The sequence below is a fragment of the Kitasatospora sp. CB02891 genome (genome assembly GCF_002803145.1).
GTDB lineage: Bacteria > Actinomycetota > Actinomycetes > Streptomycetales > Streptomycetaceae > Kitasatospora > Kitasatospora griseola.
In genome coordinates this window covers 57,672-113,545 of record NZ_NNBO01000013.1, presented here as the reverse complement: position 1 = coordinate 113,545, position 55,874 = coordinate 57,672, and the positions used below count along the sequence as shown (strand labels likewise).

Sequence of the window (55,874 nt, the reverse complement as noted above, 5' to 3'; positions counted from 1 at the left end):
AGCGGCACCCCGAACACGGTGCCCGCGACGACCTCCTTGGCGAACACCGTCGGCGGGTACTGGAGCATCGTGGAGCCGCCGTAGGTGACGGAGTTCTGCAGTTCGGCGGCGTCGCCCCACCAGAACTGCACGCAGGAGCAGCCGACGAAGACCGCGCAGAAGATCACCGTCCCGCACAGCAGCAGACCGGGCACCATCAGCACCCGGTCCCAGGTCCACCGCACGTCCAGCGCGGTGAGCGACCAGCCGAGCACCGCGAACCCCTGCACCAGCCGGCCCAGCCTGCGCAACGAGAAGCGCTCCGCGGCGAGTTGGGCCAGTGCGGGGGCGGGCCGGATCAGCATGGTGTCCAGCGTCCCGGAGCGCACCCGCTCGCCCAGCCCGCTCACCGAACCGACCAGCAGGTTGGCCGCGCCCAGCGCCACCGAACTCGTCCCGTACAGGAACCCGGTCTCGGCGAGCGTCCACCCGGCCAGCTGCCGGGTGTGCCGGAACATCAGGATCAGCACCGCGAAGTCCAGGAACGTGATCAGCACGTTCGCGGCCAGGCCCAGCAGGAACGACGTCCGGTAGGTCAGCATCGACCGGCCCCACATCGCGGCGATCAGCCACCACGACCGCACCGCCCAGCCCGCCCGGGCGGCGAGCGACTCGGTCTCAACCACCCTGCACCACCACCTTGCGCACCGCGAGCGCCTGCGCCACCCGACCCAGCATCAACAGGGCAGCCGCCCAAGCCAGTTGGAAGCCGTAGAGGGTCAACAGGCTGTACCCGGTGCGCCGTTGCAGCAGCACGTCGGCGGGCAGCTGCACCATCGCCGAGAACGGCAGCACCCGGGCCAACTCCCCGAGAGCGCCCGGGAACAGGGCCAGCGGCAGCAGCATCCCGGAGAAGAACATCGACAGCACCATCACCGCCGCCCGCACCCCCTCCGAGTCGTGCAGCCAGAAGCCCGCCAGCGAGACCAGGAACCGCACCCCGAAACTCACCACCACCGCCAGCACCACCGCCAGCAGGAACTCCGCCCACACCAACGGCTCGGACGGCAACGCCAGTTCGAACACCAGCGCCCCCAGCGCCAGCGGCACCGCGCCCCTGGTCAGCAGCTGGAACCCCGCCCGCCCCAGGTCCGTCGCCAGCCACCACCCCTGGAAGTCCACCGGCCGGTACAGGTCGATCGCGATGTCCCCGCTCCGGAACCGCGCCTGCACGTCGTCCTGGAACCCGCCGCCCCACACCGCGACCGTCACCAACAACGCCTGACTGATCCAGACGTACGTCACCGCCTGCCGCGCGTCGTACCCCCCGAGCCCCGGCCTCGCCTGCCACAACGCGAGCATCGTCGACGCCAGGATCCCCCCGAACACACTGTTGGTGACCACCCCGGCCACCGTCGCGGCCCGGTACGTCGAGTACCGCCGGAACGCACCGCGGGCGACGGCTGAGTAGACCCCGAGCATTTCGTCGCGTCCTTTGTCTTGTTGTGCGACAGCAGGCGGACGCGCAACCGGGGGCGCGTGGGGGCACCCTGGTTTCGTCCCCCTACAGGTACAGCCCCGTCGACCCCTCAAGATCCCCGAAGCGGCCCGCCGCCACCGCGTGCAGGTCGCGTTCCCGGAGCAGGATGTACGTCGCGCCGCGGACCTCCACCTCCAGCTTGTCCTCCGGGTCGTAGAGCACCCGGTCGCCGGGCTCCACCGAGCGGACGCTCTGGCCGACGGCCACCGCCTCGGCCCAGGTGCAGCGGCGGGACAGTTCGGCGGTGGCGGGGATCAGGATGCCGCCGGTGGAGCGGCGTTCGCCCTCCCCGGTCTCGGTCCTGACGAGGACCCGGTCGTGCAGCATCCGAATCGGAAGCTTCTCCCCGAGCCGGTCGTGTCTGCTCTGCGCGTCGTTCTCACTCACGCTCCGACCGTACCGGACCGCGGAAACGGCGGGGTCCCGGGCACCGAAACCCGGGACCCCGCCGTCCGCGGGAGCCGTCTCAGCCCTTGCGGCGCCGCTTCGCGGACGCGACGAGCAGCACCACGCCGATGCCGACCAGCGCGACCGGCACGATCCGCTCGGGCCGGGGCCGCCCGTCCTCGTCGACGAACTTCGACGTGACCTGCTCGACGGCGCCGCTCGCGGCGACGTACGCCTTGCCGGCCTTCTGCTCGACCGCCGCCCGCAACTTGGCCTTGGTCTGGGCGGCGACGGTGGCCGGGTGCACGCGCATGGCGAGCTCGTCGAGGGTCGCGGCGAGCCTGTCCCTGGTCCCGGCGATGTCCGCCTCGATCTGGGCCGTCGTGCGCGGTGCCGACGTGTCCTTGCTGCTCGCTGCCACTGGGGCCACCCCTTCTCTGTTACCGCTAGGTACGTCTCTGCACCGACAGTCTGTCAGCTCGCCGTCGCGCTCGCGCAGCGCCACCCACCAACGGAGGTAGGTTGGCTGGCAGCACGAGATCCCCGTCCTGGCTCAGAGGAGAGAAGCACCATCGTGAGCGAGCGCCTGCAGGCGGGCGACACCGCCCCCGCCTTCACCCTGTCCGACGCCGACGGCAACCAGGTGTCGCTGGCCGACCACCTGGGCCGCAAGGTGATCGTCTACTTCTACCCGGCGGCGCTGACCCCGGGCTGCACCAAGCAGGCCTGCGACTTCACGGACAACCTGGAGGTCTTCGCGGGCGCGGGCTACGACGTGATCGGCATTTCGCCGGACAAGCCGGAGAAGCTCGGGAAGTTCCGCGAGAAGGAGGACCTGAAGGTGACGCTGCTGTCCGACCCCGAGCACCGGGCGCTGGAGGCGTACGGCGCGTACGGCGAGAAGATGAACTACGGCCGCACCTACCAGGGCGTGATCCGCTCCACGGTGATCGTGGACGAGCAGGGCAAGGTGGAGCGGGCGCTGTACAACGTCCGGGCCACCGGCCATGTCGCGAAGCTGCTGAAGGACCTGAAGGTCGGCCAGTAGCCGACCGCACGGCAGCGGTGGCGGCCGACCCCCCGACCGGGTCGACCGCCACCGCCGTTCATGGGCTCGGGATCAGCAGGTCCCGAGGTCCGTCCAGACGCCCCAGGCGCCGCTCAGCGACGGGTCCTCGCCCGCGGTCCACCACTTGTTCTGGTAGTAGTGGCCCTTCCACGACACCTTGGTGACGGTGGCGTAGGTGGTCCCGGCGTTCCAGCTCGGCGCGCCCGAGCAGGTGCCGGCGGACGCCGACGGCGAGGCCGACTGCGAGGCCGAGGCACTGGCGGAGGCCGACGCGGACGGCGAGGCCGACTGCGAGGGCGAGGCCGAGGCGGACGCCGAGGCGGACGCGGAGGCCGAGCTGCTCGGCGACGGCGAGCCGGTACCGGCGGTGGTGCCGCGGGTGTAGTCGCCGGCGATGCCGTACAGGGTGCCGCCGACGTTGACGGTCCAGTTGGCGGGGGTGGAGACCGGCAGGTAGTAGACGAAGGCGACGTCCACCGAGGCGCCGGGCGCCAGCGACTGCCAGGTCGGCAGCTTCAGCGAGACGCGGTTGTAGGTGCCCTTCAGGCCGCCGATGTTGTTGCCGGTGTGGTCGGCCCGGATGACCTTGGAGCCGAAGCCGGACTGGTCGGCGGCGTTGCTGGGCGCGGAGTTCGAGTAGTCGAACTGGAACTCGGTGCCGCCCGGCAGGGTGACGGTCGAGTTGTTGACGATGTGGATCTTCGGGTTGATCGGGTAGTTGTTGTCGCCCAGCGCGAAGTTGGTGAACGACACGTCGATCGGCAGGGTCTGCTGCGGCAGCGCGATGGTGGAGCGGGTCGCGCCGTACGCCGAGGCCGACTTGAACTTGTCGTACAGCAGCGACGTCATGGTGTTGCCCTGGACGTACTCGCCCTTGCCGCCGTTGGCGGTGGCGTCCCACTTGTAGTCGCCGGCGAGCTCCCAGATCATCGCGCCGCCGACGCCCTGGTTGACCACGTAGTCGGCCTTGGCGCCGATGGACTGGTCGTCCTCGGTGGAGAGGAAGACCTTCTTGTCGGCGTTCCACAGCCACGGCGAGGCCAGGGCCGCGCTGTAGTTGCGGGAGTAGCTGCCCTTGAGCGAGGTGTCGCTGACGCCGTACTTGGAGAGGTAGTCCGGCACGACGCCGTTCTCCAGGTTCTTGGCGTGCCACATCGGGTTGGAGCCGGCCGGCGACTCCTTGCCGTTGTCGTCCAGGTCGTGCCAGATGTTGTCGATGCCGACGGCGCCGTCACCACAGGTGGTCAGGCCGGAGCCGGCCGGACAGTTGGTGGTGGAGGCGGTGCCCCACAGGCCGTTGGTGCCGCCCTGGACGTTCTGGAAGCCGCGGGTGTAGTACGGCACGCCGAGGTTGATCCGGCCGGCCGGCATCGCGCCGCGGAAGTAGTGGACGGCCCAGTCGCCGTTCAGGTAGCCGATCCCGCCGTACTGCGAGGTGCCGTACACGTTGGCGGCCGCCAGCTCGGCGTCCTTGCCGTCGTCGTACAGCGCGGCGTTCGGGCCGACGTACTTGTTCCACGCGCCGTGCAGGTCGTACGACATGATGTTGACGTAGTCCAGGTACTGGGTGACCTGGAAGGTCTCCATGCCGCGCAGCAGGTAGCCCGAGGACGGGGCGGCGACCGACAGCAGGTAGTACTTGCCGTCGGCGGCGGAGGCCCGGTCGAGCTTCTCGCGCATGGTCTTCATCAGCGCCGCGTAGCCCTTCATCAGGGACGCGCGCTTGGCGTTGGAGATGGAGTAGTCGAGCGGGTTGCCCGCGTCCTTCATCGAGGTCGGGTACTCGTAGTCGAGGTCGACGCCGTTGAAGCCGTACTTCTTGACGAAGTTGACGGCGGAGTCCGCGAAGGTGTTGATGCCGGCCTGGTTGACCGACCCGTCCGCGTTGACGGTCATCGAGTAGAAGCCGCCGGAGTTGACCCGCTTGCCCGAGTCGTCGAAGTAGCCGCCGGTCTCGGCCCAACCGCCCACCGAGACCATGGTCTTGACGTTCGGGTACTGCTTCTTGTACTTCGTCAGCAGGTTGAAGTGGCCCTTGTACGGGAGCGACGGGTCCATCTCCGCGCCGGCCACGCCCGGGAAGGTCATCCCGGTGGAGGCGTTGTTCGGGCCGTCGGTGCCCACCGAGAGGGTGTTGTCACTGGCGACGTGCGCGAACGCGTAGTTGAGGTGGGTGACCTTGTCCCACGGGATGTTGTTCACCAGGTAGGCGGGCGTGCCGTCCTTGCCGGTGCGCCAGCTGGTGAAGTAGCCGATGACGCGGCGCTGGTGGTCGGCGCCCATCTGCTCGCGGCCGTTGGTGTCGTAGACGTTGCAGTAGGGGACGTCGACGCCGGGCGTGGTGTACATGCCGTCGGGGCGGCACGCCTGGTTGTCGACGGCGGCTGCGGACGGCGCGACGCCGAGCGTGCCCATGAGCAGGCCCGCCAGCCCCGCCGCCGCGGTGGCGGCGAACGCCACCTTGCGGCCGGTCTTGTGACGGCCGGCAGCGGTGGGGCGCTGCGCCGTGGTGTGTCGAATCAACACTCGGTCCTCCGGGAGAGAGTGTCGCGTGCACGCCCGTGGGAGGGCATGCACATGTGGGGGAAGTTCCGCCGAACTTAAAAGGTCTGGACCACCCGCGTCAACAGGTCTGTACCAACTTGGCAAGAAAGGCCGAACCGTCCGCACTCGGACGATCCGGCCTTCCCCAGGGAGAGTTGACGCTACTTCATGCTTCCGGTCATCGCGTTGACCAGCGTTCCGGACGGGTCGTCGCCCTCCAGCGAGTAGGCGAAGATGCCGCCCAGACCCTTGCCGGTGGCGTATGCGCCGCGCGCCGCGATGGCCTGCGGGGTGTCGCCCGTCCACAGGTTGGCGCCGTCGTAGATCCACGAGCTCTGGGTGGTCGGGTCCCAGTGCACGGTGGAGCCGGTGGTCTTCCCCGCCGCCGCCAGCTCCTTCCAGAACGCCACGCCGGCGGTCTGGCTGGTGCTCTGGGCGCCCGCCGGGCCGGTCGCGGCCCGGTACAGGCCGTAGGTGGAGCCGGCCTGCACGCCGGTCCAGCCGCGGAAGTAGAACGGCACGCCCAGCGCCAGCTTCTTCGCCGGGAACCCGCCCTTGATGCCGTACTCGGGGGCGCCGGTCAGGTAGGCGTTGACCGCGTTGTCCACGGTGTACTTCTGGGTGCCCGGGGCGACCACGTTGCTCGGGTCGTTCGGGCTGTCGTACAGCGGGTCCTGGAGGTTGGTCGGACCGGTGGCCTCCCAGGCGCCGTGCATGTCGTAGGACATCACGTTGCCGTAGTCCAGGTACTTCCCGATCTGGTCGGTCTGCAACAGCGCGATCTTGTCCTGGCCGCTCGGCAGCGCGGCGGTGAGCAGGTACTTCTTGCCGACGGTCTGCCCGTAGGCGTCCAGCTGGTTGCGGAACTCGGCCAGCAGGGCGGTGAAGTTGGCGGTGTCGGCCGCCGCGTAGTGGTTGCCGGTGTGGCCGCCCGCGGAGGCCGGGTACTCCCAGTCGATGTCGATGCCGTCGAAGACGCCCATCGCGGCGGCGGCGCCGCCGGTGATGTCGCCCTGGATCGAGGGCAGGTTGCCCTTGATGAACATGTCGATGCAGGAGGAGACCAGCTTCTTGCGGGAGGCGTCGGTGGCCGCCGCGTCCGAGAAGTACTTCGAGTAGGTCCAACCGCCCAGCGACATGGTGATCTTGAGGTTCGGGTACTTCGCCTTCAGCTCCCGCAGCTGGTTGAAGTTGCCCTTCAGCGGCTGGGTCCAGGCGTCGGTGGTGCCGTCCACCGAGATGTCCGAGGTGTAGCCCTTCTGGTAGTCCGCGAACGCGTCGCCCGCGCCGTCGCCGGCGCTCGGGTTGTTGTCGTTGGTGTCCGCGGCCTTGATGGTCTCGAAGCAGCTCAGCGTGGACGGGTTGATGTTGGCGAACGCGTACGTCATGGTGTTCAGCCCGCTCGCCGCGCCGGTGGCCGCCATGGTGGACGGGTAGTACTTGTTGCCGTAGATCCCCCACTGCGCGAAGTACGCCGACTTCAGCGGCCCGGTGGCGGCCGCCCCGGTGGTGACGGTGACCGGCGCCGAGTACCCGCTGCTGTGGCCGTCCTTGTCGTAGCCCTGCACGGTGAAGGTGTAGGCGGTGTTCGGCAGCAGCGAGGAGACCGTCACCGAGGTGCCCATCGAGGTCGCGGTCTGCACGCCGCCGGAGAAGATCCGGTACACCGCGCTGTTGCCGTTCTGCGCGTTGTCGGTGGAGGCGTTCCACTTCAGCGTCACCGCGGTGTTCGCCACGCTCGCCGTCAGCCCGGTCGGCGTGGTCACCACCCCGTCCCCGCCCGGCGACCCGGTCGCGGAGGAACTGGCCGACGGCGAGGCGCTGTTGCTCGGCGAGGCGGACGCACTGGCCGAGGGCGACGCCGAGCCGGACGGACCCGTGCTCGCCGACGGGCCGGTGGAGCCCTGGCCGCCGGGGCCGGTGAGGGTCAGATCGTCCGCGTAGTACGTGCCCTGACCGTACCAGCCGTGGGTGTAGACCGTCACCGAGGTGGTCGCCGCCCCGGTGGTGAAGGTGGTGCTGCGGTTCACCCAATCCGTGCTGGAGCCCCAGGAGTTGGTGTCGGTGGTCCCGGTGCCGGTGACGCCCAGGTAGGCGTAGTTGCCCTTCAGCCAGCCGCTCAGGCTGTACGTGGTGCCCGGGCTGACCGCGACGGTCTGCGAGCACTGCGCGGTGTCGGACGCGGAGGCCGCCGCCTGCAGCGCGTAGCCGCCGCCGTGCGGGGCGGTGGAGGTGGTCGAGCCGAGGCCGCCGGAGCAGCTCCAGCCGGTCGTCGCGCCGGTTTCGAAGTCGCCGTTGGCCAGCAGGTTGACGGTGGCGGCCGAGGAGGCGCCGCCGATCACGGTGACCAGTCCGGCGGCTCCGACCACCAGTGCGGTCGCGGTCGCCAGCGCGGTGCCGGTCCTCGACGGACGTCGGCCGGGGCGGCCGACGGGTGCGCGTTCGGGCATGGGTCGCTCCAATGTTCGCGCCCGGCAGGGGGACCGGACGCCGTGGGGGAGGAATGACGCGGCGCGAACGTACGTGGTCTGGACCACACTGGTCAATAGGTCTGTACCAATTCTCAGCCGGCTCCGGCGCGGCCCGAACGCCGCCCGAAAGGGTGGTGCACGCCGAGGTGACGGACAAGTAGCATGACGGGGAAGTCACTGCCTGCGGTCTTGGCGGAATTGGCAGACGCCCGGGTTTTAGGTGCCCGTGAGAGCAATCTCGTGAGGGTTCGAGTCCCTCAGGCCGCACCGGAGTTCAGATGCGCGCGAGGCCCGCCCGGAGCATTCCGGACGGGCCTCGCGCGCGTTGTTCCCGCTGCCTCAGCCGAGCAGTTCGGCGACCACCGGGGCGAGCGAGCGGAACGCCTGGCCGCGGTGGCTGATCGCGTTCTTCTCCTCGGCGCTCAGCTCGGCGCAGGTCCGGCTCTCGCCGAGCGGCTGCAGGATCGGGTCGTAGCCGAAGCCGCCGCTGCCGGCCGGCTCGGTGCGCAGCGTGCCGTGCAGCCGGCCCTCGACCACCCGCTCGGTGCCGTCGGGCAGCGCGAGCGCGGCGGCGCAGGCGAAGGACGCGGCGCGGTGCTCGGCCGCGATGTCGCCGAGCTGGGCGAGCAGCAGGTCCAGGTTGGCCTTGTCGTCGCCGTGCCGGCCGGCCCAGCGGGCGGAGAAGATGCCGGGCGCCCCGCCGAGCACGTCCACGCACAGCCCGGAGTCGTCGGCGACGGCCGGCAGCCCGGTGGCGCGCGCCAGCGCGTGCGCCTTCAGCAGGGCGTTCTCGGCGAAGGTCACGCCGGTCTCCGGAACGTCCGGCACCTCGGGGAAGGCGTCCGCGCCGACCAGTTCGACGTCCAGTCCGGCCGCGCCGAGGATGTCGCGCAGCTCGGCGACCTTGTGCTGGTTACGGGTGGCGAGAACGAGTCGCTTGGTCATGCCGCAAGCCTAACCACCCGCAGTGCTCAGCCCGTGCACACCTTGCTGACCCGCCCGGCGGCGTCCCCGAGCGGCCCGAGGTCGGGCGTCTCGTTGTTGTCGACGGCCTTCTGCACCTTGTCGACCTGGGTCTGCAGGTCGCCGACGGCCTTGGCCAGGTCGGCGTCGCTGGAGTTGCGGCCGATCTTGTCCAGGTCGCCCTTGATCTTCTGCACGGCCTTGCCGGCGGCGACCGGGTCCTTGTCGGCGTTGTTGTAGGCGCTGCCGAGCTGCGCCACGTCGGTGGAGAGCTGGACCGCGGTGTTGGCGCAGCTCACCGCCTTCTCCGCGGCGGAACAGCTGACCGCGCTCAGCGGCAGGATCAGCACCATCGCGGCGACGGCGAGCGCGGTGGTGCGGTTGATGCTGAGCGGCTGCTGCATCGGCGAGTCCTCCAGGAGGGTGTGCGGGCTCACAGCGAACGTTAAGGGTCTGCCCGCGTGCCTGTACAGCACACGCGGGCCGGCCCTCCGCTTCTGACGGCCGTTCAGCCCACCGCGGTTCCCGGGACGGGTTACAGCTCCAGGGCCTTGCGCTGGATCTCGTCCAGCTCGGCGCAGCCCAGGCTGCCCAGGTCGAGCAGCTGGTTGAGCAGGTCGCGGTCGAACGGCGCGCCCTCGGCGGTGCCCTGGACCTCGACGAAGCGGCCGTCGGAGGTGCAGACGATGTTCATGTCGGTCTCCGCCCGCACGTCCTCCTCGTAGCGGAGGTCGAGCATCGGGACGCCGTCGATGATGCCGACGCTGACCGCGCTGACCCCGCCGGTGATCGGCTGGCCCTTGGCGCGCAGCAGCTTCTTCTCGCGGGCCCAGGAGACCGCGTCGACCAGCGCCACGTACGCGCCGGTGATCGCCGCGGTGCGGGTGCCGCCGTCGGCCTGGAGCACGTCGCAGTCCAGCACGATGGTGTTCTCGGCGAGCGCCCGGTGGTCGACCACGGCGCGCAGCGAGCGGCCGATCAGCCGGCTGATCTCGTGGGTGCGGCCGCCGATCTTGCCGCGCACCGACTCGCGGTCGCCGCGGGTGTTGGTGGCGCGCGGCAGCATGGCGTACTCGGCGGTGACCCAGCCCTCGCCGCTGCCCTTGCGCCAGCGCGGGACGCCCTCGGTGACGCTGGCGGTGCACAGCACCTTGGTGTCGCCGTAGGAGACCAGGACGGATCCTTCGGCGTGCTTGCTCCAGCCCCGTTCGATGGTGACGGGGCGGAGCTGGTCGGGGGTGCGGCCGTCGATGCGTGACATGCGAACGAGCGTATCCCGTCCGGGTCGCCGTCCCGCCCCCGTCCCCGGACCCGCCCCCGGACGTGCGACGGCCCGCCGCCGGCAGCGTGCCGGGGGCGGGCCGTCGGGGCCGGCGGGGGCCCGTCTCACATCATGTCTTCGATCTCGGCGGCGATCGGGTCGGCGTCGGTGCCGATCACGACCTGGATGGCCGTGCCCATCTTCACCACACCGTGGGCGCCGGCCGCCTTGAGGGCCGCCTCGTCGACCTTGGAGGCGTCGTGGACCTCGGTGCGCAGCCGGGTGATGCACCCCTCGACCTCGTCGATGTTCTCGATACCGCCGAGACCGGCGACGATCTTCTCAGCCTTGCTGGCCATGGTCTTTCTCCCTCTGTCTCGGCGCGTCGGCGGTCGGTCGCCGGGTGCCGTCCTGCGTGTGCGGTGGTACCGGCCGGAAGTGAATCGGGATCAGTCTGCCGCGCCTTCCGACGGCGCGACCAGCATCACCCGATTCCGGACGATATGCCATGTTGGTCCACGTTCGGACCAGCTCCGCGCGCGGTCCGCTCCGGGGCCGCCCGAGGATGACGATCACCGGGTACTCGAACCCGGCGGACCGCCCCTGGCCCAGAACTGGTCTACACCAATCGTAGGTGTACTCCGACAACGCCGGACGGTCCACCGGTGTTCCTGGCCCACCCGCGGACGGACCGGGACCGGACGGAAGCACGGAGGCCGACGAATGAGTTCAACGGGCGCCACGGCCAACCAGAGCACCTGGTGGCACACCTTCTACGGCGGCCTGCAGAAGATGGGCCGCAGCCTCCAACTGCCGGTCGCCGTGCTGCCTGCCGCCGGCATCCTCACCCGGTTCGGCCAGGACGACATCTTCGGCAAGGACGGCCTCGGCTGGGACCGGGTCGCCACGGCCATCGCCGCCGCCGGCGGCGCGCTCCTCGACCCGGCCCTCGGCCTGCCGCTGCTGTTCTGCATCGGCGTGGCGATCGGCATGGCCAAGAAGGCGGACGGCTCCACCGCGCTCGCCGCGGTGGCGGGCTTCCTGGTCTACTACGCCGTCCTGCGGGCCTTCCCGAAGGCCTGCCCGGCCCCCTCGGTACTGGAGCAGACGGTCTGCATCGACTTCGAGGCCAAGACGGCCGTGAAGGTGGACTTCCAGAACCCCGGCGTGCTCGGCGGCATCCTGATGGGCCTGTTCTCGGCCTGGCTGTGGGTGCGCTACCACCGGGTCAGGCTGGTCGACTGGCTGGGCTTCTTCAACGGCCGCCGCCTGGTCCCGATGATCACCGCCCTGGTCGGCCTGCTGTTCGGCTCGCTGATGGTGTGGATCTGGCAGCCGATCGGCACCGGGCTGGCCGACTTCTCCAAGTGGCTGTCCGACCTGGGCGCCGGCGGCTCCGGCATCTTCGGCGTCGCCAACCGGGCCCTGCTGCTGGTCGGCATGCACCAGCTGCTGAACACCTTCGTCTGGTTCCAGTTCGGCACCTTCACCAACCCGCACACCGGAAAGACCGCCACCGGCGACATCGGCCGCTTCCTGGCCGGCGACCCGACGGCCGGCCAGTTCCTCTCCGGCTTCTTCCCGATCATGATGTTCGCGCTGCCCGCCGCCGCGATGGCCATCGCCGCCTCCGCCAAGCCGCACCGCCGCAAGGAGATCTACGGTCTGATGACCTCGGTCGCGCTGACCTCCTTCGTCACCGGCGTCACCGAGCCCATCGAGTACTCCTTCGCCTACGTGGCCCCGCTGCTGTACGGCATCCACGCCCTGCTCACCGGCGCCTCGATGGCCGTCACCTGGGGACTCGGCGTCCACGACGGCTTCAGTTTCTCGGCCGGCCTGATCGACTACGTGATCAACTGGAACCTGGCCACCAAACCCTGGCTGATCATCCCGATCGGCCTGTGCTTCGCAGCGGTCTACTACGCGGTCTTCAGATTCGTGATCGTCAAATTCGACCTGAAGACACCAGGACGCGAGGACGAGGGCGAGATCGAGGACCCCACCAAGGCCTGACGAATTCGCCCCGAACGCCCCCGGTGGGAGACAATTCCCGTCCGGGGGCGCGGTGTTGTCCGGCGCCCGACGGGGCGTCGGCCGATCCGGGGTTTCCGCTCCGCCCGCCGGAGGCGACCTTCGGAGGCTTCCGGAGCCTGTTCGGCGCGTGCTAGAAACGGGACCGGGCCACCAGTGGTCTAGACCAGGATCGCGCTGCCGTGAGGAACCGCCCGCTATGAGCACGACCGCACCGAACTCGCAGGCGGCACCGGCGGGACGGGGCCTGCGCACCCGGGCCTTCCCCGCCCTGCAGAAGATCGGCCGCAGCCTCCAGCTCCCGATCGCCGTCCTCCCCGCCGCCGGCATCCTGCTGCGCCTCGGCCAGGACGACGTCTTCGGCCCCAAGGGCCTCGGCTGGACCAAGGTCGCCGAGGTCTTCGCCGCGTCCGGCCACGCCGTGTTCGACTGGATGCCGCTGCTGTTCTGCGTCGGCATCGCCATCGGCTGTGCCAAGAAGTCCGACGGCTCCACCGCACTCGCTGCCCTGGTCGGCTTCCTGACCTACCACCAGGTGCTCACCGCCTTCCCCAAGACCGACTACCAGGTGCTGCCCGGCAAGGACGTCGCGGCCACCTACCAGGACCCCGGCGTCCTCGGCGGAGTGGTCGTCGGCCTGCTCTCCGCCCTCCTGTGGCAGCGCCTGCACCGCACCCGGCTGGTCGACTGGCTCGGCTTCTTCAACGGCCGCCGGCTGGTCCCCATCGTGATGGCCTTCGTCGGCACCGGACTCGGCGTCTTCTTCGGCCTGTGCTGGGGACCGATCGGCGCCCTCGTCGACGACTTCAGCAACTGGGTGATCGGCCTCGGCGCGCTCGGCTCCGGCGTCTTCGGCCTGGTCAACCGGGCCCTGCTGCCGTTCGGCCTGCACCAGATCGCCAACACCTTCTTCTGGCAGCAGGCCGGCAGCTACACCGCCGACGGCCACACCGTCCACGGCGACCAGACCCGCTTCTTCCAACTCGACCCCAGCGCGGGCCAGTTCATGTCCGGCTTCTTCCCCGTCATGATGTTCGGCCTGCCCGCCGCCGCCCTCGCCATCGCCCACTGCGCCCGCCCCGAACGCCGCCGCGCCGTCCTCGGCATGATGATCTCGCTCGCCCTCACCTCCTTCGTCACCGGCATCACCGAGCCCATCGAGTTCGCCTTCGTCTTCATCGCCCCCGCCCTCTACGCCGCCCACGCCCTCCTCACCGGCCTCTCCATGGCCGTCACCTGGGCCCTCGGCGTCCACCACGGCTTCACCTTCTCCGCCGGCGTCATCGACTACGTCCTCAACTGGGGCTACGCCACCAGACCTTGGCTGATCATCCCGATAGGACTGGTGATCGCGGTGGTCTACTACACGGCCTTCCGCTTCGTCATCCTCCGCTTCGACCTGAAGACCCCGGGCCGCGAGGAAGAAGACTTCGAGGAGTGACCCCCGGAGGCGCCCCGCCGGCCGGTCGCACGCGGCGGCGCCCCTCAGATCCACCTCGGAGGCGCCTCTCAGATCCATCCCAGCCTCGAAGCGTGCACCCCCGCCTGGAACCGCGACTGCGCCCCCAGCGCCGCCGTCAGGTCCGCGACCAGCCTCCGCACCGTCCGATCGGAGATCTCCAGCTTCCGCCCGATCGCCTGATCCGTGAGCCCCGCCGCCAGCAGCCGCAGCACCTCCCGGTGCCGGTCGTCGGGCGCCGCACGGCCCAGTAGTGCGGGCGGAACCCAACTCGCCGCCCAGAAGTGCTCGAAGAGCTCACGGACCACCGACACCACCGCCGGATCGCGCACCACCACCGCCGCGGTGCCGGGCGGCTCGCCGGGCGCGGGCAGGACGGCGAGGTGGGAGTCGACCACGATCAGCCAGAGCGGCAGCGTGTGCGCGACCCGGATGCTCGCGCCCGCGGCGGTGAGCGCCTGGACGTGGGCGAGCACGGCCGGCTGCCGGAGTGCGGCGGCGGGGTAGATGGTGCGCAGCGCCACCCGGTGGGCGAGGGCGATCCGTTCGCGGGCGAGCTTCTCGGCGAGGCCGGTCTCGGACTGGTCCTGGCCGGGGCGCAGCGACAGCGCCTCGGTGCGGGCGGCCCGGGCGGCGTCCTCCAGCAGGGCGGCGATCCGGTCGGGGCCGCGGACCAGTTCGTGGGCGGCGGCGGTGCGCAGCGGCAGGTAGTGGCGGTGCAGGTGCTCGACCCGCTCGTGGGTGCGGCGGGCCTCGCCGAGCAGCGCGGTGAGGCGGTGGTCGGAGTCGGCGAGCAGGTGGCGGACGGCGGTGTCGACGGAGACGGCGGCCATGCCGCTCGCGGTGGCGGTGGTCGCCTCCAGCAGTCCGAGGGCGTGCAGGCCGTCCAGCGCCCGGGCGAACTCGCCCTCCCCGCAGCCGAGTTCCTCGCGCAGCCGGTCCAGTGGACAGCCGGGGTCGGCGAGCAGGCGGGCGTACAGGGCGGTGCTGGTCTCCACCCTCCCGGAGCCTAGGCCCGCGACCGGTGGGCGGACGCCGCAGTTCCACCATCCGAGACGACTGCGCCGGTCGCGGCCATGGCCCGATCCGGCGGGCCCGGAGGCCTTCGCAGGGGCGTTCGGGCTGGCCAGGATGGCGCCATGGCGATTCCCGAGTCTTCCGCGATCTGGTTCGACGGCGCGCTGGTGCCCTGGCACGAGGCCCGCGTCCATGTGCTCAGCCATGCGCTGCACTACGGCACCGGGGTGCTGGAGGGCACCCGGGTGTTCGCGACGGCCGACGGGCCGGCGGTGTTCCGGCTGCCCGAGCACTTGGCCCGACTGGACCGCAGCGCCCGCATGCTGCGGATGGAACTGCCGTACTCGGCAGAGGAGTTGGCGGAGGCGACGGTGGCGCTGGTGGCGGCGAACGGCCACCGGGAGTGCTACCTGCGGCACTTGGCGTTCCTGGGGTACGGCTCGATGGGGCTGGACATGCGCCACTCCCCCACCAGCGTGTCGATCGCGTCCTGGGAGTGGCCGGCCTACCTGCCGGAGGGGCGCGGGCTGCGACTGATGACCAGCAGTTGGCGGCGCACCGACCCCAACTCCGTTCCCCCGGCGGCGAAGGCGACCGGCCCGTACCTGAACTCGGCGCTGGCCCGCCGGGAGGCGACCGACGCCGGTTTCGACGAGGCGCTGCTGCTGGCCCCGGACGGGACGGTCAGCGAGTGCAGTTCGGAGAACGTGTTCGTGGTGCGCGACGGCGTGCTGCGGACGACTCCGGCCAGCGCGGGGGCGTTGGAGGGGATCACCCAGGACACCCTGCTGACGCTGGCCCGCGACCTGGGGGCGGAGGTCCGGATCGAGCCGCTGCTGCGGTCGGACCTGTACGCGGCGGACGAGGTGTTCATCTCCGGGACGGCCGCCGGAGTGGTCCCGGTCGGCTCCCTGGACAATCGCGAACTACCTTCGCACGAGGGCGAGTTGACGAAGCAGTTGGCGCAGGCGTACCGGGCCGCAGTGCACGGCGAGGACGCCCGGTACCGGCACTGGCTGACGCCGGTCCACCGCTCGCCCGCTCACAGTTCGTAGGCGGCTCCGGCCCGGGCCAGGTCGACCGGGCCGGGATAGACGGCGGCGGCGTCGCGGCGGTTGCGTTCGGCGTCGGTCCACGGCGGGATGTGCGTCAGCACCAGGCGTTTGGCGCCGGCCCGGGCGGCGTGCTCGCCGGCCTGGCGGCCGTTGAGGTGGATGGAGTCGAACGTCTCCTTGCCGTGGGTGTAGGCCGCCTCGCACAGGAACAGGTCGGTGCCGCGGGCGAGTTCGACCAGGTCCGGGCAGATGCCGGTGTCGCCGGAGTAGACCACGCTGCGGCCGCCGTGCTCGATCCGGAAGCCGTACGCCTCGGAGTCCAGGTGGTTGACCAGGGCCGCGGTGACGGTGAGCGGTCCGAGTTGCAGGCGGGCGCCGTCGGCGAGGTCGCGGAAGTCGAAGACCTCGGTCATGCCGGGCTTCTCCGGCATGTCGTAGGCGCGGGCCAGGCGTTCCGCGGTGCCGGTCGGGCCGTAGACGGGCAGCGGCTCGGGGCAGCCCTCGACCCGGTAGTTGCGGGCCACCCAGTAGGCGCACAGGTCGATGCAGTGGTCGGCGTGCAGGTGGCTGAGCAGCACCGCGTCCACCTCGTACAGGCCGGTGTGCTTCTGCAGATTGCCGAGGGCGCCGTTGCCGAGGTCGACGACCAGGCGGTAGCCGTCGGCCTCCACCAGGTAGCTGGAGCACGGGGAGTCCACGGACGGGAAGCTCCCCGAGCACCCCACCACGGTCAGTTTCATGCCGAGCCCTTCCCGCCCCGTCGGGCCATCGTCCGCGGCCGCCCGCGCCGCCGGGGGCGGAGCGGGTTCTTTGAGTGTCGAGGGTAAGGGCCGGGCGGCACTTTGCCCCCTCTCCCGTGCCGCGCTGTGGGCGGAATCACCAGGACGGGGCGGGGCGTCTCAGCGCCGCCCGGGGCGGGCCCTGGCCCAATGCCGGATGGTCTGCGGGTACCAGCGGGGACGGCCTTCGGGGTCCAGCCGGTCGGGGTGCGGGAGCAGGCCGTGGCGCTTGTAGTGGCGGACGGTCTCGGCCTGCACGCCGATGTGACGGGCGATCTCGACGTAGGACCAGAGCTTCCGGCCGGGCATGGGTGCCCACCTCCACGGTGACGGTGAACCAAGCGGTGCGCCGTCAGCCTCGGGGGCGGGTGCGCCCGGCGGGTGCACGACAGGCGGCGGTGGCGGTTCCGTGACAGAGCGGTCACCGGGAACGGACAAAGACCGGGATGTCACAGCAGGCCGATGATCCGACCGTCCCACCGCACGAACGCCGACGGCGCGGCCCCCGAAAAGGGGTGCCGCGCCGTCGGTTTGACGTTTCGTCAGGCCCAGAGCTGGCCCTGCAGTGCCTCGACCGCCGCCTCGGTGGACTCGGCGGTGTAGATGCCGGTGGACAGGTACTTCCAGCCGCCGTCGGCGACCACGAAGACCACGTCCGCCCGCTCGCCCGACCGGGCCGCCTTGCGGGCCACCCCGATCGCGGCGTGCAGGATCGCACCGGTGGAGACGCCCGCGAAGATGCCTTCCTGCTGGAGCAGTTCACGGGTCCGGGCGACCGCGTCGGCGGAGCCGACCGAGAACCGGGTGGTCAGCACCTCGGCGTCGTACAGCTCGGGGACGAAGCCCTCGTCGAGGTTGCGCAGGCCGTACACCAGGTCGTCGTACCGCGGCTCGGCGGCGACGATCTGCACGCCCGGGACCTTCTCGCGCAGGTACCGGCCGACGCCCATCAGGGTGCCGGTGGTGCCCAGGCCCGCCACGAAGTGGGTGACGGTGGGCAGGTCGGCGAGGATCTCCGGGCCGGTGCCGTGGTAGTGCGCACCGGCGTTGTCCGGGTTGCCGTACTGGTAGAGCATCACCCAGTCGGGGTGCTCGGCGGCGATCTCCTTGGCCATCCGCACCGCGGTGTTGGAGCCGCCGGCGGCCGGCGAGGGGATGATCTCCGCGCCCCACATCCGCAGCAGTTCGCGGCGTTCCTCGCTGGTGTTCTCCGGCATCACGCAGACCATCCGGTAGCCCTTGAGCTTGGCCGCCATGGCGAGCGAGATGCCGGTGTTGCCGCTGGTCGGCTCCAGGACGGTGCAGCCCGGGGTGAGCCGCCCGTCGGCCTCGGCGCGCTCGATCATGTGCAGCGCCGGGCGGTCCTTGATCGAACCGGTGGGGTTGCGGTCCTCCAGCTTGGCCCACAGCGTGACCAGGCCGTCGTCATTGCCGGGCACGGCGGCGGACAGCCGCGGCAGCCGCACCAGCGGGGTGTTGCCGACGGCCTCGATCGGGCTGTCGTAACGCATGGGGCCTCCGACGGTCAGGGGTGGAAGAAGGAGCGGGGCGAGAGCCGGGCCCGGGCGTGCATCGGGTGCGGGCACCTCCCGGCCGCCAGGCCGGGGAGGAGTGGGCAGCGGCGCTGCGCGCGACGAGGGACGTGCGGCCGGGCGACGGCTGTCGGCACGCGACGCCGCCCCTGGCCGTCGTTGTCCCCTACTTCATACCGCCGGCCACGGCGGGCAGGATGGTGACGCTGTCGCCGTCGGCCAGCTCGGTGGCCACGCCGTCCAGGAAGCGGACGTCCTCGTCGTTCAGGTAGACGTTGACGAAGCGGCGCAGCTCCCCGCCGTCCAGCAGGCGGGCGGCGATGCCGGGGTGGCGGACGTCGAGGTCGGTGAACAGCTCCCCGAGGTTGGCGCCGTTGCCGTCGACGGCCTTGGCGCCGTCGGTGTAGGTGCGGAGGATGGTCGGGATGCGGACCTCGATGGCCATGGCTGCGCTCCTGTGAAGTGGTTTCGGGTTGCCGGGCCGACGGGGCGCGGCAGGGGGGAAGGGCCCCGGGGCGGCCGGAGCAGGAGGGTGGAGAGGGCTTGCCGTCAGGGCTCTGCCGGTCAGTGCGCGGCAGTGCCGGGACAGATCGCGCTGGCGAGTCGGCACAGGTCGACGTGCAGGCGTGCCACGAGGCGGGTGCCTGGGGCCTGAATGCTCACATCGACGGAACGCATGGACTCATCGTATAGATTCCCGGCCCCTTTTTGACATGGTGGTCTCAGCATCCGGTCGACCCCGTCCCGGCCAATGAGAAACGGGCCCGCCCACCACGCGCTGCGCAGCAGAAACGGGCCCGTCGGGGGGCAGTGGGGTTCAGAGCTGGTAGGCCTCGACCACCTGGACGTCTTCCTCCGTGATCATGCCGTCCACGATGCGGAACGACCGGAACTGGTAGGGATCGTCCTCGCCGGTGCCCTCGGCGGTGGAGACGAGCACGTAGTGGGCGAACGGTTCGGACGCGTAGCTCACGTCGGTGCGGGACGGGTAGGCCTCGGTGGCGGTGTGCGAGTGGTAGATCACCACCGGCTCCTCGTCCAGGTCGTCCATCTCACGGTAGAGCTTCAGCAGGTCACCGGAGTCGAACTCGTAGAAGGTGGGCGAGCGGGCCGCGTTGAGCATCGGAATGAACCGCTCGGGCCGGCCGGTGCCGGCCGGTCCGGCGATCACGCCGCACGCCTCGTCCGGGTGATCGGCGCGGGCGTGGGCGACCATGCGGTCGCGCAGTTCTCGGGTGATGGTCAGCATGCGGGCCAGGATAAGCGAGCGGTCAATCGCCGCTTCCGGCGTGCAGGTGGGAGTGCGGATCGCCGTGCACGGCGCCCGGGTCGCGGCGGCCGATCATCCGGTAGCCGACGATCAGCACCAGCGCCCAGACCGGGAAGACGTACAGCGAGATCCGGGCGGTCGGGTCGAACGCGATCAGCACCAGGACCAGCACCAGGAAGGCCAGCGCCAGCCAGCGGGTCCAACTGCCGCCGGGCGCGCGGAAGGTCGGCGCGGGCAGCCGGCCGGCCTTCCAGGCGGCGTGGTAGCGCAGCTGGCTGGCCAGGATGACCCCCCAGGTCCACAGTCCGCAGACGGTGGCGACCGAGGTGATGTACTCGAACGCCCGCTCCGGGACGAGGTAGTTGAGCACCACGCCGGCGCCCATCAGCAGGCAGGAGACGGTGATCGCGGCGGCGGGGGTGCGGCTGGCGGTCAGCCGGGTGAGCCGGCCGGGGGCGAGCCGGCGCAGCGCCAGGTCGCGCAGCATCCGGCCGGTGGAGTACATCCCGGAGTTGCACGAGGACAGTGCCGCGGTGAGCACCACGAAGTTGATGATGCCAGCCGCTGCGGGGATGCCGACCTTGCCGAAAGCGGCGACGAACGGGCTGACGCCGGGCTCGAACTCGGACCACGGCACCAGCGACAGGATGATCAGCAGGGCGCCGACGTAGAACAGCGCGATCCGCACCGGCAGGGTGTTGATCGCCCGCGGCAGGGTCTTCTCCGGGTTCTCGCTCTCGCCCGCGGTGACGCCGACCAACTCCACGCCCAGGTAGGCGAACATGACGATCTGGAGGGACATCACGGTGGCGCCGAAGCCCTTGGGGAAGAAGCCTCCGTCGTTCCACAGGTGGGTGATCGAGGCGGTGTCGCCGGCGGCGGAGAAGCCGAAGACCAGCACGCCGATGCCGATCAGGATCATGCCGACGATCGCGGTGACCTTGACCATGGAGAACCAGAACTCGATCTCGCCGAACAGCTTCACCGAGATCAGGTTGGCGGCGTACAGCAGCACCAGGAACACCAGCGCCGTCCCCCACTGCGGGACGCCCGGCTCCCAGAACCGCACGTAGACGGCGGCGGCGGTGGTCTCGGCCATGCCGGTGACCACCCAGAACAGCCAGTACGTCCAGCCGGTGACGAAGCCGGCGAACGGGCCGAGGAACTCCCGGGCGTACTCGGCGAAGCTGCCCGACACCGGGCGGTAGGTGAGCAGTTCGCCGAGCGCCCGCATGATCACGAAGATCACCAGGCCGGCCACCGCGTAGTCGAGCAGCAGGCTCGGGCCGGCCTTGGAGATGGCGGTGCCCGCGCCGAGGAACAGGCCGGTGCCGATCGCGCCGCCGATCGCGATCATCTGGATCTGCCGGCTGCCGAGACCCCGCTCGTAGCCCTCCTCGTCGGGGACGGAGTCGGTCTCCTCGTTCGCCTCGTGTGCCATCTGCCCGCCTCGCCTCCCGGTCCGCGCCGACCGGCCGGCCGGTGCGCCCCCGCTCCCTCGGGAGGTCGAGTCAATCACGCGAAAAGCCCCACAACCGCCCGAGTACGGGCGTCAGTGGGGCAATCCGACCATATGAACGAATCGGGCGGCCGAGCGGCTCAGCCCGCCATCGCCTCCAGCAGGCTCTCCTGCATCGCACCCAGCCACAGGTAGGCGATCACCAGCGGCTTGCGCGGGTCGCTCTCCGGCAGGTCGTAGAGGCCGTCGTCGTCCTCCTCGCTGACCTCCAGCCGGGAGCCCAGGGTCAGCCGCAGGTCGTTGAGCGCGCCCAGCCAGCGGGGGCAGTCCCCCGCGCCGACCGCGACCACGCCGCCCTCGCCGCCGAGGCCGTCCAGCGCCCGCACCACCGCGAGGGCGTCCTCGCGCTTGCGGGCCCGCAGGTCCAGCTCGGTGTAGCGACGGAACTCGGAGGCCATCTCGGCGGCCTGCGGGTCCTTCGGCGCGCCCGGGCCGCCGTACGCGTCGGGGAACAGCCGCAGCAGCGCCGGGTCCTCGGGCGCCTCGCTGGGACCCTCGGCGAACAGCGCCGCCAGCGGGTCCTCGTGCTCCCCGCCGGGCGGCGGTCCGATCAGCTCCAGCATCTGCACTTCCAGCGAGCGCAGGATGGAGGCCTCGAACTCGTCCAGCGGGATCGCCGCGCCGCCGCTCGCGGCGCTCTCGAACAAACCGGCCATGTGTTTCGGATCAGTCCCTCGTGGATCGGTGGGTGACGGGCCGTCAGTCGTGCTGCAGGGTGGCCCACAGGCCGTAGCCGTGCATCGCCTGCACGTCGCGCTCCATCTCCTCGCGGGTGCCGCTGGAGACCACCGCCCGCCCCTTGGTGTGCACGTCCATCATCAACTGGCGCGCCTTGTCCTTCGGGTAGCCGAAGTAGCTCTGGAAGACGTACTGCACGTAGGTCATCAGGTTGACCGGGTCGTTGTGGACGATGGTCACCCAGGGAGTGTCCGGCTCCGTGACCGGAACCCCCTCCACTTCCGGGCGCTCGATCTCCACCGGCGCGACACTCACAGTCCGTCTCTCCTCGTCGACCTCGATCTTTCCCCTCCGCCCATGCTTCCATCCGAGGGACTCCGGAGCGAATCAGGGTCGCCCGACACGTGACCCGGAGGGGAAATCGTCACTCTGACGCTAAGTGGTAGTAGCATCATTCCCATGGACGCCATCACCGCGCAGCGCAGCTCCGCGCTGCTCACCGACCGCTACGAGCTGACCATGCTGCAGGCCGCCCTGCGCAGCGGCGCCGCGCACCGCCGCTCGGTCTTCGAGGTGTTCACCCGCCGCCTGCCGAACGGCCGCCGCTACGGCGTGCTGGCCGGCACCGGCCGGGTGCTGGACGCCGTGGAGAGCTTCCGGTTCACCACGCCGCAGCTCGACTGGCTCGCCGACCAGCGGGTGGTGGACGAGGACACGCTGCGCTACCTCGCCGACTACCGCTTCACCGGTGACATCCACGGCTACCCCGAGGGCGAGGTGTACTTCCCCGGCTCGCCGCTGCTGACCGTCGAGGGCAGCTTCGCCGAGGCGGTGATCCTGGAGACGGTGATCCTGTCGATCCTCAACCACGACTCGGCGATCGCCGCCGCGGCGTCCCGGATGACCGCCGCCGCCGGGGACCGCCCGGTGATCGAGATGGGCGCCCGGCGCGCCCACGAGCAGGCCGCCGTCGCCGCCGCCCGGGCCGCCTACCTGGCGGGCTTCTCCGCCACCTCCGACCTGGAGGCCGGCTTCACCTACGGCATCCCGACCACCGGCACCGCCGCCCACGCCTTCACCCTGTTGCACGACAGCGAGAAGGACGCCTTCACCGCGCAGATCGAGTCGATGGGCCGCGCCACCACGCTGCTGGTCGACACCTACGACCTCGCCGAGGCGGTCCGCACCGCCGTCGAGGTGGCCGGCCCCGACCTGGGCGCCGTCCGGATCGACTCCGGCGACCTGACCCTGCTCGCCCACCGGGTCCGCCGTCAGCTCGACGAGCTCGGCGCCACCGGCACGAAGATCATCGTCACCTCCGACCTCGACGAGTACGCCATCGCCGCGCTGGCCGCCGCCCCCGTGAACGGCTACGGCGTCGGCACCAGCCTGGTCACCGGCAGCGGCCACCCGACCTGCGCGATGGTCTACAAGCTGGTCGCCCGCGAATCCGCCGCCGGCGGCGAACTCGTCCCGGTCGCCAAGCGCTCGGCCGGCGGCAAGACCAGCATCGGCGGCCGCAAGTGGGCCGCCCGCCGCCCCGACGCCGACGGCGTCGCCGAGGCCGAGGTGGTCGGCACCGGCCCGGTGCCCGCCGAACTGGAACCGCACCTGCTGCACGTCCCGCTGATCACCGCCGGTGAGGTGGTCGGCCGCGAATCGCTGGACGCCGCCCGCGAGCGCCACCGCCGCGCCCGCGCCGCGCTGCCGCTGTCCGCCACCCAGCTGTCCCGCGGCGAGCCGGTGATCGGCACCGAGCGGCACACCGGCTGAGCCCTTCCGCCGCCGCCCGGCACTCCCTAGAGTGCCAACCGCCCCACCGTCCCTCCCCCGCTCACCCGCGCGGCCGAGACCCCCCGGCTCCGGACCGCACCACCCAACGAGAGAAGACCAGCCATGCACCGGGCCCTGATCGTCGTCGACGTGCAGAACGACTTCTGCGAAGGCGGCAGCCTTCCCGTCGCCGGCGGGGCCGAGGTCGCGGCCGCGATCACCGACCTGATCGCCGACTCCGCCCCCGGCTACGCCCACATCGTCGCCACCCGCGACCACCACATCGAGCCCGGCGCGCACTTCGCCGCCGAACCCGACTACGTCCGCTCCTGGCCCGCGCACTGCGTGGCCGGCACCGAAGGCGTGGGCTTCCACCCCAACTTCGCGCCCTCGGTGACCTCCGGCGCGATCGAGGCGGTGTTCTCCAAGGGCGCGTTCGCCGCCGCCTACAGCGGCTTCGAGGGCCTCGACGAGCACGGCGGCACCCTCGCCGAGTGGCTGAACGAACGCGGCGTCACCGACGTCGACGTGGTCGGCATCGCCACCGACCACTGCGTCCGCGCCACCGCCCTGGACGCCGCCCGGGAGGGCTTCGCCACCCGCGTCCTGCTCGACCTGACGGCCGGTGTCGCGCCCGCCACCACCAGCGCGGCGCTGGACGAACTGCGCGCCGCGGGCGTCGAGTTGAACGGCACCCCGGTGGTCCGTTCCTGACAGAGCGTCACGTTGCCTCCGTTCAGCGCTCGGTGACCACCAGCGCCACCACGTCCTCGCCGCCGATCCGGTAGGCCTCGGCCAACTCGTCGCCGACCGCGTCCCGTTCGGCGGCGAGCCGGGCCGAGCCGACGTACACCACCCGCACGCCCAGGTACTCCATCCGGTGCTGCCCGGCCCGCACCCAGGCAGCCTCGCCCTCGCTGACGCAGCGCACCTCGGAGTCCACCTCCACGGCCACCGCCGCCTCCGGCCAGAACAGGTCCGGCACCGCGACGTACGTCCCGCCGCGCATCCGCAGCTCGGGGCCCGGCAGCGGCAGCGGCAGGCCCCGCCCGACGGCCAGCTCCACCAGCGCGGCCAGCGCCGACTCCCGTTGCGCGGCCAGCAGTTCGTCCACCGCCGCGCGCACCCGCGGCTCCGCCGGCAGCCCCGCCTCGGTCAGCTCGGCCAGCAGTCCGGCCGCGCTGCCGCCCTCCCGCTCCACCGCCTCGCGCAGCACCGCCCGCAGCACCCCCGGGCCGACCCGGCCGCCCTCGAACGCACCCTCCTCGGACCACTCGCGGATCGCGTCCGCCACCGCCCGGGCGACCGGCGCGCAGGCCAGCCCGTGCACCTCGCGCGCCTCCAACTCCCGTTCGGTGCGCCGGATCCGGACCTGCCCGGCGTCCCGCAGCCGGCGCTGCCGGGGCACCAGCACCTCCACCCCGAGCACCGCGGGCAGCCGCGGCGTCGACACGAACCCGTACAGCGCCAGCGCCGCCGCCCCGGTGATCACCGCGCGCTCCCGGCCGCCCTCGGCCCGGCCGTTCTGCGCCGCGTACAGCAGCGCCGCCCACATCCGTTGCTCCGGGGTCGGCGGACCCTCCTGCAGCAGGTACACCCGCGGCAGCAGCCGCTGCCACGGACCGCCCTGCCGGCAGTGTTCGCTCACCAGGCGGGCCGGCACGCCCCGGGTGCGCAATTGACTGGCCGTCACCACATTCTGCTGGCGCCGGGCGAGCTCTTCGAGAGAGGTGGGCTGCTGCGGAATCCGGTAGCTCATACCGACCACATTCCCCCTCGCCTCCGACACCCGACTCCGGACCTGACCACCTGTTACCCAACCGTCGTCAAACCGGGACTGCCCTGCACTAAAGTCCTCATACCCTCACCCATTCGGCGGATCGGACGTTCGAACCAATGTCGGATCAGGTCGGACTTACCGCCTACAATCCGATTTTCATTGGATCAACACAGATTTCGATCCGGTCGGACCCGGCCCGCCGACCTGCGCGATCTGACCGACCGTGATCGATCCCACACGCTCCGGCACGCCCCGCGGCGTCGGCGGGCGTCCCGAATTGCCTACCATCAGGCTCATGTCCCGCGACGAGTCATCCGCCCAGCGCGCCGCCAGACTGCGCCTCGGCCGCCTGCCCGGCTACGTCCGCCAACCCGATCCCGCCCGGCGCGGCGGAGAGGACGGACGTGCGTACAAGAAGGGCTGGGAAGTCCGTTTCACGGCGCGCAGCGAAGAGGAGATAACCGAGATCCGCGAGCTGGTCACGGCCGCCGGGTTCGCCCCCGCGCGGCCGTTCTTCAAAGGCCACCAGCTGATCCAGCCGGTGTACGGGATCGCCGCGGTGCAGGCCTACCTGGCCGCCCGCGAGACCGCCGAGGAGACCGGCCGGATCCGCCGCACCGCCGGCATCCCCGAGCAGTCGCGCCGCGAGCCCGACAGCGTGGCCGCCGCCGCCAGGGCCGCCGAGGCGGCGGCCGCGGAGGCCGCGACCGAGGCCGCCGCGCAGGCAGCCGCGCAGGCCGGCGCACGGAACGCCGTCGAGCCCGGAATCCGGGGCGAGGCCTCCAGCGCCGCTCTGCGGCCCGTTCGGAAGGCGGGTGGCCCCGAGATCCACTGACCGCCCCACGAGGTCGCCAGGGAGCCCTTCCGGGCTCCCTGGGGCGGTTTTTGACGCATCGTCAGACCGACGGGGCGCTGATCGGGGCCGATTCGGGGCCGGACGCCCGGCTCCCGGAGAGGTTCAGACCTCCGCCGGAGCGTGGTCGAGGTGGACGGTGGCTGCCGGCAGTCGGGGGACGGCGCGGACCAGCGCCCGCTCGGCGGCCACCGCCACCTGATGGCGGGCCACCACCGTCAGGGTGCGGTCCACCACCACCTCCGCCTCGGCGCGCAGCGCGTGCCCGATCCGGCGCACCTGCGCCGCGCCCACCCGCGCACCCCGCGCACCCCGTCCACGGCGGCCGGTTCCCGTTCCGCCGCGTCCACCGGGGCCGGGTCGACGGCGTCCATCAGCCGTCGGCCCACCTCGCGCGCCGCGCCGCCCGGCACCGGCGCGATCAGCGGCCCCACCGCCGGGTCGGCGCGCTGCCGGCCCGGCGCGCCGCCGACCGCGCCGAGCAGCACCGCCGACGAGGTCGGCCCGTCGGTGCGGGCGTGCACGCCGTCCGCGACCAGCGCCGCCGAGCGGATCCGCCGTCCGGTCGCGATCCGGTGGCGGGCCGCCCACTCGTTGCCGGCGCACCCCGCGACGGCCGCCCCCGCCACCGCCCACAGATGGTGCCGCACCGGCTGCGGGTGCAGCAGCCGCTCCACCGCCGTCCGGCCCGCGGCCGGCGAGGACGCCGCCATCGCCAGGGCCTGGTCCCCCGCCCGCCCGCACCCCTATGTGAAGCGGCGGTTCGCCGCCCGCCGGCCGAGCAGGAACGCCACGCCCGGCGGGACGGCGGTCAGGGCGTCGGCGGCGTTGTGCACGGTGTCGCCGAGCAGCGCCACCGAGCCCGACAGCACCGCGATCACCGCCTGCACGGCGGCGGTGAGACCGAGCACCAGCAGCGAGACCCACAGCGCGCAGGCCCTCCGCCGAGGACTCCAGGGCCGGGTCGACCCGGTCGGCGGCGTCGTGCGAGTGCGCCGGGCGGCGGCCGAGGCCGCTCCGGCGGGGGTGCCCGTGCGGGTGCGCGTGCTGGTGGGGGTGTGCGTGTCGATGTGCGTGTTCGTGGGGGTGCTGCCGGTCCGATGTGTGATGGTGGTCATGCCCGTGGTCCGGGTTTCGCCCGTGGAGGTGAGCCCCGATGCCGTTTCCGCGTTCACCCATGAGGCCTACGGTGGCACACCAACTGCCCTGCAGCCACTGCCGATCCACCGTCTCCGACCAGGTGCGACGCGCTCGCAACCGCGTCCTGCGGGCGACCGTTGTTGACGGTCCGTCACACAACGCGCGGGCGCGGGGCCGAACCCGGGCATCTCAGCAGACTTGTCACCCACAGCACCCGCCTGAGGGCCTAGAGTGAGCGTTGACGCTCCCCGTCCGGACCCAGATCGAGAGGCAGCTGATGTGACCGACCGTCATGTCCCGGCCGCGGACTCGGCATGTGCTGATCGGTCCGTCGAACTGCCCCGCGTCTCCGTCGAGTTCGCGGCGTTCTGCGAGCTGCACGAGCCGCGGTACCGGAGCTACGCCCGGGTCTGGTTCCAGGAGCCCGCCGCCGCCCACCAGGTGGTCCGGCTCGCCCTGACCGAACTGGCCCAGGTCTGGCCCGCCGTGCTGGAGAGCCCCAACCCCGCCGCCGCGGCCTGGCAGATCCTCCGCGACACCGTCACCGAGCAGCACGCGCTGGCCGGCGCCGAGCGGCTGCGCCCGGACGTCGACGCGGAGGAGGACTTGGCGATCCTGCACTACGTGGTCGGCCTGGCCACGCCCGAGATCGCCGACGTGGTGGGCGTCGACACCGCCAGCATCACCAGCCAGCTCCGGCAGACCCATCGGTGGCGCACCACCGACCGGTGACCGGACCGGTGACCGGGTGCCCCGACAAGGTGGTGTCGGCCGGGTGGTGCCGGCCGGGTGGCGTGCGGGCCCGGACCCGGCGCGCGGGGAAGATCGTGCGCCCCTGAATTGCCTCGGTCGCCCGGGCGCGCGTCCGCACGCGGCGTGCGGGGCGTCCGCGCCGGTCGCACCCGTACCGTCCGTGAGCGAAATCACCGCCCGGCGCGCTACCGAGGGCCCTGTCCGCGGCGAAGGATGACGTGATGTCAGCCCAGGACGGAGGAGCTCCAGAGATGTCCATCGACCATGCCGTGGCCATGTTCCGGCACCAGGCCGAGGCCTGCGCGGAGCTCGGCTCCCCGCTGTCCGCCGCCCTGCTGCGCCGGGCCGCCGAGGACCTGGCCGCGGGCGGCCCGTGCGCCGCGGCGATCGCCGGCCACGAGGACGCCCCCGGGCCGTCGGCCGTCGCGCTGCGCCTGCTCGGCGCCGTCCACGCCCTGGTGATCTCCGGCCGGGCGCCCGGGCTCGCCGCCCACTACCCCAGCGCGGGCGGCGCTTTCGACCCCGCCGACCCGGACGCCCCTTGGCCGGCCTTCCGCGCCACCGTCGCCGACCACCTGCCGTGGATCCGCGAGTGGCTCACCCGCCCGCCGCAGACCAACGAGGTCGGCCGCGCCAACCTGCTGCTCACCGGCCTGGCCTGAGCCCGGCACCGACTCGCCCAGGCCTCCCCCGACGCCGTGCAACTGCCGGTCCGGCTGCACGAACTCGGCTCCAGTGCGGGCCTCAACCTCCTTGCCGAGCAGTTCCGTTGCGTCTCCCCCGGGTTCGCGTACGGGCCGCCGGACTCGCCCGTGGTGCTCGCCGACGCCTGGCAGGGCGAGCCACCCGCCTGGCTGCGGGACGCGCCGCTGCAGCGGGTGGTGGAGCGGCGCGGCTGCGACCCGACGCCGATCGACCCGCGCTCGGCCGACGGCGCCCTCGCCCTGCGCGCCTACCTGTGGGCGGACCAACTCCCGCGACTGGAACGGCTGAACGGCGCCCTCGCGCTCGCCGCCCGGCTGCCCGCCCCGGTCGAACCGATCGGCGCGGCCGCCTTCCTGCGCGACGTCCGCCTCGCCGACGGCACGCTCACCGTGGTCTGGCACTCGATCATGCGCCAGTACGTCCCCGCCGAGGAATGGCGGTACGTGGAAGCCGAGTTGGACCGCCTGGCGGCCGCCTCCGGCCCGTCCGCGCCGTTCGTCCACCTCGCCCTGGAACCGCGCCGGGTCGGCCCCGGCCACCGCTTCCTGCTCACCGCCCGGCTCGGCGCCGGGCCCACCACGGTGCTCGCCGAGGCGATGCCGCACGGCCTGCCCGCGTGGACCCTGGAGCCCGGCGACCCGGCCCTGGCGGTCGATCAACTGCCCTGATGCTGCTCGCCGGTGACGTCGTAGCGGTGGTGCACCGGGTCGTGGAGCACGTAGCGGGCGAAGGACTCCACGGTGAACCGGGCGCCGTCGCTGCGCACCCCGGCGCGCGGCCGGGCGGCGTCCGGCGCGGTCTCCAGCGAGCGCGCGAACTGCTCGGCGGCAGCGGCGAGTTCGACCGAGACCGTGGCCGGGTCCTGCTCGCCGTAGCGCTCCTCGACGGCGGTCGCGTCCTGGTCCCAGTTGGCGAACAGCGGAGTGTCCTCGGTCAGCATCCGCGCCAGCCGCCCGTCGCACCGCCGGAACACGTCCCGCACGTGGCAGGCGTACTCCAGCGCCGACCACACCTCCGGCCGCGGGCGCTCCCGCAGCGCCGCCGGATCGCCCGCCAGCAGCCCCGTCCAGGACGCCGCGTTCGCCCGGACCATGCCCGGGATCCGCTCGAAGCCGACCGACGGGGTGTCCAGACCGCACTCCGTGCAGGGGCGCTCGAGCACCCAGGTCCAGTCCTTGGTGTCAGGGATCATCATGTGCCCCAGCATCGCCCGCCCCTCCCCGCCCCACCAGGGGCGCCACCGCCACCGGTCGTCGAGATCCCGCCACCCGGCCGGCTGACGACCCGTGAGCAGTCCGCTCCGGGGAGAGGGCGTAGCATGCCCCCGTCTCGCGGCCCGATCCGCCTTGCGGCGGACGGATCGCTCGTACACATATGGGGGGATTCCATGACTGTCCGCACTCCGGTGCGCGCCGCGATCTGCCTGCTGTCGGCCGCCGCCGTCCTGGCCCCGGTCGCCGGCTGCGCCAAGAAGTCGACGTCGAACGACGACCACCGGACGGCGGCCGGCGCCGCGGCGGAACTGTCGCCCGGCCCGACGGCCGACGCCTCGCCGTCCGGCTCCGCATCCGCGTCCACGTCCGCCACGCCGCCGGCCTCCGCCGTGCCCAGCGCCTCGGACAGCCCGAAGCCGTCCCGCAGCGCCACCCCCACCCGCACCGCGAGCCGCCCGCCGTCCGCGGCCCCCGCCCCCGTCGCCAAGGCCGGCCCCGTCGCACCCCCGCCGCCCGCCGTACCGCCGCACACCCCGCCGCTGCAGAGCTCCTGCAAGCCGTCCTACACCGGTGCCAACGAGCCCAAGTCCGCCGTCGACGACGCGCTCACCGCCGCCGCGGGCAGGACCCGCACCTTCACCCTCGGCACCCCGTCCGGCGGTCGCACCGCCGACACCCTCCCGCCGCTGCCCGCCGCACTGGTCAAGGCGATCGCCTGGCAGGAGAGCGGCTGGCAGTCCGCGATCCTCGCCTGCGACGGCGGCATCGGCACCATGCAGATCATGCCCGGCACCGTCTCCACCATGAACGCCAAGTACAACAACGCCGCCGACGTCCACACCCTCGCCGGCAACGTCCAACTCGGCACCGAGTACCTCGACTGGCTGGTCGCCTACTACGGCGACTCCTGCTTCGGCGGCGACTACGACCTCTCCCCCGACCCCGTCAGCGGCAAGACCCCGCTGCTCGACCTGGTCATCGCCGCCTACAACGCCGGCGCGGGCAACGTCCACTACAACCTCACCACCGACCCCGCCACCGGCGCCCAGGTCGGCCAGTCCGTCATCCCGAACCCGTCGTACGTCGCCAACGTGAAGGCCTTGATGGGCAAGGCCCCCTGGACCACCGCCGGCTGATCAGCCCCTCACTGGTCCTCCGGTCACCACTCCTCCAACGCTGCGGCCACCCTGTCGGCGACCTCGTCCATCCGCGCCGCCGTCAGGGCCCGCTCCCCCGCGCCCAACAACCCGAACACCCGCGGGCCGCGCAACTCCACCCCCAACTCCGGCCCGCGCGGCACCACATGAAAGTGCACGTGCGCGAACCCGGCCGCCTCCCCGAACTGCGCCACATACGCCTTCTCGCACCCCGTCACCACCTCCACCGCCCGCGCCAACCGCACCAGCCACCCACCCAGCGCCGCCGCCTCGGCCGTGCTCAACTCCGCCATCGACTCCAGATGCCGCCTCGGCACCAGCACGAGCCAGCCCGGCAGCGCACAGTCCACCGCGTGCACCACTCGCCAGTGCTCGTCCACCGCGATCCGCTCGTACCGCGGCAGCCGCTCGAACTCGGCCTCGCGCTCGCAGGAGTAGCACCCCGTCACGACTTTCCCTCCCCCTCCGAACGCACAACGGCTCCCCCACGAACGGCCGAGCCGTTCACAGAGGAGCCGTCGCGACAACGAGCCCCGTCACCGCTGGTACGGATTCCCCCCGGCCGGCGGTTGCTGCGGCGGGTAAGGCGCCTGCTGCGGGTACGGCGACTGCGACTGCGGGTAGGGCGGCTGCGGCGGGTAGCCCTGCCCCGGCTGCGGCTGCTGCCCGTAACCGGCGGGCCCCGGCTGATGCGGCGGATACCCGTAGCCGGGGCCACCACCGGGACCGGCCGGACCACCGGGGCCACCGGGGCCGTTGCCGCCGCTCTTGGAACGGCGGACCAGCAGGACGATCACGACGATGACGATCAGGCCGAGGACGCCGCCGCCGACCGCGATCAGCATGCCGTTACTGCTCTTGGAGTCACCGTCCGCCCGCGGGGTGGTGGAGTCGCCACCGGCCTGAGGTGACTTCGCGGGATCCGTGGCGCCCGAGCCGGGGGTCTTGGTGGACGAACCATCGCCCGAACCCGCGCGGTTCAGCAGCGGATTCTCCTTGGACCCGTTGTCCACCTCGGGGTTGGGGGCCAACGCTGCGGACGGAGATGCGACGCCGTACCCGTACTGGTTGTTCGGGAACGTTCCCTTGTTCGGCAGCTTCACCGCGCTCTTGATCATCCGGTTGATGACCTGGCCCGCCGACAGGTTCGGGTACTTCGACCGCACCAGTGCGGCAATCGCGGACACGTACGCGGTGGAGTCGGACGTGCCGTCGCCGGTGCTGTACCCCTGCTTCCCGTTCGCGCGGTAGATGTTGACGCCCGGAGCGGCGAGCGTCAACTGAGGTCCTGTGGTCGACTTCGGCCACAGATCTCCGCTGTCCGAAATCGCACCGACCACGACCACTCCGGGGAAGGCTGCCGGATAGCGAATCTCCGCACCCGCGTCATTCCCGGAAGCGGCAACAAGGACTACGTCCTTCTGGAAAGCGTAATTGATCGCATCCTGGTATCCGTCGTCAAATTTGGTCCCACCGCCGAAGGACATGTTGATGACCTTCGCGCCCTTGTCGACCGCATAACGGATGGCCTTGCCGAACTCCGTTCCGTCGCCGGTCTGGATATTCAGGCCGGTGCCGACGTGAATCTTCACGGGGAGAATCTTGGCTTTGGGCGCGAGGCCCATGATTCCCGCGCCATCACCGTGCCCATGCCCCGCAATGACGCTGGCCATGCCGGTCCCATGGCCATCGGTATCAGTCCGCCCGTCCTTACCAGGACTTGTGAAGTCGGTGCCTTGAAGAACCTGGCCGGTCAGGTCGGGATGTTCTCCAACGCCGGTGTCGAGGACCGCAACGATCACCCCGTCGCCCTGGCTGATCGGCCAGACCTTCTCGGCCGCACTGTAGCTGTCCAGCGCCCACTGCCCGCTACGGATTTCGTCCGCAGCCGCAGGCCCCGCGCTGACACCCCAGACCAAGGCCCCCGCAGCGAGCACGGCCAGACCGCGCACGGATCGGCTGATCGTCAAGCCTCGTCACCCCACTCGTTGAAGCGGCCGCCCCGCAGACCATCGGATCTGCGGGACGGCCGGCCGTGTTCGACAGTTCTACTGACCGAACGTCATTCCACCACGTTCGGGTTGACCTGATCGCCGGATGCCCAGGTTTCCTCGTCCTCGACGAGGTAGTCCGGGCGGTCCTTGCCGCGCTTCTTGTCCTTCTTGCCGGCCTGGCCCTGGCCGCCCATGCCGCCGCCGTGCCCGGCACCGGCCTGTCCCGGGCCGCCGGCCTGGCCGCCCGCGCCGCCCTGACCGAGGCGGTTGCGGCCGATACCGGAGCCGCCTTCGGTGAACGCCCGCCCGCCGGCGGCGGCGTGGGTCGACTCACCGATCACGCCGCCGGCCTTGCCGGCCAGGTTTCCACCGGAACGCGCACCGATGCCGGTACCGCCCGCACTGCCGCCGCCGCCCAGGCCACCGCCGGAACGTGCCCCGGCACCTGCGGTACCACCAGCACCGCCGCCTGCACCGGCACCCGGACCGCCGCTGCCGCCCAGACCGCCGGAACCGAAAGTGCCGGCCTTGGAGACGCTGTTGCCGCTGAACCCGGCACGGCTGGTGCCGATACCGGAGCCGCCACCGAGCAGTCCACCTTCACCACGGCCGATCGGGCCGCCGCCCACACCGCCGGCCGGACCGAGCCCGCCTCCGCCGGACGGACCGTGGACCCCACCGGCTCCTCCGGTGCCGCCGATCGTCCCGGTGCCCCCTCGGACACCGCCATTGCTGCCCAGAGTGCCGTCAATGGCCGTACCCGGGCCCTTCGGCTGCGGGACTGCGTTGGCCGTACCCCCGGAGATGCCCGGATCGGTCGGCCGGACCACGACCTGCTTCAACTTCGGCGCTTGAGGCGTGCGGCTGCTCACCGGGCTCTGGCTCGAGGTGCGCGATCCGGCGGAACCGGTCGCCCCACCGTTCGGCGCAGCGATTCCGGCCCCGATGCCCATGATCAGAGCGCCAAGGGCAGAGCTACCACCGTTGTCCGGCGGCTGCAGATCCTTGGTGTCGTCAAAGCCACGGGGCGGTGGCTTCAGATAGTTCGTCGTGGCGCGGTAACTCGCTGCCAGCGTCTGCATCACGGTGACCGCTTGCTGCTTGCGGGTGTCCGCGATGGCGGTGCGGGTGTCCTCGTTGTCGATGCCGACCGTCTGCTGGGCGGTGTCGCTGATCGCGTCGCCCACCTTGTCCCAGAGCCCGGGCTCCTCGGGCATGTCGCGCTTGGCCTTGTCGATGGCCTCGGACATCATCTCCAACGCGTTGGCAGCGTCGTTCGAATAGGCCGCGACGTTGTTGACGGTGTTGGCGAGCGTGGTCATCCGCGAGTAGAACGCGTCGCTGGTGTCACCCTGCCAGGAGTCACTGGCGTCGGCGGCCGCAGTGTTCAGCGCCGTACGGATCTGCTTCAGCGTGTCGGTGGCGCGACGCCAGGGATCGGCGGCGGCCATGACCGCGCCGGAGTCCATGGACTGGACCATGCCGCGCATCTGGCCGTGGCTGTAGGAGTTGAAGTTGGTCATGTCGGTCACGATTGGCTCCCCTCACACCGAACAGTGGCTCGGCCGTCACCCGGTGCCGTTGTGTGTCGGACGATCAAAACTTCGGCCTCGGTTCTCCGCTGCCCGCCGGCGACACGTTCCCGACCGGCGGTACGGCCTGCGGCGCCGCCGCGGTGCGCTGGGTCGAGGTCACGGGGATGGGGGCCACAGTGGACCAGCCGTCACTTGCCAGCTTCAGGTGCTTGCTGGCGTTGTGTTCCTGCTCCTCGTAGTTGTTCGCGGTCCGGTCCGCGTTCTGCTGCGCCTGGTCGATCGACTGCTGGATCTGGTCGAGGACCGACCTCAACCCCTCCCGCATGTCGCCGTACTTGGAGTGCAACGCCGCAGCCTCCGGAAACGTGCCGAACGCCGCCGGGCTCAACCCCGTCTGGCCGTGCACCTTCGCGCCGCCCGCGCCGTCCTCGAACTCCTTGAGCAGTCCTCGGACTTGCGTCGCGAACGCGCGCAGGCTGTCGACCTCTACCTGGTAGCCCTTGCCGCCTGTGCTCATGTATTCGTACCTCCCCCGTACCTGCTGCCCGCTGGACTGCCCGCTCGACCGCCTGGGGCCCGATGGAAAATTGGCTCCAGTCCATATGTCTAACACATGGAACGGTCCGTCAAAACGCCCCCTGGTGAAGGGAGGTGGGGTCAGGGGGTGGGGACGGTGGCGGCAAGGGCCCGGCGGCAGAGGGAGTCGGCTCGGCGGGTGGTTTCGGGGAGGCGGTAGGAGGGGGTGAGTGCGAGGGTGACGGCGGTGGCTTCGGGTAGACCGATGCGGTGGCCGACGGAGAGGAAGACGGGCTTGACGCCCTGCCGGGTCCGGACGGCGCGGCCGACCGTCTCGGGGCCGTCGAGGAGCGGGGACCAGTCGCCGCGGCGGTCGCCGGGCGGCTCGTGGGTGAAGGTGAAGGGGGTCTTGGCGATCCCGAGGGTGGGCAGGCCGGTGTGGACGCCGAGGTGGCTGGCGAGGCCGAGGCGGCGGGGGTGGGCCAGGCCGTAGCCGTCGCAGACGACCAGGTCGGGGGTGCGGGTGAGCCGGGACAGCGCGTCGAGGACGGCGGGGAGCTCGCGGAAGGCGAGCAGTCCGGGGAGGTAGGGGAAGGCCACCCGGCCGACGGCGGTGACCTGTTCGACGACGTCGAGGGTCGCGTAGTCGAGCAGGACGGCCGCGGCGGCGACCACGTCGCGTTCGTCGTCGTAGGCGACGTCGACGCCGGCGATCAGGGTGCCGGGGCGGCGCGGGGGTTCGGGGCCTTCGGGGACGACCAGGGGGCGCAGGCGTTCCTGTTCGGCGCGGGCGGCTTCCGCGGTGGTGGGCCAGTCGGCGGGGACGGTCACGGCGACTCCGGGCGGGTCGGATACGGGTGGCACGGGGCGGCCACCCACCCCGGTGTTGTCCGTGTGCACGCTATCGCTCGGGGCTGCGGGGCGGAGACCGAGGGCCCGGCGCCGAGCGGCGTGAGCCTGTGCGCCCCCTGTGCCCCCGATCAGCTCAACTCCCAAAGGCTAGGCTGAACTTACCGAACGGGCCGGAGAAACCCGACCCGGGCCCAGTCCCCGCGCGAAGGGTTGGCCGCCATGACGCGCCCCACCGCCCCGTCGTCCCGCGCCGTCCGCCCGTCGGCCGCCGCCCGTCCCGGCCCGGTCCAGGTGGTTCTCGGCGCCCTGATCGCGACGACCGCCGCAGTGGTCCTGCTGGCCGTGTCCGGCGAGACCGGCGTGTGGCGGGTCGCGGTGCTGGTGGCGTTCGCGGTCGCGCTCGGGACGCTGTCCGCCGTCCTGCTCACCACCCGTCCGCGGGTACCGGCCGCCGCCGCCCCCGCGCCGCCGGCCCGCCGACCCGAATACGCCCACCAGTCCCGGTAGCCGCGCCCCCGGAACCGGTGGCCGGACGCAGCGACTCCCGGGCCCGCGGCAGGTCGATGGCTGCCACGGGCCCGGGGCCCAAGAGAACCCGGCCCGAGAGAACCCACCACGCCGAGCCGGGCGCCCGTCAGGCGGTGGAGACCACCACCGTCTTGGCGGCCTTGTCGTGGATGCACTGGCGGTAGGGCTTGTCGAAGACGCCGAACAGGCCGTCGACGGGCCACCAGAGGCCGCCGCAGCAGAGCAGGGCCGGAACGACGAAGGTCGCGGCGCGGGTCCAGGCGGCGCCGGCGGTCGGGGACGAGCCGTCGGCGAGCATCGCGACCCGGACCTTCATCAGCTTCTTGCCGAGGGTCTGGCCGTCCCGGCTGAGCATCAGGCCCTGGTAGACCAGGAAGAGCAGGTAGCCGAGCCAGGCCGAGCCGACCCAGCCGTCCTGCCGGCCGAAGTTGACGAACGGCAGCAGCACCAGGACGGCGACCGCCTCCACCATGATCCAGTCGACCACGGTGGCGACGATCCGTGCGCCCCAGCCGCCGAGCGCGGGCATTCCGGGGATCGGGCCGGGGCCGGGCGCGCCGTAGGGCGAGCCGTACGGGTCGCCGGGGGGCGGGGTCTGACCGGGCGGGGGGCCGTAGCCGGGCGGCCGGTTGTCGTAGGGGGAGCCCGATCCGGGCGGCGCACCGTACTGGCCACCGTAGCCGGGCGGCGTGTCGTACGGGCTGCCCGCCGACGGCGGCTGCTTGTCGAAGGAAGGCTTGCCGCCCTCCTCCTCCGGCTCGGTCCCAGAGGGGTCGTCGTGGGTGCTCATGGCACGAGTAGAACACCGCGATTACTACGATGTTGGGACATTTACTCCGTTTCCGTCCCTTTCGACGACCGTCGACCGAGCGGCCGACGGCCCGGACCGGGAGCACGCCGGGTAACCCGCCGTCAGCGCCGCACCACCCGCACCACCCGGGTCCGGGCCACCCGGTCGTGCCAGCCGCGTCGGGCCGGGCGGTCCAGCAGCGGCGGGAACAGGCCCACCAGCAGGACGGTGCCGAGCCCGCCCACCAGCCAGCGCAGCAGCGCCCGTCCGAAGCCCGGCGGACGGCTGCCGCCCGCGGCGACCACCCGGATCCGGGCCAGCCGCTTGCCGAAAGTCTGGCCGGTCCGCGCGACGGGCAGCACGTGGTAGAGCAGGGCGAACAGCAGCAGCACGCCGAGCACCACGCCCAGCCGGCCCAGCACCACCTGGTCCAGCAGCCACACCTGGTGCTGCCGACCGGTCAACCGGGCGGCCAGCTGCGCCTGGGCGATCTTCTTCTGGACGTGCGCCGAGACCGTGGCCGCCATCGGCACCGCGACGGCCGCCCCGACCACGAGCGTCACCGCCCCGTCCACCAGCCACCCGAAGGTCCGCGCCGCGAGCCCCGCCGGGACGGGCGCCGGCGCGGCCGCCCGGCGCTGCTTCCCGCCGTCACCGCCGCGCACCCGCGCCACGGGACGCTCCGCGGCCGGGGCGACCCGCGGCCCCGCCTCGCGCTCGCGCGGCGGCCGCACCCGCTCGCTGGTGACGTGGGCCGCCCGCGGCTCCCGCGCGGCCCGCTCCAGAGGGGACTCGACGGCCTCGTCGAGCGCCGCATCGACGCCCCAGGACACCCGCCGCGGCGCCTCCCCGGTGTCCATCAGCCCGCGCTGCGCCCGCGGGTCCGCCCGCCAGCCCGTACCGGCGGCCGGCTCGGCGTCGTGCGCCTCCGCCGCCGGCGCGCCCGGGCCCGAACGCGCCTCCCCCGCGCTCCGTCCGCGCAGCGGCTCGTGCGGGGCCGGCCGCTCGTGGGCCGGCCGCGGCTCGTACAGCGGCCCGGGCGCGGCCGACATCCCCACCGAGCCGTCGCCGCCCGCCCCGCCACCGCCGCCGTGCCAGGGCGTCCCGCCGAGCGGCTGGGCGGGGCGCGGCGCGACCTCCTCCACGATCACCGGCTCCTGAACCGCGCCCTGAACCGCCTCGCGCACGGCGTCGTGAACCGCGTCCAGCACCTCGGCCGCCTCCGGGGCTTCGCGGCGCTCCCGGACGGCACGCGCCTCCCGCCCGTCCCCCACCGGCCCGCGCGGCGCCACCACCACCGCCTCGGGTACCGGCGCCGCCTCCGGCACCGGGGCAGGGGCCGGGACCGACACCGGGCCCAGGCGCAGCGCGGCGGCGGTGGCCCAGGACTCCGCGGCAGCGGGCTGGAGTCCGTTGCCGGTGACGGCCCAGGGGGCGGGCTCGACGGGGCGCAGCGGCGCCGTCCCGGTGCGCGGGCGGATCTCGACCGCGGCGGGCGGGGGGTTCCACCGGATCGGGGTGGGCGGGCATGTTGAACGCGGTGTGGGCGCCGGTCTCGTCGAGGTAGATCGGGCCGGTCTCGATCAGCGGGCCGGTGGGCGCGACAGGGGCGAGGCCGGGCGGGACGCTGTAGGGCGGCGGGCCGATGTAGCGGGCGACGAAGCGCGGGGGCTGGAGCTGTTCGCCGGGGGCGGGGGCGGCCCGGCTGGTGCCGGGGACCCAGGCGTGGCCGGCCCAGTAGCGGACGAAGCCGGGTACCGAGGGGTCGGGGTAGTAGCCGGGTGCCCCGGCTTCGGCGGGCACGGTCGTGCCGAGCATCGGTGCTGCGGTGGGGAGCCGGTCCGTCATTGCCTCTTCCTTCGTACCGGCACCGCGGCGTGCAGGTGTGCGGATGTGCGCAACAGGGCCGCCGCGGGCGGAGAGTCGCCGGGCAGTCACAAAGAGTAGTACCTGGAGGGGCCCGGTCCGCCCGGTTCATCGGAACTCGTGAAACGGGTGGAACGGGACGGACTCGAGTGGTACGGCGCGAGTCCTGGGAGTCGGGTCGGTCGCGCCGGGGCCGCGGTCGGCCGGTTCGGTGTCCTGCCCGGTGTCCTCTCCGGAACAACCGGGGCGGCGGGGAAAAGGTTCTGCGGAAAGTCCGTCGGAAAAGTTCTCGGAAACCCGTGTAAGAGTGCGCGGCGCCCGCCCTCTCTCCGGGTGTGCGGCCGATCGGCGGCCCCACGCGGAGGCGAGCGGCCTCACACGGAGGCGAGAGGGTGAGCGGCCATGGCCGGACAGTCGACCGGAGTGGTGGAGCAGGAGCTGGAGCTGGAGCTGGTGCTGTCGCCGGAGCGCAGCGTCCCGGTGCCGGCGCGGTTGTCGTACGGGAGCCACGACCCGTTCGCGGTGTACGTGACCTTCCACCTGGACAGCGGGACGCCGGTCACCTGGGTGTTCGCCCGTGAGCTGCTGGTGGAGGGAACGTTCCGGCCGTGCGGCCAGGGCGACGTCCGGATCTGGCCGACCCGCGCGGGGCGGCGCAGCGTGCTGTGCATGGCGCTGAGCTCGCCGGCCGGCGACGCGCTGCTGGAGGCGCCGCTGCCCACCGTCGCGGCATGGCTGGAGCGGGCGCACCGGCTGGTGCCGCCGGGCGCCGAGCTGGAGGCGATGGACCTGGACGGCTCGCTCGCCGAGCTGCTGGCATGACGGCCTGGGCCGAGAGCCGCGCCGATGAGCGCACCGGGGCCCGCGCCCGCCCCGGTCGCGTCGGTGCTCAGTGGGTCGCGGGGGCCTTCTGGGTGCCGGTGCTGCCGAGCCCGTCGAGGTCGGCGCGCGGGGCGGGGAGGCGGACCAGCGGGGCGCCGGCGGCGCGGCGGCGGGAGTGCACGCGCAGTGCGGCGACGGCCAGGAAGCACAGGCCGAGCAGGGGGTAGACGGAGGCGGGGGCCTGGCTGAGGAGCGGCAGGTGCAGGTCCAGGTCGCCCTTGTGCGGGACGATCCACATCGCGAACGAGAGGAAGCCGAGCAGGGTCAGGCCGAACACGATCCGCCAGCGGAAGCGCCGGACGGCGGCGGGGCGGGAGCGTTCGTGGGCGGCCTCGGCGGCGAGCAGCACCAGCATCGGCACGCACCACACCCAGTGGTGGGTCCAGCTGATCGGGGAGATCAGCACGGCCGTGACCAGTGCGGCGCACACGCTCCAGGCGTCGGCCCGGGGCGACCAGCGGGCGCTGCGGTGCGCCCAGACGGCGATGCCGAGGCCGGCGACGGCGACCAGGGCGGCGAGCGCGGTGGCGGGCAGTCCGGGGTTCTCGGTGTGCAGCAGGCGGGCGACCAGGCCGCTCAGCGACTGGTTGTCGACGATGACGGTCTTGCCGACCCGGGTGGAGTCGAAGAGGTACTCGGTCCAGAAGCCCCGGGTGGCGTCCGGCAGGACCAGCGCGCCGATCAGGAAGGTGCCGACGAAGGCGGCGCCGGCCACCAGGGCGGCCCGGATCCGGCCGGTGATCAGCAGGTAGACGGCGAACAGGCCGGGGGTGACCTTGATGCCGGCGGCGAGGCCGATGGCGAGGCCCTTGGAGCGGGCGTGGTCGGAGCGGGTGAGGTCCCAGAGGATCAGGCAGGCCAGGGCGAGGTTGATCTGTCCGTAGCGCAGGGTGGTGAAGACGGGTTCCAGCCAGACGCCCAGTCCGGTGATCAGGATCACGCCGACGGGGCGCAGTTCGCGGCGCGGCCAGCCGACCAGCTTGAAGGACAGGTGGGCGAGGGTGGCCAGCAGCAGCAGGTTCCCGAGGGTGACGGCGACCCGCAGGAACGGGATGCCGAACCAGGTGGTCGGCACGAACAGCATGGCGGCGAACGGCGGATAGGTGGCGGGCAGGTCCCACTCGGTGACCCGGAGCGCGTACAGGTCCTGGCCGTGGGCGACGGCGGCGCCCTCGGCCCGGTAGACGATCATGTCGACCATCGAGGTGCCGACGAAGTGCCGCAGGACCGCGTAGCCGAGCAGGGAGACCAGGGCGACCGCGCCGGCGATGCGCAGCTGTCGCCGGGGGGCGGCGCGCAGCGCGGCGGTGATGTCGGCGAGCAGGCGGGCGGGTGCGGTGAGGGCGCGCTGCCAGGCGGGGACGGGTGGTTGTTCGGGTCCGCCGGAGGGTGTGGCGCGTCCTGCTTGCACCGTGGTCACTGTGTTGCTCCGTCCGCCGTCGACCTGCGCTGGGTCAGCAGCCGACACTACCCGACCTCCCGGTTCGCGCCACCGGTCACGATCGTCGCGGGGCGCGCCCGGGAGGCGCGGGTCCGGTCGCGGTCGCCCCGGGCTCCCCGCCGGGGGCCTGCGGCGCGGTCACGGGGAAGGGTGACCGTGCGGGTTCGGCCCCGGCCCGGGGCGACCGCCGGTTTCGGGTGGCCGCGCTCCCGGGATGCGGCCCGCCGATGCGGACGGTGATCGGCGTGCGGCCGACCCTAGCCGCGTCGGCGGGCCGCAATCGCGCGGCCGGGGCGGCATCAGGCGCCGCTGAGGCGGTACTAGGGAGTACTTAAGGAAGAGGAGCGACACCAGCTGTCGCCCCCGCGGTAACAGCTGCTGTGTCGGTGTCATCGGCCCGTGGTCAGTCCTTGCGGATGAGGCGGCCGGAGCGGCGCCGTTGCTGGCGCGGCAGTTCGACTTGGGTGCGGGTGTTGAGCCGCACCCCGATCTCGGCGCCGCCGAGGGCGGCGGAGCGGCCGAGGGCGACGTCGCCGCCGGTGCTCTCGGCGAGTTTGCGGACGATGTCCAGGCCGAGGCCGGTGGAGCCCTCGCCGCCGTGGCCGCCGCCGCGGCGGATCGCCGGGGCCGGGTCGGCGAAGCCCGGTCCGGCGTCGCCGACCAGGACGGTCACCCCGTCCTCGGTGACGGTCAGGTCGACGGCGAACGCGGTGCCGACGGCGGTGTGCCGGAACACGTTGCCGAGCAGCGCGTCGACGGCGGCGGCCAGGTCGCCGCGCTGCACGGGCACGGGCGCCGGCTCCTGGCCGCCGGCCAGCTGCCAGGGCCGGCCCTCGTCCTCGGCGAGGGCGGACCAGAACGCGACGCGTTCGCGGATCACTTCGACGGCGTCGCAGCCGAGGACGACCGGCGGGGCGTCCACCGGGTCCCGGCGGGCGGTGCGGATGATCTGGTCGACCTCGCGTTCGAGCTGGGCGACGGCGTGCCGGGTGGCGTCGGCGGCGTCGCCCGCGCCGAGGGCGGCGGCGTTGAGCCGGAGCACGGTGAGCGGGGTGCGCAGCCGGTGCGACAGGTCGGCGGCGAGCTCCCGTTCGGCGGCGAGCAGGTGGACGACGCGGTCGGCCATGGCGTTGAACGCGTAGGCGGCTTCGCGGAGCTCTTCGGGTGCGCCCGCCGCCTCGGGCCCGTCGACCGGGACCCGGACGGCGAGGTTGCCGGAGCCGAGCGAGCGGGCGGCGGTGGCGAGGCGGCGGGCGGAACGGACGATTCGGGCGCCCATCCGGTCGGCGACCCCGACGGACACCGCGACCAGGGCGAGCGCGACGCCGGAGAGCACCAGCCAGGCGGTGCCGACGCCGCGCGACAGATCGGCGTCGGCGACGAACACCTCGACCATGGCGACCCGGCCGTTGTCGACGGCGACCGGCTGGAGCAGCGCGTAGCCGCCGGCGGTGCGGACGGTGCCGCCGCGGGAGCGGCCCTGGGTCTCGGCGGAGCCGAGCTGCCCGGCGTCGACCCGGGTGTGGCCGACCACCGGGCCGCCGGGCAGGTGGACGGCGAGCCGGTCCTCGGCGCCGGCGTCGGTGGAGGCCAGGGCGCGGGCGATGGCGTCCTGGTCGGTGGTGATGGCGAGCGCGGGGCCGAGGGCGGCGGCCTGCCGTTGGGCGGCGGTGAAGGCCCGGTCGCGGGCGGTGTGCTGGACGACCAGGCCGAGCGGGATGAGGAACGCCAGCGCGACCATGACGGTGCCGGCGACGGCGGCCTTGACCATCGCCCAGCGCAGCGAGCGGAGCAGGCGTTTCACGGCGCGCACCCGACCGGTTCCGAGGGCGCTTCCAGCCGGACGCCGACGCCGCGCACGGTGTGCAGGTAGCGCGGGCTGGAGGCGGTCTCGCCGAGCTTGCGGCGCAGCCAGGACAGGTGGACGTCGATGGTCTGGTCGCCGCCGTAGGTCTGCCGCCACACCTCGGCGAGGATCTCCTTGCGCGGGACGACCACGCCGGGCCGGCCCGCGAGGAACGCCAGCAGGTCGAATTCGCGCCGGGTGAGGTCGAGCCGTTCTCCGTCGAGCAGGGCCTCCCGGCGCTGCGGGTCGATGGCGAGGCCGCCGACCCGCAGGATCTGAGGGGCCATCAGCGAGCCGCCGCCGAGCCGGCGCAGCACGGCGGCCATCCGGGCGGTGAGGTGCTCGCCGGAGAACGGTTTCACCAGGTAGTCGTCGGCACCGTCGTTCAACAGCCGGACGATCTCCGCCTCGTCGTCGCGGGCCGTGGAGATGATGACCGGTACGTTGGTCAGTCCGCGGATCATCTTGAGCGCCTCGCTGCCGTCCAGATCCGGCAGGCCCAGATCGAGGATCACCAGGTCGCAGCCGACCTGGGCGACTTCCCGCAGCGCCTCCAGGGCGGTGCCGACGGAGCGCACGGCGTGGCCGGAGTCGGCCAGATGGCGGATCAGGGCGGAACGCACAAAGGGGTCGTCCTCGACCACAAGCACTGTTGCCATGGGGCTGCACGGTACGGCATCGCGACCAACTGGTCTGTACCTTGGGTGGCCCTGGCGGGCCCGGGCGAGTGTCTGACGGGTCCTCTGGGGGCGTGATCTGCAAGGTTGCTGAGGATTGACCGGGGCACTGACCTGCTCGTGACCTGAGTACGGCAGGATGGCCCGCGATGCGGAGCGGATGGGTTCAACTGGGCGCCTGGACGGCAGCCACCGGGGCGGCGGTGGCGCTGTCCTGGCTCGGCGTGCACGCGGTGCTGGCCGACACGGTGTTCGAAGGCCCGGTGGCGCTTCCGCTGCCGTCGGCGGCCTCGCCGGAGCCGGGGACGGCGGCGACCGCGCCGCCCCCCGCGGCGACGGGCGCCCCGCCGACCGACCCGGGCGCCTCCGGCGGCCCCGGCGGCCCGGGTTCCGCCGGCGCCACGGCGACCCCGCGCCCCGGTCCCGACCCGGACCCGCCCGCGAACCCGGGCGGGGGTCCGAGCCCGAGCCGCGGTCAGGCCTCGCCGTCGCGCAGCACCGCGGCGATCCGCGCCACGCCGAGCAGCACGACCGGGACGGTGAAGAGCTACCTGATGCCGGGCGGCCGGGTGGCGCTCGACATCCGGGAGCACGACGTGCAGCTGGTGTCGGCGACCCCGGAGGCGGGCTGGGCGATGCAGGTCTGGCACGGCGACCAGTGGCTGCGGGTCAACTTCAGCAAGGACGACCGGGTCTCCTACCTGATCGTGACGTGGAACGGCTACCAGCCGGACGTGCAGGTCGTCCCGGGGTGACGTGCGGCTCAGTGGGCTGACGGGCGGGCCGCGCCGCCCCCACAATGTCGGTCGACGCCCGCACCACCGAGGAGCCGCCCGTGCCCCCGCAGCCCGATGCCATCGACGCGCTGGACGGAAGACTGATCCGGCTGCTCGCCGAGGAGCCGCGGATCGGGGTGCTGGAGTGCTCGCGCCGCCTGCAGGTGGCGCGCGGCACGGTGCAGGCCCGGCTGGACCGGCTGCAGGCGCGCGGGGTGATCGGCGGGTTCGGCCCGCAGGTGGACCCGGGGGCGTTGGGCTATCCGGTGACGGCGTTCGCGACGCTGGAGATCTCGCAGGGGCAGGGCACGGTCGTGCGGGCGCACCTGGCGGCGGTGCCGGAGGTGCTGGAGCTGCACACCATCACCGGTCACGGCGACATGCTGGTGCGGATCGTGGCCCGGTCGAACGCCGATCTGCAGCGGGTGATCGACCGGGTGGTGGGCTTCGACGGGATCGTCCGAGCGTCCACCGCGATCGCCCTGGAGAACCCGGTGCCGTACCGGATCCTGCCGCTGGTGGAGCAGGCCGCGGGGGCCGCGGACGGGTCCTGACGGGGGCCGCCCCGGGCGTCCGGGCGTGTCCGCAGGTGACGAACGCCGCGTTATGACATATGCCTATGGCTCGTGCAGGCAATGAACGCAAGTGTGAACCCCGGGGCCGCCCCCGGTCCGCCGTCCGCCCTCCGCGCCTCCGGGGCGCCGCGGTGAAGCGGGGCGCCGAGGCGCCCACCCTGATCGCCTCCGCGCAACGCGCCCTGCGGCTGCTGGAGGCCGCCGCCCAGCACCCGGCCGGCGCCACCGCCAAGCAGCTCGCCCGGGACACCGGGCTGGCCCTCGGCACCACCTACCACCTGCTGCGCACCCTGGTGCACGACCGGTACCTGGAGCGCCGCGAGGGCCGCTACCGGACCGGGCCCGCGGTGCTGGGGCTGAGCGCGGAGGCCCCGGACGGGCCGGAGGCCGGGCGGATCCGGCTGGACCGGATGCTCCGCCGGATCGCCCACGAGCTGAACGCCGCCGTGCACTACGCCCGGTACAAGGACGGCGAGGTGGAGCTGGTGGCCGCCCGGGCCGCGCCCGGCACCGCCACCGCCGACCCGGCGAACTTCCGGTCCGGCGCGCACGCCCACGCCAGCGGCAAGACCCTGCTGGCGCTGCTGTCCGCCGAGGAGCGCCGGGAGTACCTGGCGAGCCACCCGATGGTGCCGTTCACCCCGTACACCCTGCGGCAGCCCGCCCAGCTGCCGCTGCTGCCCGGGCCGGGGCCGCGGCGGGCCGCGCCGATCACCCAGTACCAGGAGTACCAGCTGGGTCTGGTGGGGGCGGCGGTGCCGATCGTGCTGGGCAGCGAACTGGCGGCGATCGCGGTGGCGCTGCCGCTCTCCCAGGCGCACCGGTTGACCGCGGTGGCCGGGAAGCTGCAGGCCCGGGTCGGCGAGGACCTGGCGACCGCGGCGTTCGGCGTGTAGGCCGGGCCTGCGGAGCGCCCGGCGGGCGGCCCGCCGCGGCGCCGCGGCGGTTCAGCAGTGCAGGACGTCCGGCCGGGCGCCCCGACGCGGCGCCGGGGCGGTTCAGCAGTGCGGGACGGCACCGCCGTCGTGCAGCGCCTGGAGGGCGGCGACCGACTCGGCGAGGGTGTCCACCGGGACGAGCTGCAGCCCGTCGGGGGTGTTGACCTTGGCCTGGGTGCACTCACTGCGCGGCAGCAGGAACACGGTGGCTCCGTCGCGGGCCGCCGCCTGGGTCTTCAGCGGGACGCCGCCGACCGGTCCGATCCGCCCGGCCGAGTCGATCGTGCCGGTGCCGGCCACGGTCCGGCCGCCGGTCAGGTCGCCGCCCCGGCCGTCGCCGGCGATCTTGTCCACGATGCCCAGGGCCAGCATCTGGCCCGCGCTGGGGCCGCCGATGTCGCCGAGGTCGATGGTGACCTTCACCTGGTCGGGCGACAGGTGCAGGTAGCCCAGGGCGGCCGTGGTGGCGTCGTCCCGGGACTGCGTCATCTGCTGCTGCGTCACCTCGTTGGCCTGCTTCGGGTTGCTCTGCGGGTAGACCTCCTCGGTGGGCACCACCACCTGCTCGGGGTCGACCCAGGCCCGCAGCGAGTCCCGCAGGGAGTTGCGGTGCCCAGGCTCGGTGGCCGAGATGGTGACCATCCGCAGCTGGCCCTCGGTGGTGCGCTGCTGCGCCCCGGTGATGGTGATCACCGGCCGGCCGTTGTACCTGCCCAGGGTGTCTGCGGTGATGCCGGGCGACTCCACCGTGTAGGGCAGCGGCACGAACGCGGCCACCGCGAACAGTGCCAGCACCGGCAGCGCGCACAGGGCGAGGGCGCGGCTGCGCGGGGCGGTCAGGGCCGTGGGCAGGTTCTGGAGAGGCACACCCCGCATCCAAACACACCGGGGCCGCCGCCAGGGACGGCCGCGCGGATCGGCCCGGCCGCGGCCGGGTTCAGCGCAGCGCGTCGGCGACCTCGGTGGCGGCCTCCACCACGCGCGGGCCGACCCGCTCGGGCACCAGGCCGTTGAGCATCACCACGCCGACGCTGCCCTCGATGCCGCTCAGGCCGATCAGCGCAGCGGCGGCGCCGCAGGCGCCGGACTGCTCCTCGGCCCGGGTGATCACGAAGCCCTGTTCGGGGCGGCGCTGGCCGGGGAAGCCGCGGGCGTCCAGGATCGCCCGGCCGGCCGCGCTCTCGGTGAGCGGGTGGCGCAGGCCGGTGCGGTAGGCGACGTGGAAGTCCGTCCAGGTCGGTTCGACCACGGCGACGGCGAGCGCCTCGTTGCCGTCGACCAGGGTGAGGTGGGCGGTGGCGCCGAGGTCCTCGGCGAGCGAGCGCAGCGCGGGCAGCGCGGCCTCGCGCAGCAGCGGGTGCACCCGGTGGGCGAGGCGCAGCACGCCGAGGCCGACCCGGGCGCGGCCGCCGATGTCGCGGCGGACCAGGCCGTGCTGTTCCAGGGTGGCCAGCAGGCGGTACACCACCGTGCGGTTGACGGCCAGTCGGGCGGCCAGCTCGGTCACCGTCAGCCCGCGCTCGGAGTCGGCGAGCAGTTTCAGTACTCGGACACCTCGGTCCAGAGTCTGGGAGGTCTCAGCAGTCACGAACGCCAGGTCCTTTCCGCGGCGAATCCGACCCTACGGCACAACTACCGTTGGCTGCACAGGAATTGATCACACGCCAGCGGGGGTGTCCGGCGTGGGAGACCGGCCTCGGCGTCGTCGGCCGGTCGCAGGGCTCCGCGGTTGTCCGACCGGCCTGTGGGGTGGGGGGCCCGGACGGGATTGGGGAGACGCTAGTGAACGGGAGGTGCGCTGCGGAAGTGGTTGTTCAAAATCCGGTCCACATCGTTGGAAAGTCGCGATGAAAAAACGGACAAGACACCCAAAATTCCGGCCTTGACCGCTCTGGTGTTCGATATCTGACCGGTAGCCGGACACCGCCTCCCGGCGGCGGGGGTCAGAGGACGTTGCGGCCGACGGCCCAGAGCGCGGCGGCGACGAGGATCGCGGTGACGGCACGCGGCCCGAGGCGCAGCTTCCAGTGCCGGCCGGCCAGCCCGTGCCGCAGCCGCACCAGGTACCAGGCGGCGACGAAGGGGAGCGCGAGCAGCAGCGCGGCGTTGTCGTGCCAGGCGGCGAGCAGGTCGCCGTGCATCAGGTCCCAGACCATCCGGGTGCCGCCGCAGCCGGGGCACTGAAGGCCCGTCAGTCGGCGCCAGGGGCAGAACGGCAGGGCCTGGCCGGGCAGGTGCGGATTGCGGGTGTAGAGGTAGCCGGCGGCGGCCAGGCCGGCGGCGAGCAGGCCGAGCGGGGCGGCGGCGGGATGCCGCAGCAGCGCGAACGGCGAACGGCCGGCGCCCCCGCCGCGGGTGTCCGCGGGGCGGGGGTGCCGGCCGTTCTCCTCGGCGTGCAAGGTCAGCTGCGCAGCAGACGGCCCTGGGCGTCGGTGCGGGTGTCGCTGACCAGGAAGATGATGCCGTCGATCAGCGCCCAGAAGCCGAGGCCGCCACAGGTGAGCAGCTGGGCGATGCCCATGCCGATGTGGCCGGTGTAGAAGCGACCGATGCCGAAGCCGCCCAGCAGGATCTGCAGGATTCCGGCGACGACCTTGGACTTGTCGGACATCTCGGGGTTCTGGTTGGGGTACGCCACCGTGGGCTCCTCTTAGCAGTGCGGGCCGGAGCGTCGGGCGGGACGGCATCGGCAGGTCGACCGCATGCCGAGGCGCACCACACATGAGTGTTGGTCCCCCCAGCACCGGCACGCGGAAGATTAGCGGATCGTAGGACCGCTCGTCTCCACACTTCCTTCGCCAAGTCCCGCCGCGATCTCCTGACGAGCAGTCAACCTCCGCCCGGGCGCCCCGATCAGCCCGTGGTCGCCCACTCCCGAATTCGGCCGATCCGCGCCTTCAGCTGGTTGGCGGTGGCCTGCGCGGTGAGCGGCCCGCCGCACTGGCGGCGCAGCTCGTTGTGGATGGTGCCGTGCGGCTGGCTGGTGCGGTGGTGCCAGGCGGCGACCAGCGCGTTCAGCTCCTTGCGCAGTTCGCGCAGCTCCTGGTGGGTGACGACCGGGCGCTCCTCGGCAGGCAGTTCCAGCAGGTCGGCCTCCTCGGCGGGACGGGCCTTGGAGCGCTGGATCTGCCGGTGCTGACGTTTCTGCAGCAGCATCTGCACCTGGTCGGGTTCGAGCAGGCCCGGGATGCCGAGGTAGTCCTCCTCCTCCTCGCTGCCGGGGTGCGCCTGCATGCCGAACTCCATGGCGTTGTACAGCACCCGGTCGAAGACCGCCTCGCTGCCCAGCGCCTCGTAGGAGAACTCCTCGCTGCCGGTGTCCGGCCCGTCGTTGGCCTTCTCGGCCTCGGCGAGCAGCCGGTCCTCCTCGTCGAACAGGCCCTCGCCGTCCTTCTTCGGACGGTCCAGCACGTGGTCGCGCTGCAGCTCCATCTCGTTGGCGAAGCCGAGCAGCATCGGGATGGTCGGCAGGAACACCGAGGCGGTCTCGCCGCGCTTGCGGGCGCGCACGAAGCGGCCGACGGCCTGCGCGAAGAACAGCGGGGTGGAGATCGAGGTGGCGTACACGCCGACGCACAGCCGGGGCACGTCGACGCCCTCGGACACCATGCGGACCGCGACCATCCAGCGCGAGGTGCCCTCGGCGTAGTCGGAGATCCGCTTGGACGCCTCGGTCTCGTCGGAGAGCACCAGCGAGACCTTCTCGCCGGTGATCTCGCGCAGCATCTTGGCGTAGGCGCGGGCCACCGTCTGGTCGGTGGCGATCACCAGGCCGCCGGCGTCCGGGATGCCCTTGCGGACCTCGGTCAGCCGCCGGTCGGCGGCCTGGAGCACCGCCGGGATCCACTCGCCCTGCGGGGCCAGCGCGGTGCGCCAGGCCTGGGCGATCAGGTCCTTGGTCATCGGCTCGCCGAGCCGGGCCTCCAGCTCGTCGCCGGACTTGGTGCGCCAGCGCATGTTGCCGGAGTAGCTGAGGAAGATCACCGGGCGGACGACGTGGTCGGCGAGCGCGTGCCCGTAGCCGTAGGTGTAGTCGGCGACCGACTTGCGGATGCCGTCGCCGCCCGCCTCGTACTGGACGAACGGGATCGGGTTGGTGTCCGAGCGGAACGGCGTACCCGTCAGCGCGAGCCGGCGGGTGGCGGGCTCGAACGCCTCGAAGCAGGCCTCGCCCCAGGACTTGGAGTCGCCGGCGTGGTGGATCTCGTCCATGATCACCAGCGTCTTGCGGGCCTCGGTGCGGTTGCGGTGCAGCATCGGGTTGACGCCGACGCCCGCGTAGGTCACCACGATGCCGTGGAAGTCCTTGGACAGCGGGCCCGAGGAGTACGCCGGGTCCAGCCGGATGCCTATCCGGGCGGCGGCCTCGGCCCACTGCTTCTTCAGGTGCTCGGTGGGCGCGACCACGGTGACCTGCTGCACCAGGTGGTTGTGCAGCAGGTAGGACGCCAGGGTCAGGGCGAAGGTGGTCTTTCCGGCGCCCGGGGTGGCGACTGCGAGGAAGTCCCGGGGCTGTTGCTCGATGTACTTGTCCAGGGCGCCCTGCTGCCAGGCGCGGAGCTTGCCCGCGGTGCCCCAGGGGGCACGGCCGGGGAAGGCCGGGGAGAGGTGCGCGGCGGCGGAGGTGCCGGTGGGGCGGGGGTGGAGGCTGTCGGCGTGCGAGAACAGCGGGGACATCGAGGAGGAGGCGGCGGTAGTCACGGTCTCCGAACGGGGTCGTCGCAGGTCAGGGCCGGTTTGGGGCCCGTCTCCCGCGGTCGGCGGGCGGTCGTGGAACCCGCCCAGCCTAGCCCCTTCCGGGGGGCGGACCACGGCGTTGCCGAGGTCCTGTGGCGCGCGTCCCACTCCGGTCGCGCGGCCCTCACCACACCTTCACGCGGCACGGCCGGCCGCTCACCGTGAACACGTCCGGGACGGCGTACGGGTCCGTCGCGGCGCCCGTGAAGCCGGCCTCGACGCCGGCGCCGGGCTGCGCGGCGACCCGGTGGCCCGCCCCGCACCCGGGCTCGCCGTCGCGCTGCCCCGCGACGCCCGCCGGGGGCCCCAGCAGCGCGGCCAGCAGCGCCAGCGCACCGCCCGCCAGCCCGGCCAGGCCCAGGTTGACCCGGCGCAGCAGGGCCAGCCGGCGCCGGCAGTCCGCGCAGTGCGGCAGGTGCCGCTCCACCCGCTGCCCGGCCCGCCGTCCGGCCCGGCCGCGGGCGCGCCCGGCCAGCGTCGCCCAGTGCCCGGCGCAGGACGGGTGGTGCGGGCTGCCCGGGTAGGCCCGCAGGTAGGCCAGCCGCAGCCCCTCGCGGGCCCGGTGCACCAGCACCGCCGCCGCGCCGCGCCGCACCCCGAGCCGGGCCCCGATCTCGCCGGGCGGCAGCCCCTCCACCTCGGCCAGCCACAGCGCGTGCGCCCACCGCTCGGGCAGCTGGGCGAGCAGCCGGCGCATCCGGTCGGTCTCGGCCACCCCCGCGGCCGGGTCGCCGCTCTCGCCGCCGGGCACGTCCGGGACGGCCTTCTCGCGCACCGGGGCGGCGGCCAGGTGGCGGACGGTGGTGGCCAGGTAGGCGCGCGGGTCCTCGATCCGCTGCCCGGCGGCCAGCCGCCGCCAGACCCGCAGGTGGGCCTCAGCGACCAGGTCCTCGGCCCGCCAGTGGTCGCCGCCGGTGAGGAGGCCGGCGTAGCGCAGCAGGCCGGGGTGGTGGCTGCGGTAGACCTCGGTGTACGCGGCGAGCGACCGGCGCTCGGCCGTCCGCACTGACGACTCCACGATCTCGTCCCCCTGCCCCGGTCGGACCGGCGGCGGCCCGGTCGATTCCTGCGATCCTGCCCGGGCGGCCGGGCCGCGGCGCACGACACCCCCGCACTCGACGACCGAAATGCCGGATTCATCCCTGCCGATGTGGCGCAGATCACTCGAAAGGACCCCAAAACCGGTGTAATTGCTCCTGTCCCTTCCGACTCTTCAGTCACGGAAGGCGACACCGGTCGCACCCCCACACTCCGGAGGAATCGTCGTGTCCGCAGCCCCTGCACCGATCGAACAACACACCCAGGCCCGCCTGATCCTCGGCTCCCACCGCTCCGCCCTGCTCCGGGTCGCCCTGCGCTACCGCTGCGAGGACCCGCTGGCGGTCCGGATGGCCTTCCCCGCCGAGTACGCGCTGGACGCCGACCCGTACGACCCCCACGGCCCCTACGACCCGAGCGACCCGTTCGACACCGCCGCCGCCCCCGCCGACCGGTCGGCGCCCGACATCGAGTGGGTGTTCGCCCGCCAGCTGCTCTCCGCCGGCCTGGAGCAGCTGGCCGGCGAGGGCGACGTCCGGATCCGGCCCGCGTTCGGCATGCGCACCATGGTCGAGCTGCGCTCCCCGGAGGGCGTCGCGCTGCTCCAGTTCGCCCGCGCGGACCTGCGCCGCTTCCTGTGGCGCAGCCACCTGGCCGTCCCGGAGGGCCAGGAGCTGCGGCACCTGGACTGCGACCGGGCGCTCGCCCAGCTGCTGGCCTGAGCTCCCGCCAGGGGCAGGCGCTCACCGGGCGGCCGTCAGGCCCGTTGAGTGCGCACCAGGTGTGCGTACACCACCACGTTCCCGTCCCAGCCGCCCTCGCGGGTGTAGGCGCCCCCACAGGTGATCAACCGCAGCTGGGCATCGGGAGTGGCCGTGTACACCTTGGCGTCGGGGAACTCCCGCTTCGGGTAGATCTCCACGCCGTCCACCTGGAACCAGGCGGTGGCCCGGTCGGCCCGGGCGACCTCCACCTGGTCCCCTCTGCGCAGCGCACCCAGGCGGTAGAACACCGCCGGGCCGTGTGCGGTGTCGACGTGCCCGGCCAGCACCGCCGCGCCGCTCGACCCGGGGGCCGCGCCGTCCCGGTACCAGCCCGCCAGGTTGCCGTCCGCCCCGGGCGGCGGCTCCAGGCGGCCCTCGCCGTCCAGGCCCAGCGGGCCGACGGGGGCGTCCACCCCGAGCACCGGGATCCGGACCCGCACCGGCGGCGAGGACGGCAGTGGCGGCACCGCGGGCCCGACCGGCGTCCCGTCGTAGGCCTGCGCGGCGACCGGGGCCGGCGGCAGCACGCCCAGCACTCCCCCGTGCAGCAGCCAGGCCCCCGCCACGATCGCCCCCGCGGCCAGCGCCGCCCTGCTCCATGCCCGCTCGCCCACCGCACCCTCCGCCCGCGCCGAACCGCTGCGCCCAGTCAACCGATCGCCGCCCGCCCCGGCACGCCCGGCGTTCCGCCCGGGTGACCGGCCGTCAGGTCCGCCCCGCCGGGCGGCCGCGGCGCAGCCGGGGGCGGGTCAGGAAGCCCTCGGCGAGGGCGGTGGCCAGGCCGATCGCGGGCAGTTCGGAGGGCTTCTCGTACAGCACGTACCGGGGCTGCCAGTGCGGGCGGTAGCGGGCGTTGGCCCGGTACAGCGACTCCAGCTGCCACCAGCGCGACAGGAACCGCAGCACCCCGCGCCACAGCCGCAGCACCGGCCCCGCGCCGATCCGTTCCTCGAACACCTCGCGGAACATCGCGAAGTTCAGCGACACCCGCCGCACCGCGGGCTCGCCGCCCCGGGCGTGTTCGAGCAGCCTCGCCACGGTGTACTCGACCAGCCCGTTGTCGGACTCCCGGTCGCGGCGCATCAGGTCCAGCGACAGCCCGTCCGCGCCCCACGGGACGAACGACAGCAGGGCGGCGGTCCGGCCGGCCTCGTCGCGGCACTCGGCGATCAGGCAGTCGCCGTCGGCGGGGTCGCCGAGCCGGCCCAGCGCCATCGAGAAGCCGCGTTCGGTGCGGCCGTGCCGCCAGGCGTCAGCGAGCCGCACCAGGTCGGCGAACTCCTCGGCGGGAATGTCCCGGTGGCGGCGGACCACCACCCGGTACCCGGCCCGTTCGACCCGGCGGCAGGTCTGCCGCAGGCCGCGCATCTCCCGCCCGTCCAGGGTGAACCGGGCCGGCTCGACCACCGCCTCGTCGCCGAGGTGCAGCGCCCGCAGGCCCGCCACCCGGGCGTACACCGTGCCGCCCTGCTCGCCCGCGCCGGTGACGGCGGGGATCCAGGCGTGCGCGCGGGCCAGCCGCTGCCACTCCTCGATCGCCTGCGGCCACGCCTCCGGGTCGCCGAGCGGATCGCCCGAGGCCAGCGCCACGCCGTTGACCACCCGGTAGGCGACGGCGGCCTTCCCGCTCGGCGAGAAGCACGGCGACTTGTCGCGGCGCAGCGCGAAGTAGCCCAGCGAGTCCCGCCCGCCGTGCCGCTCCAGCAGCCGACGCAGCCTCGACTCGTCCTCCGGGCCGAGCTGTTCGGCGCCGAGCGGGGAGCGCAGCAGGATCCGCAGGGTGAGCAGCAGCAGGGCGGTGCCGAGCAGGTTGAGCGCGAGGTCGATCCAGCGCGGCACCTCCACGCCGCCGACCTTGACGACGCCGGAGAGGGTGACCAGCCGCAGCAGCCCGTACCGGGCGGCCTCGCCCCAGTCCGGCACGCCGTCGGTGTGCCCGAGCCGGACGGCGACCGCGCCGAGGGCGGTGAGCAGCGCCCCGCCGACCACCAGCACGGCGGCCGCCAGCGGCACGTTGCCGCGCCCGCCGCGCACCCGGAACACGGGGCGGCTCAGCAGCAGCGCCAGCAGGACGGCGAGGGTGAGCGCCGCCGAGAACCAGTTGAACGGGTGCGCGCGGAACTCCGGGAAGGCCAGCGCCAGCCCGTACAGCCCGGCGTGCGCCAGCACGACGACCAGCGCGGCGATCCACGCGGCGCGCTTGCGGCGGCGCAGCATCACCGCGAGCAGGCCGGCCAGCAGCGCGGTGGTGAACCCGGAGGTGACCAGAACCGGCGTGAAGTACTCGCCGCGGTCGACCCGCTGGACCTGCGCGCGGAACGGCGCGACGACCGCGCCGAGCAGGTCGATCAGGGTGACGATCCGCAGGTACCACTGGACGAACGCGGCGCAGCGCAGCCGCCACGGCGCGGGCGGCGGCGCCTCGGCGACGGCGGGCGGCGGGACGGCCGGCGGCGCGGCAGCCGGCGCCACCGGCGCGGGTCGCGCGGGTTCGAGGTCGACGTCGGGGGTGCCGGCCACCAGGTCGTAGACGGCGGTCTTCGCCGCGACCAGGCGGCGGTGGATGCGCTCCTCGCGCCGCTCGGCGCGGGCCAGCCGGCGGGGCCGGGACCGGTAGCGCCAGCGGGCCCACGGGCTCTGCGGCCGGGCCAGCCGCACCGCGCCGACCAGGGCGAGCGGCCAGAGCATGATGCCGAGCAGGCCCGTCCAGGTCTTGCCCTTGAGCAGGCTGACCACCACCAGGGCGAGCAGCCCGCAGGCCCCCGCCAGGGTGGGCCCGTCGGGGTGCCGGGCGAAGCCGCCGAGCGGGAGTTCGCCGAGCAGCAGCAGGCCGATGGTGGCGACGGCGAGCATCACGGCGTCCACCGAGGTGCGGCCCTGGGTCGACCAGTAGACGTCCTTCAGGTGCAGCACCAGCGCGAACTCGTCCAGCACCAGGCCGCAGCCGACCCCGAACCCGAAGCCGAGCAGGTTCCACCAGGAGCCGCCGTCGCCGCGCACCGCGAACGCGGCGACGCCGCAGATCAGCAGCAGGGCCTGGCCGAACACCACGTGGTGGATGTGCAGCCCGCCGGGCGTGACGTTGCCCGGCCACCAGCGGACCTGGGCGCGGATCAGCCGGGTGCTGATCCGGATGAACAGGAACGACAGCACCAGGCCGAGCAGCAGCAGGAACAGCGGCTCCCGT

The 55,874-nt window shown here is 73.0% G+C and carries 55 protein-coding genes, 1 tRNA gene and 3 pseudogenes (2 of these 59 cut by a window edge); 17 read left to right on the top strand and 42 right to left on the bottom strand.

Going from position 1 to position 55,874, the window contains the following annotated elements; all coding sequences use genetic code 11:
- The 4 genes from CG736_RS26170 to CG736_RS26155 all read right to left on the bottom strand — a co-directional run.
- Positions 1-665, bottom strand: partial view of an ABC transporter permease gene (locus CG736_RS26170; protein WP_369880498.1) — the 5' portion only. 169 nt of this gene lie to the left of the window's left edge; 665 of the gene's 834 nt are visible here — the first part of the coding sequence; the start codon lies at positions 663-665; its stop codon lies beyond the left edge, outside the window.
- Positions 658-1,461, bottom strand: coding sequence for an ABC-2 family transporter protein (locus tag CG736_RS26165; protein WP_100588627.1), 804 nt, complete (start codon positions 1,459-1,461; stop codon positions 658-660). Before CG736_RS26165 ends, CG736_RS26170 begins: the two co-directional genes overlap by 8 nt.
- An 82-nt stretch (positions 1,462-1,543) precedes the next feature.
- Positions 1,544-1,846, bottom strand: coding sequence for a co-chaperone GroES (locus CG736_RS26160; protein WP_100588626.1), 303 nt, complete (start codon positions 1,844-1,846; stop codon positions 1,544-1,546).
- Between the two features lie 139 nt (positions 1,847-1,985).
- Entirely contained in the window at positions 1,986-2,327 is a 342-nt protein-coding gene (locus CG736_RS26155; RefSeq protein ID WP_043914136.1) for a DUF3618 domain-containing protein, read from the bottom strand.
- 153 nt (positions 2,328-2,480) lie between these two features.
- Between CG736_RS26155 and bcp the strand changes: the two genes are divergently transcribed.
- On the top strand, positions 2,481-2,954 hold the full coding sequence (gene bcp, locus CG736_RS26150) for a thioredoxin-dependent thiol peroxidase (protein WP_100588625.1): 474 nt from the start codon (positions 2,481-2,483) through the stop codon (positions 2,952-2,954).
- Between the two features lie 72 nt (positions 2,955-3,026).
- On the opposite strand, the gene CG736_RS26145 is transcribed toward bcp, so the two are convergent.
- Together CG736_RS26145 and CG736_RS26140 are read right to left on the bottom strand one after the other, a co-directional pair.
- Positions 3,027-5,390: a chitinase C-terminal domain-containing protein gene (locus CG736_RS26145; RefSeq protein ID WP_232734198.1), complete on the bottom strand. Its 2,364-nt coding sequence runs from the start codon at positions 5,388-5,390 to the stop codon at positions 3,027-3,029.
- Positions 5,391-5,680: 290 nt separating this feature from the next.
- Positions 5,681-7,969, bottom strand: a complete 2,289-nt coding sequence (locus CG736_RS26140) for a glycosyl hydrolase family 18 protein (RefSeq protein WP_100588624.1) — start codon at positions 7,967-7,969, stop codon at positions 5,681-5,683.
- 204 nt (positions 7,970-8,173) lie between these two features.
- Here CG736_RS26140 and CG736_RS26135 point away from each other — a divergent pair.
- A tRNA-Leu gene (locus tag CG736_RS26135) sits at positions 8,174-8,257 on the top strand.
- Positions 8,258-8,329: 72 nt separating this feature from the next.
- Here CG736_RS26135 and rdgB read toward each other — a convergent pair.
- From rdgB to CG736_RS26115, 4 genes are all read right to left on the bottom strand, one after another.
- Positions 8,330-8,935: an RdgB/HAM1 family non-canonical purine NTP pyrophosphatase gene (gene rdgB / locus CG736_RS26130; protein WP_100588623.1), complete on the bottom strand. Its 606-nt coding sequence runs from the start codon at positions 8,933-8,935 to the stop codon at positions 8,330-8,332.
- 26 nt (positions 8,936-8,961) lie between these two features.
- The gene (locus tag CG736_RS26125) at positions 8,962-9,357 is read right to left on the bottom strand and encodes a hypothetical protein (protein ID WP_189273426.1); all 396 of its coding nucleotides are present in this window, start codon (positions 9,355-9,357) and stop codon (positions 8,962-8,964) included.
- 131 nt (positions 9,358-9,488) lie between these two features.
- Positions 9,489-10,214, bottom strand: coding sequence for a ribonuclease PH (gene rph, locus CG736_RS26120; RefSeq protein ID WP_100588621.1), 726 nt, complete (start codon positions 10,212-10,214; stop codon positions 9,489-9,491).
- Positions 10,215-10,339: 125 nt separating this feature from the next.
- Positions 10,340-10,573 carry a glucose PTS transporter subunit EIIB gene (locus CG736_RS26115; protein WP_014135942.1) on the bottom strand — a complete coding sequence of 78 codons (234 nt, stop codon included), beginning with the start codon at positions 10,571-10,573 and terminating at the stop codon, positions 10,340-10,342.
- Positions 10,574-10,937: 364 nt separating this feature from the next.
- On the opposite strand from CG736_RS26115, the gene CG736_RS26110 reads away from it, so the two are divergent.
- The gene (locus CG736_RS26110) at positions 10,938-12,230 is read left to right on the top strand and encodes a PTS transporter subunit EIIC (RefSeq protein ID WP_100588620.1); all 1,293 of its coding nucleotides are present in this window, start codon (positions 10,938-10,940) and stop codon (positions 12,228-12,230) included.
- Between the two features lie 217 nt (positions 12,231-12,447).
- Positions 12,448-13,689, top strand: a complete 1,242-nt coding sequence (locus CG736_RS26105; RefSeq protein WP_100588619.1) for a PTS transporter subunit EIIC — start codon at positions 12,448-12,450, stop codon at positions 13,687-13,689.
- A gap of 68 nt (positions 13,690-13,757) precedes the next feature.
- On the opposite strand, the gene CG736_RS26100 is transcribed toward CG736_RS26105, so the two are convergent.
- Positions 13,758-14,705 (bottom strand): LuxR C-terminal-related transcriptional regulator, encoded by a 948-nt coding sequence (locus tag CG736_RS26100; protein ID WP_157815746.1) that lies wholly within the window; start codon positions 14,703-14,705, stop codon positions 13,758-13,760.
- A gap of 141 nt (positions 14,706-14,846) precedes the next feature.
- Here CG736_RS26100 and CG736_RS26095 point away from each other — a divergent pair, with 141 nt between their 5' ends.
- On the top strand, positions 14,847-15,779 hold the full coding sequence (locus CG736_RS26095; RefSeq protein WP_100588722.1) for a branched-chain amino acid transaminase: 933 nt from the start codon (positions 14,847-14,849) through the stop codon (positions 15,777-15,779).
- Here CG736_RS26095 and CG736_RS26090 read toward each other — a convergent pair.
- The 9 genes from CG736_RS26090 to clpS all read right to left on the bottom strand — a co-directional run bounded on the left by CG736_RS26090 (position 15,767) and on the right by clpS (position 21,872).
- Entirely contained in the window at positions 15,767-16,519 is a 753-nt protein-coding gene (locus tag CG736_RS26090) for an MBL fold metallo-hydrolase (protein ID WP_100588617.1), read from the bottom strand. The genes CG736_RS26095 and CG736_RS26090 overlap by 13 nt on opposite strands.
- Positions 16,520-16,678: 159 nt before the next feature.
- Positions 16,679-16,867 (bottom strand): MerR family DNA-binding transcriptional regulator, encoded by a 189-nt coding sequence (locus CG736_RS26085; protein WP_100588616.1) that lies wholly within the window; start codon positions 16,865-16,867, stop codon positions 16,679-16,681.
- Positions 16,868-17,100: 233 nt separating this feature from the next.
- Positions 17,101-18,069, bottom strand: a complete 969-nt coding sequence (locus CG736_RS26080; protein ID WP_043914150.1) for a PLP-dependent cysteine synthase family protein — start codon at positions 18,067-18,069, stop codon at positions 17,101-17,103.
- A gap of 187 nt (positions 18,070-18,256) precedes the next feature.
- Positions 18,257-18,535, bottom strand: a complete 279-nt coding sequence (locus tag CG736_RS26075) for a MoaD/ThiS family protein (protein WP_043914151.1) — start codon at positions 18,533-18,535, stop codon at positions 18,257-18,259.
- Positions 18,536-18,654: 119 nt separating this feature from the next.
- Positions 18,655-18,768 carry a putative leader peptide gene (locus CG736_RS39030; protein ID WP_318264731.1) on the bottom strand — a complete coding sequence of 38 codons (114 nt, stop codon included), beginning with the start codon at positions 18,766-18,768 and terminating at the stop codon, positions 18,655-18,657.
- Between the two features lie 139 nt (positions 18,769-18,907).
- Complete coding sequence (locus tag CG736_RS26070) at positions 18,908-19,339, bottom strand: Mov34/MPN/PAD-1 family protein (protein WP_100588615.1); 432 nt, start codon at positions 19,337-19,339, stop codon at positions 18,908-18,910.
- 22 nt (positions 19,340-19,361) lie between these two features.
- The gene (locus CG736_RS26065; protein ID WP_100588614.1) at positions 19,362-20,801 is read right to left on the bottom strand and encodes an amino acid permease; all 1,440 of its coding nucleotides are present in this window, start codon (positions 20,799-20,801) and stop codon (positions 19,362-19,364) included.
- Positions 20,802-20,959: 158 nt separating this feature from the next.
- Entirely contained in the window at positions 20,960-21,535 is a 576-nt protein-coding gene (locus CG736_RS26060) for a DUF2017 domain-containing protein (protein ID WP_043914155.1), read from the bottom strand.
- Between the two features lie 43 nt (positions 21,536-21,578).
- Entirely contained in the window at positions 21,579-21,872 is a 294-nt protein-coding gene (gene clpS / locus CG736_RS26055; protein ID WP_043914156.1) for an ATP-dependent Clp protease adapter ClpS, read from the bottom strand.
- A 144-nt stretch (positions 21,873-22,016) separates the two neighbouring features.
- Here clpS and CG736_RS26050 point away from each other — a divergent pair, with 144 nt between their 5' ends.
- Together CG736_RS26050 and CG736_RS26045 are read left to right on the top strand one after the other, a co-directional pair.
- Entirely contained in the window at positions 22,017-23,330 is a 1,314-nt protein-coding gene (locus CG736_RS26050; RefSeq protein ID WP_100588613.1) for a nicotinate phosphoribosyltransferase, read from the top strand.
- 123 nt (positions 23,331-23,453) lie between these two features.
- The gene (locus CG736_RS26045; protein WP_100588612.1) at positions 23,454-24,044 is read left to right on the top strand and encodes an isochorismatase family protein; all 591 of its coding nucleotides are present in this window, start codon (positions 23,454-23,456) and stop codon (positions 24,042-24,044) included.
- 22 nt (positions 24,045-24,066) lie between these two features.
- Here CG736_RS26045 and CG736_RS26040 read toward each other — a convergent pair whose 3' ends face one another.
- Positions 24,067-25,089 carry a hypothetical protein gene (locus CG736_RS26040; RefSeq protein ID WP_157815745.1) on the bottom strand — a complete coding sequence of 341 codons (1,023 nt, stop codon included), beginning with the start codon at positions 25,087-25,089 and terminating at the stop codon, positions 24,067-24,069.
- 316 nt (positions 25,090-25,405) lie between these two features.
- Here CG736_RS26040 and CG736_RS26035 point away from each other — a divergent pair, with 316 nt between their 5' ends.
- Positions 25,406-25,945: a hypothetical protein gene (locus CG736_RS26035; protein ID WP_100588610.1), complete on the top strand. Its 540-nt coding sequence runs from the start codon at positions 25,406-25,408 to the stop codon at positions 25,943-25,945.
- Between the two features lie 123 nt (positions 25,946-26,068).
- Here the strand turns inward: CG736_RS26035 and CG736_RS26030 are convergent.
- Positions 26,069-27,142, bottom strand: a pseudogene (locus CG736_RS26030) (cation diffusion facilitator family transporter).
- A gap of 240 nt (positions 27,143-27,382) precedes the next feature.
- Between CG736_RS26030 and CG736_RS26025 the strand changes: the two are divergent.
- A complete protein-coding gene (locus CG736_RS26025) occupies positions 27,383-27,835 on the top strand; it encodes a hypothetical protein (protein WP_100588609.1) in 453 nt (150 codons plus the stop codon).
- 242 nt (positions 27,836-28,077) lie between these two features.
- A pseudogene (locus tag CG736_RS26020) lies at positions 28,078-29,229 on the top strand (DUF2332 domain-containing protein).
- Here the strand turns inward: CG736_RS26020 and CG736_RS26015 are convergent.
- The gene (locus tag CG736_RS26015; protein WP_100588721.1) at positions 29,217-29,756 is read right to left on the bottom strand and encodes a DinB family protein; all 540 of its coding nucleotides are present in this window, start codon (positions 29,754-29,756) and stop codon (positions 29,217-29,219) included. The pseudogene CG736_RS26020 and the gene CG736_RS26015 sit on opposite strands and share 13 nt — an antisense overlap.
- Before the next feature lie 192 nt (positions 29,757-29,948).
- On the opposite strand from CG736_RS26015, the gene CG736_RS26010 reads away from it, so the two are divergent.
- Positions 29,949-30,911 carry a transglycosylase SLT domain-containing protein gene (locus CG736_RS26010; RefSeq protein WP_100588608.1) on the top strand — a complete coding sequence of 321 codons (963 nt, stop codon included), beginning with the start codon at positions 29,949-29,951 and terminating at the stop codon, positions 30,909-30,911.
- A gap of 23 nt (positions 30,912-30,934) precedes the next feature.
- On the opposite strand, the gene CG736_RS26005 is transcribed toward CG736_RS26010, so the two are convergent.
- The 5 genes from CG736_RS26005 to CG736_RS25985 all read right to left on the bottom strand — a co-directional run bounded on the left by CG736_RS26005 (position 30,935) and on the right by CG736_RS25985 (position 35,808).
- Positions 30,935-31,381: an HIT family protein gene (locus CG736_RS26005; protein ID WP_100588607.1), complete on the bottom strand. Its 447-nt coding sequence runs from the start codon at positions 31,379-31,381 to the stop codon at positions 30,935-30,937.
- A gap of 87 nt (positions 31,382-31,468) precedes the next feature.
- Positions 31,469-32,902 (bottom strand): type VII secretion-associated serine protease mycosin, encoded by a 1,434-nt coding sequence (mycP, locus tag CG736_RS26000; protein WP_100588606.1) that lies wholly within the window; start codon positions 32,900-32,902, stop codon positions 31,469-31,471.
- Between the two features lie 92 nt (positions 32,903-32,994).
- Positions 32,995-34,458, bottom strand: coding sequence for a WXG100 family type VII secretion target (locus tag CG736_RS25995; RefSeq protein ID WP_100588605.1), 1,464 nt, complete (start codon positions 34,456-34,458; stop codon positions 32,995-32,997).
- 64 nt (positions 34,459-34,522) lie between these two features.
- On the bottom strand, positions 34,523-34,978 hold the full coding sequence (locus CG736_RS25990) for a hypothetical protein (protein WP_100588604.1): 456 nt from the start codon (positions 34,976-34,978) through the stop codon (positions 34,523-34,525).
- 140 nt (positions 34,979-35,118) lie between these two features.
- Positions 35,119-35,808, bottom strand: coding sequence for an endonuclease V (locus CG736_RS25985; protein ID WP_100588603.1), 690 nt, complete (start codon positions 35,806-35,808; stop codon positions 35,119-35,121).
- A 240-nt stretch (positions 35,809-36,048) separates the two neighbouring features.
- On the opposite strand from CG736_RS25985, the gene CG736_RS25980 reads away from it, so the two are divergent.
- Complete coding sequence (locus CG736_RS25980; protein WP_100588602.1) at positions 36,049-36,336, top strand: hypothetical protein; 288 nt, start codon at positions 36,049-36,051, stop codon at positions 36,334-36,336.
- A gap of 127 nt (positions 36,337-36,463) precedes the next feature.
- Here the strand turns inward: CG736_RS25980 and CG736_RS25975 are convergent, their stop codons facing one another.
- From CG736_RS25975 to CG736_RS39025, 3 genes and pseudogenes are all read right to left on the bottom strand, one after another.
- Positions 36,464-37,147, bottom strand: a complete 684-nt coding sequence (locus CG736_RS25975; RefSeq protein WP_100588601.1) for an RDD family protein — start codon at positions 37,145-37,147, stop codon at positions 36,464-36,466.
- 122 nt (positions 37,148-37,269) lie between these two features.
- On the bottom strand, positions 37,270-38,475 hold the full coding sequence (locus CG736_RS25970; RefSeq protein WP_100588600.1) for an RDD family protein: 1,206 nt from the start codon (positions 38,473-38,475) through the stop codon (positions 37,270-37,272).
- A 370-nt stretch (positions 38,476-38,845) separates the two neighbouring features.
- A pseudogene (locus tag CG736_RS39025) lies at positions 38,846-38,965 on the bottom strand (DUF2510 domain-containing protein); the annotation flags it as partial.
- Between the two features lie 450 nt (positions 38,966-39,415).
- Between CG736_RS39025 and CG736_RS25960 the strand changes: the two are divergent.
- Positions 39,416-39,835 carry an SsgA family sporulation/cell division regulator gene (locus tag CG736_RS25960; RefSeq protein WP_100588599.1) on the top strand — a complete coding sequence of 140 codons (420 nt, stop codon included), beginning with the start codon at positions 39,416-39,418 and terminating at the stop codon, positions 39,833-39,835.
- A gap of 67 nt (positions 39,836-39,902) precedes the next feature.
- Here CG736_RS25960 and CG736_RS25955 read toward each other — a convergent pair whose 3' ends face one another.
- The 3 genes from CG736_RS25955 to CG736_RS25945 form a co-directional block, all read right to left on the bottom strand.
- Entirely contained in the window at positions 39,903-41,306 is a 1,404-nt protein-coding gene (locus CG736_RS25955) for a glycosyltransferase 87 family protein (protein WP_232734185.1), read from the bottom strand.
- 433 nt (positions 41,307-41,739) lie between these two features.
- Complete coding sequence (locus CG736_RS25950) at positions 41,740-43,119, bottom strand: HAMP domain-containing sensor histidine kinase (RefSeq protein WP_100588720.1); 1,380 nt, start codon at positions 43,117-43,119, stop codon at positions 41,740-41,742.
- A 17-nt stretch (positions 43,120-43,136) separates the two neighbouring features.
- Complete coding sequence (locus CG736_RS25945; protein WP_100588597.1) at positions 43,137-43,841, bottom strand: response regulator transcription factor; 705 nt, start codon at positions 43,839-43,841, stop codon at positions 43,137-43,139.
- A 167-nt stretch (positions 43,842-44,008) separates the two neighbouring features.
- On the opposite strand from CG736_RS25945, the gene CG736_RS25940 reads away from it, so the two are divergent.
- From CG736_RS25940 to CG736_RS25930, 3 genes are all read left to right on the top strand, one after another.
- Positions 44,009-44,614 carry a hypothetical protein gene (locus tag CG736_RS25940; RefSeq protein ID WP_100588596.1) on the top strand — a complete coding sequence of 202 codons (606 nt, stop codon included), beginning with the start codon at positions 44,009-44,011 and terminating at the stop codon, positions 44,612-44,614.
- An 80-nt stretch (positions 44,615-44,694) separates the two neighbouring features.
- Complete coding sequence (locus CG736_RS25935; RefSeq protein WP_232734184.1) at positions 44,695-45,189, top strand: Lrp/AsnC family transcriptional regulator; 495 nt, start codon at positions 44,695-44,697, stop codon at positions 45,187-45,189.
- A 152-nt stretch (positions 45,190-45,341) separates the two neighbouring features.
- A complete protein-coding gene (locus CG736_RS25930) occupies positions 45,342-46,106 on the top strand; it encodes an IclR family transcriptional regulator (RefSeq protein ID WP_198520616.1) in 765 nt (254 codons plus the stop codon).
- Positions 46,107-46,208: 102 nt separating this feature from the next.
- Here the strand turns inward: CG736_RS25930 and CG736_RS25925 are convergent, their stop codons facing one another.
- From CG736_RS25925 to CG736_RS25900, 6 genes are all read right to left on the bottom strand, one after another.
- Positions 46,209-47,024, bottom strand: a complete 816-nt coding sequence (locus CG736_RS25925) for a S16 family serine protease (protein WP_232734183.1) — start codon at positions 47,022-47,024, stop codon at positions 46,209-46,211.
- A 61-nt stretch (positions 47,025-47,085) separates the two neighbouring features.
- Positions 47,086-47,736, bottom strand: a complete 651-nt coding sequence (locus CG736_RS25920) for an IclR family transcriptional regulator (protein WP_043914174.1) — start codon at positions 47,734-47,736, stop codon at positions 47,086-47,088.
- Positions 47,737-48,091: 355 nt separating this feature from the next.
- Positions 48,092-48,469, bottom strand: a complete 378-nt coding sequence (locus CG736_RS25915) for a DUF2752 domain-containing protein (RefSeq protein ID WP_100588718.1) — start codon at positions 48,467-48,469, stop codon at positions 48,092-48,094.
- An 80-nt stretch (positions 48,470-48,549) separates the two neighbouring features.
- Positions 48,550-48,759, bottom strand: a complete 210-nt coding sequence (locus CG736_RS25910) for a TM2 domain-containing protein (protein WP_100588717.1) — start codon at positions 48,757-48,759, stop codon at positions 48,550-48,552.
- A 242-nt stretch (positions 48,760-49,001) separates the two neighbouring features.
- Positions 49,002-50,825 (bottom strand): DEAD/DEAH box helicase, encoded by a 1,824-nt coding sequence (locus CG736_RS25905; RefSeq protein ID WP_198520622.1) that lies wholly within the window; start codon positions 50,823-50,825, stop codon positions 49,002-49,004.
- Between the two features lie 184 nt (positions 50,826-51,009).
- Positions 51,010-51,903 carry an RNA polymerase sigma factor gene (locus CG736_RS25900; protein WP_157815744.1) on the bottom strand — a complete coding sequence of 298 codons (894 nt, stop codon included), beginning with the start codon at positions 51,901-51,903 and terminating at the stop codon, positions 51,010-51,012.
- 247 nt (positions 51,904-52,150) lie between these two features.
- Here CG736_RS25900 and CG736_RS25895 point away from each other — a divergent pair, with 247 nt between their 5' ends.
- Entirely contained in the window at positions 52,151-52,645 is a 495-nt protein-coding gene (locus CG736_RS25895; RefSeq protein WP_100588593.1) for an SsgA family sporulation/cell division regulator, read from the top strand.
- A gap of 35 nt (positions 52,646-52,680) precedes the next feature.
- Here CG736_RS25895 and CG736_RS25890 read toward each other — a convergent pair whose 3' ends face one another.
- Positions 52,681-53,301: a class F sortase gene (locus CG736_RS25890; protein ID WP_100588592.1), complete on the bottom strand. Its 621-nt coding sequence runs from the start codon at positions 53,299-53,301 to the stop codon at positions 52,681-52,683.
- A gap of 91 nt (positions 53,302-53,392) precedes the next feature.
- On the bottom strand, positions 53,393-55,874 hold the 3' portion of the coding sequence (locus CG736_RS25885) for a phosphatidylglycerol lysyltransferase domain-containing protein (RefSeq protein ID WP_100588591.1). 50 nt of this gene lie beyond the right edge of the window; the window shows 2,482 of its 2,532 coding nt (coding positions 51-2,532); the start codon falls outside the window, past its right edge — the gene reads right to left on this strand; the stop codon is at positions 53,393-53,395.

Coding starts and splice junctions, on each gene's coding strand:
- CG736_RS25940 (WP_100588596.1), top strand. CDS start 44,009: ATGCGGAGCGGATGGGTTCAACTGGGCGCCTGGACGGCAGCCACCGGG.
- CG736_RS26115 (WP_014135942.1), bottom strand. CDS start 10,573: ATGGCCAGCAAGGCTGAGAAGATCGTCGCCGGTCTCGGCGGTATCGAG.
- CG736_RS26060 (WP_043914155.1), bottom strand. CDS start 21,535: ATGGCCGGTTTGTTCGAGAGCGCCGCGAGCGGCGGCGCGGCGATCCCG.
- CG736_RS25925 (WP_232734183.1), bottom strand. CDS start 47,024: ATGCGGGGTGTGCCTCTCCAGAACCTGCCCACGGCCCTGACCGCCCCG.
- CG736_RS26145 (WP_232734198.1), bottom strand. CDS start 5,390: ATGGGCACGCTCGGCGTCGCGCCGTCCGCAGCCGCCGTCGACAACCAG.
- CG736_RS26040 (WP_157815745.1), bottom strand. CDS start 25,089: ATGAGCTACCGGATTCCGCAGCAGCCCACCTCTCTCGAAGAGCTCGCC.
- CG736_RS39030 (WP_318264731.1), bottom strand. CDS start 18,768: ATGCGTTCCGTCGATGTGAGCATTCAGGCCCCAGGCACCCGCCTCGTG.
- CG736_RS25990 (WP_100588604.1), bottom strand. CDS start 34,978: ATGAGCACAGGCGGCAAGGGCTACCAGGTAGAGGTCGACAGCCTGCGC.
- CG736_RS26085 (WP_100588616.1), bottom strand. CDS start 16,867: ATGCCCGGCCGGAAGCTCTGGTCCTACGTCGAGATCGCCCGTCACATC.
- rdgB (WP_100588623.1), bottom strand. CDS start 8,935: ATGACCAAGCGACTCGTTCTCGCCACCCGTAACCAGCACAAGGTCGCC.
- CG736_RS25960 (WP_100588599.1), top strand. CDS start 39,416: ATGGCCGGACAGTCGACCGGAGTGGTGGAGCAGGAGCTGGAGCTGGAG.
- CG736_RS25975 (WP_100588601.1), bottom strand. CDS start 37,147: ATGAGCACCCACGACGACCCCTCTGGGACCGAGCCGGAGGAGGAGGGC.
- CG736_RS26110 (WP_100588620.1), top strand. CDS start 10,938: ATGAGTTCAACGGGCGCCACGGCCAACCAGAGCACCTGGTGGCACACC.
- CG736_RS26015 (WP_100588721.1), bottom strand. CDS start 29,756: ATGATGATCCCTGACACCAAGGACTGGACCTGGGTGCTCGAGCGCCCC.
- CG736_RS26080 (WP_043914150.1), bottom strand. CDS start 18,069: ATGCGTTACGACAGCCCGATCGAGGCCGTCGGCAACACCCCGCTGGTG.
- CG736_RS25980 (WP_100588602.1), top strand. CDS start 36,049: ATGACGCGCCCCACCGCCCCGTCGTCCCGCGCCGTCCGCCCGTCGGCC.
- rph (WP_100588621.1), bottom strand. CDS start 10,214: ATGTCACGCATCGACGGCCGCACCCCCGACCAGCTCCGCCCCGTCACC.
- CG736_RS25945 (WP_100588597.1), bottom strand. CDS start 43,841: ATGGCAACAGTGCTTGTGGTCGAGGACGACCCCTTTGTGCGTTCCGCC.
- CG736_RS26045 (WP_100588612.1), top strand. CDS start 23,454: ATGCACCGGGCCCTGATCGTCGTCGACGTGCAGAACGACTTCTGCGAA.
- CG736_RS26070 (WP_100588615.1), bottom strand. CDS start 19,339: ATGCTGACCATCACCCGAGAACTGCGCGACCGCATGGTCGCCCACGCC.
- CG736_RS26010 (WP_100588608.1), top strand. CDS start 29,949: ATGACTGTCCGCACTCCGGTGCGCGCCGCGATCTGCCTGCTGTCGGCC.
- CG736_RS25905 (WP_198520622.1), bottom strand. CDS start 50,825: ATGTCCCCGCTGTTCTCGCACGCCGACAGCCTCCACCCCCGCCCCACC.
- CG736_RS26125 (WP_189273426.1), bottom strand. CDS start 9,357: ATGCAGCAGCCGCTCAGCATCAACCGCACCACCGCGCTCGCCGTCGCC.
- CG736_RS26065 (WP_100588614.1), bottom strand. CDS start 20,801: ATGGCACACGAGGCGAACGAGGAGACCGACTCCGTCCCCGACGAGGAG.
- CG736_RS26160 (WP_100588626.1), bottom strand. CDS start 1,846: ATGCTGCACGACCGGGTCCTCGTCAGGACCGAGACCGGGGAGGGCGAA.
- CG736_RS26035 (WP_100588610.1), top strand. CDS start 25,406: ATGTCCCGCGACGAGTCATCCGCCCAGCGCGCCGCCAGACTGCGCCTC.
- CG736_RS26095 (WP_100588722.1), top strand. CDS start 14,847: ATGGCGATTCCCGAGTCTTCCGCGATCTGGTTCGACGGCGCGCTGGTG.
- CG736_RS26165 (WP_100588627.1), bottom strand. CDS start 1,461: ATGCTCGGGGTCTACTCAGCCGTCGCCCGCGGTGCGTTCCGGCGGTAC.
- CG736_RS25910 (WP_100588717.1), bottom strand. CDS start 48,759: ATGTCCGACAAGTCCAAGGTCGTCGCCGGAATCCTGCAGATCCTGCTG.
- CG736_RS26050 (WP_100588613.1), top strand. CDS start 22,017: ATGGACGCCATCACCGCGCAGCGCAGCTCCGCGCTGCTCACCGACCGC.
- CG736_RS26140 (WP_100588624.1), bottom strand. CDS start 7,969: ATGCCCGAACGCGCACCCGTCGGCCGCCCCGGCCGACGTCCGTCGAGG.
- CG736_RS26075 (WP_043914151.1), bottom strand. CDS start 18,535: ATGGCCATCGAGGTCCGCATCCCGACCATCCTCCGCACCTACACCGAC.
- CG736_RS26090 (WP_100588617.1), bottom strand. CDS start 16,519: ATGAAACTGACCGTGGTGGGGTGCTCGGGGAGCTTCCCGTCCGTGGAC.
- CG736_RS26105 (WP_100588619.1), top strand. CDS start 12,448: ATGAGCACGACCGCACCGAACTCGCAGGCGGCACCGGCGGGACGGGGC.